Below are 54,251 nucleotides of genomic sequence, written 5' to 3'. Positions count from 1 at the left end.
CAGCGTCCGGTATCCCCGGCCCCGTTCGAGCGCCCCGACGGCCATCAGCAACGGCCGCTCGACGGCGCCGAGTTCGGCACGGGCCTTGCCGTCGTTCTTCACGATCCGAGGGACCAGCGTCGGGTTGACGTTGTTGCGGACGACGTCCGCCGTGATGACGACCCGGGCCACGTCCTTGCGGGACGGGACCTCGTACATCACCGACTGGAGGACCTCCTCCATGATGGCGCGCAGGCCGCGCGCGCCGGTGCCGCGCAGGATCGCCTGGTCGGCGATGGCCTCCAGGGCCGGGCGGTCGAAGTCCAGCTCCACACCGTCGAGTTCGAAGAGGCGCTGGTACTGCTTCACCAGCGCGTTGCGCGGCTCGACCAGGATCTGGAGGAGCGCCTCGCGGTCCAGGTTGTGCACGGAGGTCAGCACGGGGAGACGGCCGATGAACTCCGGGATCATCCCGAACTTCACCAGGTCCTCCGGCATGACCTCCTGGAACTGGTCGCTCGCCTCGATCTCGCGCTTGGAGCGGATGGTCGCCCCGAAGCCGATGCCCTTGGCGCCCGCCCGCGACTCGATGATCTTCTCCAGGCCGGCGAAAGCGCCGCCCACGATGAAGAGCACGTTCGTCGTGTCGATCTGGATGAACTCCTGGTGCGGGTGCTTCCGTCCGCCCTGCGGCGGGACGGAGGCGGTGGTGCCCTCCAGGATCTTCAGCAGGGCCTGCTGCACGCCCTCGCCCGAGACATCGCGCGTGATCGACGGGTTTTCGCTCTTACGGGCGACCTTGTCGATCTCGTCGATGTAGATGATCCCGGTCTCGGCCTTCTTGACGTCGTAGTCGGCGGCCTGGATCAGCTTGAGCAGGATGTTCTCGACGTCCTCGCCGACATAGCCGGCCTCCGTCAGCGCCGTCGCGTCGGCGATGGCGAACGGGACGTTGAGCATGCGGGCCAGGGTCTGCGCGAGCAGCGTCTTCCCGGAGCCCGTGGGGCCGAGCAGCAGAATGTTGGACTTGGCCAGTTCGATGGCGTCGTCCCGGCCCTGCGCGCCGCCGTTCTCGCCGGCCTGAACGCGCTTGTAGTGGTTGTACACCGCGACCGAGAGGGCCTTCTTCGCGGGCTCCTGCCCGACGACGTACCCCTCGAGGAACTCGTAGATCTCGCGGGGCTTGGGGAGTTCCTCCCAGCGCACCTCGCTCGTCTCCGCGAGTTCTTCCTCGATGATCTCGTTGCAGAGGTCGATGCACTCGTCGCAGATGTACACACCGGGTCCCGCGATGAGCTTCTTCACCTGCTTCTGGCTCTTTCCGCAGAACGAGCACTTGAGCAGGTCGCCGCCATCACCGATGCGTGCCACGAGGTGCTTCCCCTTCGCCTGGGAGCGCTTGGTTCAGCGACTCCTGGTCCCTCATATTCGACGGTACCTTGCCGGGCCCCTCGTTCGGGCCCCCCTTGGCACGGTTCACATGGTCGTGATTCGGCCACGCGGGCCGTGCCAGGGGAAGGTCGGGCGTCAGCGCTCGGCGGAGGCCGTGCTCTTACGGGTGGAGACGATCTGGTCGACGAGACCGTACGCGAGGGCGTCCTCGGCCGTCAGGATCTTGTCGCGCTCGATGTCGTCGCGGATCTTCTCGATCGGCGTCGAGGAGTGCTTGGCCAGCATCTCCTCCAGCTGGCTGCGCATCCGCAGGATCTCGCGGGCCGCGATCTCCAGGTCGGAGAGCTGCTCACGGCCGGTGCCGCCCGACGGCTGGTGGATCAGCACGCGGGCGTTCGGCAGGGCCATCCGCTTGCCGGGGGTGCCGGCGGCGAGCAGCACGGCCGCGGCGGAGGCCGCCTGGCCCATGCAGACCGTCTGGATGTCCGGCTTCACGAACTGCATCGTGTCGTAGATCGCCGTCAGCGCGGTGAAGGAGCCACCGGGGCTGTTGATGTAGATCGAGATGTCGCGGTCCGGGTCCATCGACTCCAGGCACAGCAGCTGCGCCATGACGTCGTTGGCGGAGGCGTCGTCGATCTGCACGCCGAGGAAGATCACGCGCTCCTCGAACAGCTTCGCGTACGGGTCGTACTCGCGCACGCCCTGCGAGGTGCGCTCCACGAAGCGCGGCACGACGTAGCGGTTGTCCATCGGCGCGCCGGTGTAGAGGCCGCTCGCGGAGAGGTTGTTCTGCATCTGGGTGTTCACCGTCCTGGTGGCGTTCGGCGGGGGCTGGGGCTCTTCAGCGGCCGGGCTCAGGCGCCCGTGCCGCCGCCGCCGGGAACGCCCGCGGCGTGGGTGATGATGTCGTCGATGAGGCCGTACTCCTTGGCCTCGTCCGCGGTGAACCAGCGGTCACGGTCACCGTCGCGGATGATCGCCTCGACGGTCTGGCCGGAGTGGTGCGCGGTGATCTCGGCCATGCGCCTCTTGGTGCGCAGCAGGTACTCGGCCTGGATCTTGATGTCGGAGGCCGTACCGCCGATGCCGGCGGAGCCCTGGTGCATCAGGATGTCGGTGTTCGGCAGCGCGAAGCGCTTTCCGGGGGTACCGCCGGTGAGCAGGAACTGGCCCATCGAGGCCGCCATGCCCATACCGATGGTGACGACGTCGTTCGGGATGTACTGCATGGTGTCGTAGACGGCCATGCCGGCCGTCACGGAGCCACCGGGGCTGTTGATGTAGAGGAAGATGTCCTTCTCCGGGTCGGCGGCCAGGAGGAGCATCTGAGCGGTGATCTTGTTGGCGATGTCGTCGTCGACCTGCTGGCCGAGGAAGATGATGCGCTCGCCGAGCAGCCGGTTGTAGACATGGTCGCCGAGGCCGCCACCGATGGACGGCTCACCCGCGGCGTAAGGCTTCAGATTCGTCACGTATCCACCTGCTCGTCTCCGACGGCCAGGGCCGTCTCAGCGTCTCGTTCAGAGGGCACTGCCCTCGTATTCATGGACCCTAACGCGCAGGTAGGACAACGCCATCCCGGTTCCCGAACTGTTCGCTGGGAGCGCAAGGTAGTTGGGGCTGTGCAACAGGGTCCGGCTACGTCCACGGGCCCGTACGCACAGGAGTGCGTACGGGCCCGTGGAGCGGGTTCAGCGCGGGGCGCGAGCCTCGCGGTGAGCCTTACTTGTCCTCGGAGACCTCGGCCTCGCCGGTGACGGCCTCGACGGCCTCGGCGGCGGCCTCGACCTCGTCCTCGTCGTCCGAGAGGTCGACGACCTCGCCGTTGGCGTCGACGACCTTGGCGGCCTCGACGACGACCGCGAGGGCCTTGCCGCGGGCGACCTCGCCGACGAGCATCGGCACCTGGCCGCCCTCGGCCACGGCCTGGGCGAACTGGTCCGGGCTCATGCCGGAGGAGGCGGCACGGCGGAACAGGTGCTCGGTGAGCTCCTCGCGGGAGACCTCGAGCTTCTCCTTGTTGACGAGCTCATCGAGGATGAACTGCGTCTTGATGCCCTTCTCGGCCTGCTCCTTGGTCTCGGCCAGGAACTCTTCCTCGGTCTTGCCCTGGATCTCCAGGTACTTCGCGAGGTCGAGGCCCATCTGGCCGAGCTGGTGGTGCTCCAGGTTGTGCTTGCGGGTGTTGATCTCGTCCTCGAGGAGCTTCTCGGGCATCGGGACCTCGACCAGCTTGAGGAGCTCGTCGAGGACGCGCTCCTGGGCCTGGGTGGCCTGGTCGAACTGCTTCATGTTCTCGAGGCGCTTGCGGCTGTCGGCCTTGAGCTCGTCGAGGGTGTCGAACTCCGACGCCATCTGCGCGAACTCGTCGTCCAGCTCGGGGAGCTCACGGGCGGCGACGGTGGTGACCTTGACGGTGACCTCCGCGTCCTTGCCCTCGGCGGAGCCGCCCTTCAGCTGCGAGGTGAAGGTGGCCTCGCCACCGGCCTCCAGGCCCTTGACGGCCTCGTCGATGCCGTCGAGCAGCTCGCCCGAACCGATGGTGTACGAGACACCGTCGGCGACACCGTCCGGGAGGACCTCGCCGTCGACCTTGGCCTGCAGGTCGATGGTGACGACGTCGCCGTCCTGGGCGGCACGCTCGACCGGGGAGGTCGAGGCGAAGCGCTCACGGAGCTGCTCCACGGACTTCTCGACGTCCTCGTCGGTGACCTCGACCGCGTCGACGGTGACCTCGATGCCGGAGTAGTCCGGGATCTCGATCGTCGGGCGGATGTCGACCTCGGCGGTGAAGGCCAGCAGTTCGCCGTCCTTCAGCTCGGTGATGTCGACCTCGGGCTGGCCGAGCGGGTTGACCTCGGCCTCGTTGACGGCCTCGGTGTAGAACTTCGGGAGCGCGTCGTTGACGGCCTCTTCCAGCACGGCGCCGCGGCCGAACCGCTGGTCGATCACGCGAGCCGGGATCTTGCCCTTACGGAAGCCCTTGACCGTGACCTGCTGGTTGATCTTCTTGTACGCCGCGTCGAGGCTGTCCTTGAGCTCCTCGAAGGGCACCTCGACAGTGAGCCGAACCCGAGTCGGGTTCAGGGTCTCCACGGCGCTCTTCACGGTTCGGTCTCCTTGTGGCTGATTCCTGGAAACCGCCGTCGCCGCGTGAAGCGGGTCCGGCGGGCTGGCCCGGTCAGAACGACACACGGGCACGCAGCTTGCATAGTAACCGCAAGCGGGATGACGCCCACAACGTGATCAAGAGTGCGCGAGGTGGGCGTGTGATCGTCATGGTCGGGGTGGCGGGATTTGAACCCACGGCCTTCCGCTCCCAAAGCGGACGCGCTACCAAGCTGCGCCACACCCCGTCGGTGCGACACGTAGGGTACATGGACGGAGACTGTGCGGCGCCCCCACTTTTTACGGGTGTGCGCGAAGGGCCCCCGAACCGCTAACATGCTCCTCGTGCCGCGGTCCTCGTGACCTGCGGCGCGGTGCTGTGCGGGTGTAGCTCAATGGTAGAGCACTAGTCTTCCAAACTAGCTACGCGGGTTCGATTCCCGTCACCCGCTCCAAGAGCCTCGGGGCCGGTCAGGAGAAGTCTTCTCCTGACCGGCCCCGAGGCGTTTCCGGGCCGTGCGAGATGCCGGGTCCGGTGGGCGCGTGCAGACTGGCCTCAGGATCGGAGGCAGCCATGAAGGACCTGAAGTTCGAGCAGAAGCGCTCCCTGTCCCGCGGTGAGGCCGCGGACCGGCTGACGGCACTCGCCGCCGCCCTGAGGAAGGGCGGGGAGGTCGAGCTCGACCTCGGCTCGGGAACGATGAGCCTGTGGATCCCCGACGAACTCCGCTCCGAGGTGGAGTTCGAGGTGGGCGAGGGAGAGGTCGAGGTCGAACTCGAACTCACCTGGCCGACGGGCCGTTCGCGCAAGGACGCAGCGGCCGGGGCGGCGGTGGAGAAGGAGAAGAAGAAAGAGAAGAAGGAGAAGAAGCCCGCCGCGCCCGCCCCGGAGGAGAAGGCGAAGGTGCAGCAGGCCTTTCCTCCGAAGAAGGCGAAGCCGACCGCCCCTTCGAGGAAGAAGAGGCAGCAGAAGCGGAAGAAGAAGGGGAAGAGGAGGTAGCCGTGGCTGCCCGCCCCCGCGTCAGAACTTGATGGACGCCACCGTCTGCGTTATCGAGTCCAGGAAGCGCTGGATGTCGTCGGCCATGCCGGTGGACGCGAGGAAGAAGCCGAAGAGCACGGCGACCACGGCCGGGCCGGCCTTGAGGTTCCCTCCGCGGATCAGCACCACCAGGATGATTGCCAACAGCAACACCACAGACAGTGAAATGGCCACAACTGATCACACCCTCGGTCGGTCCCGCCTTGCCCACCAGGGAGCCCGTGTCCCGGAACACCCCCCGCTGCCTCCATCGTGCCACCAACCCCCCTGCCCCCGCTGCCTGGTGACGAATCGTCGTGGAGACGATCACGTCACACCTGACGCGCCGGTCAGGCCGGGCGGGAGAGCAGAAGCAGCGCGCGGTCGTCGTTGACGTCCTTGGCGACGGCCTCGATCAGATGCCAGGCGACGCCCTCGAAGCCCTCGGCGACGCAGCGGTCCGCCTCGCCGGTGAGCCGGTCGATGCCCTCGGCGATGTCCCGGTCGGCGGCCTCGACCAGGCCGTCGGTGAAGAGCATGAGGACGTCGCCGGTGCGCAGCGTGCCCTTGACGGGGTGGAACTCGGCGAGGTCGTAGACGCCGAGGAGGGGGCCGTCGGCGGCCTTCTCCTCCCAGCGCCCGCTGCCCGCGTGGAGCTGGAGGGCGGGGAGGTGACCGGCCGAGAAGAGTTCGTAGTCGCCGGACTCCAGGTCGAGGACCAGATGGATGGAGGTGGCGAAGCCCTCGTCCCAGTCCTGGCGGAGCAGATAGCCGTTGGCGGCGGGGAGGAAGGCGTGCGGCGGCAGGGAGCCGAGGAGGCCGCCGAAGGCGCCGGAGAGCAGCAGGGAGCGGGAGGCCGCGTCCATGCCCTTGCCGGACACGTCGGTGAGGACGACTTCCAGGGTGCGGCCGCCGTGGGTGCGGGCGGCGACGACGAAGTCGCCGGAGAAGGACTGGCCGCCGGCCGGGCGCAGCGCCATCTCGCGGTGCCAGCCCTTGGGGAGCCTGGGCAGCGCGCTCTGGACGCGGATGCGCTCGCGGAGGTCGAAGAGCATGGTGCCGCCGCGCCGCCAGGGCACGCCGACGCGGGCCCGGAACTGGGCGATGAGCAGTCCGAAGAGGCCGCAGGCGGCGACGACGAGGACGGTGCCCGGGGTGACCCGGGCCGGACCCTGGGTGTACGGGCCGAGGACGACGGACTCGACGATCAGGGCGCCGGCGGCGGCGGCGTACAGACCGAGGAGGCTCGCGGGGCGCAGCAGCAGTCCGCCGGCCACGATGGGCAGGGTCAGGGCGGCGGGTGCGCACCAGATGGGGTCGAGGACGGTGCCGAAGGCGATGGCCGGGATCATCAGGAGGAGTCCGGCGAAGGCGAGCCGGTCGGAGCCGTCGCCGCGGAAGTAGTCGACGCCGGACCTGCGCAGCGCGATGCGGGCCCGGCGGGCGCGTCTGCGCATGCGGGCCGCGTACGTGTTCACTCCTGCGCGGTGTCCCATTGGCCTGGACCCTATCCATCCCGCCGGACATCGTGCAGGGGTACCCCGGTGACAATGTGCGTGAAATCGGGTCGCCCTGGGCGGGCGCCGCTGATATCGATGGCATATGACGACTGAACTGCGGGTTCTCGACCCGAACGACTGGGACCGCTGGTTCGAGGTGCTGGACCTCGCGTTCGGCGGCCTTCACGAGCCTGCGGAGTCGCGCGCGCTGTGGCGGGACCTCACGGAGTACGAGCGGTCGCTCGGCGCCTGGGACGGGGACCTGTGCGTGGGGACGGCGGGTGCGTTCTCGTTCAGGCTGACGGTGCCGGGCGGAGGTCTCGTGCCGGCGGCCGGGGTGACGATGGTGAGCGTGGCCGGTACGCACCGGCGGCGCGGGATCCTCACCTCGATGATGCGTCGGCAGCTGGACGACGTACGGGCGGCGGGTGAGCCGCTGGCGGTGCTCACGGCCTCCGAGCCGGTGATCTACGGGCGGTTCGGCTACGGCGCCGCGTCCTGGGCCGAGCACGCGGCGATCGACACGCACCGGGTGCGGCTCTCGGTGCCGGAGGGCACGGACGGGGTGACGCTACGGCAGGCGGATCTGACGGAGTCCTCGGCGGTCTGCGAGGAGGTGTACGCCAGGCTGGTGCCGCTGCGGCCGGGCATGGTGGCCCGGGGGCCCGGCTGGGAGCGGTTGCCGCTGATCGATCCGGAGTCGGAGCGCGAGGGTTCCTCGCCCCGGCTGTGCGTGCTCGCGGAGCGGGCCGGGGAGGTCGTGGGCTTCGCGCACTACGCGATCAAGCCGAACTGGTCGTACGCGGGGGCGGACGGTTCGGTGGGGGTGCAGCAGCTGCTCGCGCTCGACCCGGCGGCGGAGGCGGCGCTGTGGCGGTTCCTGTGCTCGGTGGACCTGACGTCGACGGTACGGATCCACAGCAGCCCGGTGGACGGTGCGTGGCGGCAGCTGGTGTCGGACGTGCGGCGGTGCCAGCCGACGGCGCGGGAGGTGCTGTTCGTCCGGCTCGTGGAGGTGGGCGCGGCACTGGAGGCGCGGACGTACCAGGCACCGGTGGATGTGGTGTTCGAGGTGGAGGACGCGTTCTGCCCCTGGAACGAGGGGCGTTGGCGGCTGACCGGGGACGCGAAGGGGGCAAGCTGCGTACGGACGGGGGACGTGGCCGATCTCGCGCTGTCCGTAAGGGAGTTGGGTGCGGCCTATCTGGGTGGGACCTCGTTGGTGTCGCTGGCCTCGGCCGGGCGGGTGCGGGAGCTGCGGGAGGGGGCGCTGCTCGAGGCGTCCGTCGCCTTCGGGTCGCCCGTCGCGCCGTGGCTGCCGCACAGCTTCTAGCGGCAGGAGGGCGCGGTCAGCGGGTCTGGCAGTCCGGGCACCAGAAGAGGTTCCGGGCCGCCAGGTCCGCCGTGCGGATGCCGGCGCCGCAGAGGTGGCATGGCTGGTTCGCCCGGCGGTAGACGTAGACCTCGCCGCCGTGGTCGTCGACGCGCGGCGGGCGGCCCATGGCCTCGGGGGTGTGCTCGGGGCGGACCGTGTCGATGCGGTTGAGGCGGACGCCCTCGCGCATGAGCATCGCGAGGTCGGTCCAGATCGCGTCCCACTCCCCCGCCGTGAGGTCCTTGCCCGCTCGGTAGGGGTCGATGCCGTGCCGGAAGAGGACTTCGGCGCGGTAGACGTTGCCGACGCCGGCGATGACCTTCTGGTCCATGAGCAGGGCGGCGACGGTGCTGCGGGACTTCGAGATCCGCTGCCAGGCCCGGTCGGGGTCGTCGCCGGTGCGCAGCGGGTCGGGGCCGAGCCGGTCGTGTATCGCCCGCTTCTCGGCGTCCGTGATGAGCGCGCAGGTCGTCGGGCCGCGCAGGTCGACGTACGACTCCGGGTTCGCGAGGCGCAGCCGGACGGTGTCGGTGGGCGGCGGGGCGGGGACGTCGCCGAAGTTCACCTTGCCGAAGAGGCCGAGGTGGATGTGGATCCATTCCTCGCCGGGGAAGCCGAGGAAGAGGTGCTTGCCGTGGGCCTCGGTGGCCTCCAGGACGGCGCCGTCGAGCAGGGCGGCCGAGTCGGCGAACTTGCCCTGGGGGCTGGAGACGCGCACGGACCGGCCGCCGAACCGTTCCCGGTGGTCGGCGGCCAGTCGGTGGATGGTGTGCCCTTCGGGCATCAGGCGGTGGGCTCCTGCGGGTGGTGGGCCGGGATCGGGGGGAGCTCGCCGGTGTTCTCGTACGCGGTGAGCATGTCGATCCGGCGGGTGTGACGCTCGTCACCGGAGTACGGGGTGTTCAGGAAGATCTCGACGAACTTGGTCGCCTCTTCCCGGGTGTGCATCCGGCCGCCGACGGAGATCACGTTGGCGTTGTTGTGCTCGCGGCCGAGGGCGGCGGTCTGCTCGCTCCAGGCGAGGGCGGCGCGCACCCCCTTCACCTTGTTCGCGGCGATCTGCTCGCCGTTCCCGGAGCCGCCGATGACGATGCCCAGGGCGTCCTGGTCAGCGGCCGTCTTCTCGGCGGCACGCAGGCAGAACGGCGGGTAGTCGTCCAGGGCGTCGTAGATGTGGGGACCGCAGTCGACGGGCTCGTGGCCGTGTGCCGTGAGCCACTCGACGAGGTGGTTCTTTAGTTCAAAGCCGGCGTGGTCGGAACCGATATAGACGCGCATGATGCCGAGTGTGGCACGTCAGGGCCCGGGTAGCAGGCATCGGGGTCGGGACCTTCACCGACCTGGTACGGACCTTCGACTCTCGCGATGTCGCCCGTACAACGATCCGGAATGGGGGCTTCCGATCATCCCCGCCCACGGGGTTCAATGCTCGGGCTCGCGACCCGAGCGCCCCCCACACACGAGGAAGCGTCGATGAACACGCAACCGACCCTGACGAAGGACAGCGACGGCACCGGCACGCCCGACGCCCCGCAGTCCGCCGACGGCCTCAAGGCCGGACTCAAGAACCGCCACCTGTCGATGATCGCGATCGGCGGCGTCATCGGCGCCGGCCTGTTCGTCGGCTCCGGCTCCGGCATCGCCGCGGCCGGCCCCGCGATCCTCCTGTCGTACGCACTCGTCGGCGCCATGGTCGTCTTCGTGATGCGGATGCTGGGCGAGATGGCCGCCGCGCGGCCCTCCTCCGGCTCCTTCTCCGCCTACGCCGACCGCGCGCTCGGCCGCTGGGCCGGCTTCAGCATCGGCTGGCTCTACTGGTTCTTCTGGGTCGTCGTCCTCGCCGTCGAGGCGACCGCCGGCGCCAAGATCCTGGAGAGCTGGGTCCCGGCCGTCCCGCAGTGGGGCTGGGCGCTCATCGTGATGGTGGTGCTCACCGCGACCAACCTCGGCTCGGTCGCCTCGTACGGCGAGTTCGAGTTCTGGTTCGCCGGCATCAAGGTCGTCGCCATCGGCGCCTTCGTCGTCATCGGACTGCTCGCCGTCTTCGGCGTGCTCCCCGGCTCGGACAACCCGGGCGCCGGCTTCGCGCACCTCACCGACAGCGGGGGCTTCTTCCCGATGGGTGCGGGCGCGGTCCTCACCGGTGTGCTGATGGTCGTCTTCTCCTTCATGGGCAGCGAGATCGTCACCCTGGCGGCCGGCGAGTCCGAGAACCCGCAGAAGGCCGTCAGCAAGGCCACCAACAGCGTGATCTGGCGCATCGGCGTCTTCTACCTGGGCTCGATCTTCGTCGTCCTGACGCTGCTGCCGTGGAACGACAAGTCGATCGTCGAGAAGGGCTCGTACGTCGCCGCCCTCGACTCCATCGGCATCGCGCACGCCGGCCAGATCATGAACGTGATCGTCCTGACCGCCGTGCTCTCCTGCCTGAACTCGGGCCTCTACACCGCCTCCCGCATGGCCTTCTCGCTCGGCCGGCGCGGGGACGCGCCGAAGGCCTTCGCCAAGGTCAACAAGCGGGGCGTGCCGACGGCGGCGATCCTCGGCTCGGTCGTCTTCGGCTTCGTCGCGGTCTTCTTCAACTACAAGTGGCCCGACACCGTCTTCGCCTTCCTGCTGAACTCCTCCGGCGCGGTGGCGCTCTTCGTCTGGCTGGTCATCTGTGTGACCCAGCTGAAGATGCGCGGCATCATCCTGCGCGAGACGCCGGAGAAGCTGGTCGTGAAGATGTGGCTCTTCCCGTACCTGACCTGGGCGACCATCGTCATGATCGTCGGCGTCCTCGGCTACATGGTCTACGACGGCGGCAGCAACCGCGACCAGGTGGTCCTGTCCCTGCTCGTCGCCGCGCTCGTCATCGCGATCTCGCTGGTCCGCCAGCGCCTCGGCCGTACCGACCGGCCCGCGGAGGCCGTGGAGGCCGCGGAGGCCGCGGAGGTCTCCGAGCGCCGGTGATCCGGTAGCCCGCACACGAGGAGGGCCCGTCGTTCCCCGGGGAACGACGGGCCCTCCTCGTGTGCGCGGTGGGGCGCTCAGCCCTTGCGGCCGGCGAGCTTCCAGGCGGTGGGGAGGGCGCCCATGGCGAGGGCCGCCTTGAGGGCGTCGCCGATGAGGAAGGGCGTCAGGCCCGCGGCGACGGCCTGGCCGAAGGTCATGCCGGTGGCGAGCGCCAGGTAGGGCACGCCGACGGCGTAGATGATCGCGGAGCCGAGGGCCATGGTGCCGGCGGTGCGCAGGACCGAGCGGTCGGCGCCGCGGCGGGCGAGGGAGCCGACGACGGTCGCGGCGAGGAGCATGCCGAGGACGTAGCCGAAGGACGGCATGCCGTAGCCGGAGGAGGCCTCGGCGAACCACGGCACGCCCGCCATGCCCGCCACCGCGTACAGCGCGAGGGCGAGGAAGCCGCGGCGGGCGCCGAGCGCGGTGCCGACGAGCAGAGCGGCGAAGGTCTGGCCGGAGACCGGGACCGGCGAGCCGGGGACCGGGACGGAGAGCTGCGCGGCGAGGCCGGTGAGGGCGGCGCCGCCGACGACCAGGGCGATGTCCCGGGCGCGGCTCGACGGGATGAGGTCGGCGAGGACGGTGCCCGCACGGAGGGTACGGGCGGGGGCGGCGGCGGTGCTCATCGGTACTCCGCGGGGGTGAGGGTGGGTGGGACAGGTTGACGGTATGCCAGGAGTGAACGCCCGATCACCGTCAGCGGCCCACAAAGCGCGGGGCGAGCGCTTCGTGGAGATCGAACAAAGGCCGTCGAACACACCTCGCGCCACGTGACGCTTGTCACTGGGAACTCCTCCGTGGAGGTCCCTTTTGCGCCAGGGGGCGTTCACTGGAGAGACTGTGGAGTCTCCATAAACCGCCAGAGAGCACGAGCCCCCACATGCACGACCCTCTCACTCCCGAACAGGAGCCCCTCTCCCACGGTCTGAAGCAGCGTCATCTGACGATGCTGGGGCTCGGCGGTGTGATCGGCGCCGGGCTCTTCGTCGGTTCGGGGGTGGGCATCGCGGTCGCCGGACCCGGCATCGTGGTCTCGTATCTGATCGCCGGCGCGCTCGCGATGCTGGTGATGCGGATGCTCGGCGAGATGTCGGCGGCGATGCCGGCCTCGGGGGCGTTCTCGGTGCACGCCGAGCGGGCGCTCGGCCGCTGGGCCGGCTTCTCGGTGGGCTGGCTGTACTGGTTCCTGCTGGTCGTGGTCCTCGCCGTGGAGGCGACGGGTGCGGCGCGGATCGCGCACGGCTGGGCGCCGGGGGTGCCGCAGTGGGGCTGGGTGCTGGTCTTCATGGTGGTGTTCACCCTCGCCAACCTGGCGGCGGTGAAGAACTTCGGCGAGTTCGAGTTCTGGTTCGCCGCGCTCAAGGTCGGCGCGATCGTGCTGTTCCTGATCCTGGGCGTGCTCGCGATCGTGGGCTGGCTGCCCGATACGGACCCGGTGGGGCTCACGAACCTGACCGGGCAGGGCGGGTTCCTGCCGAACGGCTGGTCGGGCGTGGTCTCGGGCGTCCTCGTGGTCGTCTTCGCCTTCGGCGGTCTGGAGGTCGTCACGATCGCGGCGGCCGAGTCCGACGACCCGGCGCGGAACGTGGCGCGGGCGGTGCGCAGCGCGGTCTGGCGAATCCTGCTCTTCTACGTGGGATCGATGCTGGTGATCGTGACGCTGCTGCCGTGGACCTCGATGGAGCCGGGCGAGTCGCCGTACGTGGCGGTCCTGGACGCGATCGGGGTGCCGGCGGCCGGCCAGATCATGAACGTGGTGGTGTTCGTGGCGCTGCTCTCGGCGCTCAACGCCAACCTGTACGGGTCCTCCCGGATGGTGTTCTCGCTCGCGGAGCGCGGGGAGGCGCCGAGGGGGCTGCTCAAGGTGTCGGGCGACCGGGTGGCGGGCGGCGGGGTGCCGCGCCGGGCGGTGCTCGCCTCGGTGGCCTTCGGCTTCGTCTCCGTCCTGCTCAATCTGAAGTGGCCGGATTCCGTCTTCCTCTACATGCTCAACGCGGTCGGCGCGGTGCTGCTGTTCGTCTGGGCGCTGATCGCGGTCTCGCAGCTGCGGCTGCGGCGCCGGATCGAGCGGGAGGCGCCCGAGACGCTGACGCTGAGGATGTGGGGTTTCCCGTGGCTGACCTGGGTGGCGCTGGCCGCGATGGGGGTGGTGCTGGTGCTGATGCTGCTCGACGACACGGCCAGGCCGCAGGTGCTGTGGTCGAGCGCGGCGACCGGGGCGGTGCTGCTGGTGGCGTGGGTGCGGGAACTGCGCACGAACCGGAACTGAATCTTCACCTTGTGTGAGGCCGGTGCCCGTATAGCGGACTCCTGTTCCCTGTGAGCGGTGCGCGCGCTCAGACTGTGGGCTCTCCCCGTCTCAGCTAGTGAACAGGGCTCGCCCATGTCTCGGACCACCGCGCCCGCGCCGGCCGACCGGAAGGACGGCGCGACCGCAGCTGCCCAGGGCCTCACCCACGGCCTCAAGCAGCGCCATCTCTCGATGATCGCCCTCGGCGGCGTCATCGGCGCCGGGCTCTTCGTCGGCTCCGGCGCCGGCATCGCCGCCGCCGGCCCCTCGATCGTGATCGCCTACGCGATCTCGGGCGTACTCGTCATGCTCGTGATGCGCATGCTCGGCGAGATGTCCGCGGCGAACCCGGCCTCCGGCTCCTTCTCCGTCCACGCCGAGCGGGCCCTCGGCCCGTGGGCGGGCTTCACCGCCGGGTGGGCGTTCTGGTTCCTGCTCTGCGTCGCCGTCGGCCTGGAGGGCATCGGCGCGGCGAAGATCATGACCGGCTGGTTCCCGGGCAGCCCCGAGTGGGCCTGGGTCGCGCTCTTCATGCTGGTCTTCTGCGTCACCAACCTGGCGGCGGTGAAGAACTTCGGCGAGTTCGAGTTCTGGTTCGCCGCGCTCAAGGTCGGCGCGATCGTCCTCTTCCTCGGCATCGGCGTGCTCGCGATCGTCGGCGTCCTGCCCGGCACGGACGCCCCCGGCACCGCGAACCTCACCGGCGAGGGCGGGTTCTTCCCGCACGGCTCGGAGGGCCTGATCGTGGGCCTGCTCGCCTCGGTCTTCGCGTACGGCGGCCTGGAGACGGTCACCATCGCGGCGGCCGAGTCGGAGCACCCGGTGCAGGGCGTCGCCAAGGCCGTCCGTACGGCGATGTGGCGGATCGCGCTCTTCTACATCGGCTCGATGGCGGTCATCGTCACCCTGGTCCCGTGGGGCGACGAGGCGGTCGTCGAGAAGGGCCCGTACGTCGCGACCCTCGACCACCTGGGCATCCCGGCGGCCGGCCAGATCATGAACGTGGTCGTGCTGGTCGCCCTGCTCTCCGCGATGAACGCCAACATCTACGGCGCCTCCCGGATGGCCGGTTCGCTGGTCTCGCGCGGCCAGGGCCCCAAGGCGCTCGGACGCACCTACGGCGGGGTCCCCCGCCCCGCGGTGCTGGTCTCCTCCGTCTTCGGCTTCCTGTGCGTGCTGCTGAGCTACTGGCGTCCGGACGACATCTTCGTCTGGCTGCTCAACACGATCGGCGCGATCATCCTGGTCGTCTGGTTCTTCATCGCCGCCTCCCAGCTGGTGCTGCGCCGCCGCACCGAGCGCGAGGAGCCCGAGAAGCTGGTCGTGCGGATGTGGGGCTTCCCGGTGCTGACCTGGGTGGCGCTGGCCGGCATGGCGACGATCTTCTTCCTGATGGCCCGCGAGGAGGGCACCCGGGTGCAGCTGTACTGGACGGGCGGGCTGACGCTGCTGCTCGCGATCGTCGGCTACGCACGCCAGCGGGCGGCGGCCGGCCGGGCCGCCTGAGCCCTCCCCCGTACGAGAGCGCCGTACGAGAGCCCCCGGACCGACACACGGTCCGGGGGCTTCGTCATGCCCCGGGTCTCGCCGCGCCCGGCGCGGGACCCAGGACGAAGGGCTGATCAACTTCTCCGCCACCTGCTGCTAGCCTGCATTTGCATATAGGTTGCAATAAGCAGGAGCAGTCGAAGGGGCCTGGCATGGCGATCTACACACTTCCGGAGCTGCCGTACGACTACGCGGCGCTGGAACCGGTGATCGATCCGCAGATCATCGAGCTGCACCACGACAAGCACCACGCCGCGTACGTCAAGGGCGCGAACGACACCCTGGAGCAGCTGGAGGAGGCCCGCGACAAGGACCAGTGGGGCGCGGTCAACGGCCTGGAGAAGAACCTGGCCTTCCACCTCTCCGGCCACATCCTCCACTCCATCTACTGGAACAACATGGACAGCCCGAAGAACGGCGGGGGCGGCGAGCCGCTGGCCGCCGACGGCGTCGGTGACCTCGCGGACGCGATCACCGAGTCCTTCGGCTCCTTCGCCAAGTTCAGGGCCCAGCTCACCAAGGCCTCCGCGACCACCCAGGGCTCCGGCTGGGGCGTCCTCGCCTACGAGCCGGTCAGCGGCCGGCTCATCGTCGAGCAGGTCTACGACCACCAGGGCAACGTCGGCCAGGGCTCGGTCCCGATCCTGGTCTTCGACGCCTGGGAGCACGCCTTCTACCTGCAGTACAAGAACCAGAAGGCCGACTTCATCGAAGCCATGTGGCAGCTCGTCAACTGGCAGGACGTGAGCCGCCGCTACCAGGCCGCCAAGGCCTCCGTACCGCTGATCTCCTTCTGAACTCCGACTCCTGCTCGTGATCGTCTTCTCACCGTTCACCGGGCAGGCGGATGAAAGGAGAACCCCCGTGAGGACATGACTCACGGGGGTTCTTCCGGCTGCGCGACCGGGACTACTCGAAGCTGGGAGCCGCCGTCCGGGTGCGCTTGATCTCGTAGAAGCCCGGCGTCGACGCCACGAGCAGGGTGCCGTCCCACAGCCGGGCCGCCGCCTCGCCGCGCGGGGTGGGGGTGACCACCGGGCCGAAGAAGGCGACCTCGTCGCCGTCCGGGCCCGGCACCGCGACGACGGGGGTGCCGACGTCCTGGCCGACCTTGTCGATGCCCTCCTTGTGGGAGGCGCGCAGCTCGGCGTCATAGGTGTCCCTGTCGGCGTACTCGACCAGGTCCTCGGGCAGGCCGACATCCTTCAGGGCGCCGGCGATGGCCTCGCGGGTGGGGCCCTCGCCGTTGTTGTGGAAACGGCTGCCGAGCGCCGTGTAGAGCTTGCCGACGACCTCGTCGCCGTGCAGCTGCTGGGCGGCGACGACGACCCGGACGGGGCCCCAGGCCTGGGTCTCCAGCATCTCGCGGTACTCGGGCGGCACCTCGTCGAGGCGGTTCTCGTTGAGCACGGCCAGGCTCATGACCTTCCAGCGCACGTCGATCGGGCGCACCTGCTCCACCTCCAGCATCCAGCGGGAGGTCATCCACGCCCAGGGGCACAGGGGGTCGAAGTAGAAGTCGGCGGTGGTCCTGCTCTCGGACATCTCGCTCCTCGGTAAGGCCGTCGGGAAGGTGGTGCGCCGAAAGGAGGCAACGCCATGGCGGCGCGAAGGCATTCCCCTGTGCCGGGTGTCAGCCGCACATGGGAGGATCGGTGCTGTTTCGAACGTGCCACAAAGGAGTGACCGTGCCCGGTGAGAACCTGTCCCGCGACGAGGCCCACGAGCGGGCGGCGCTGCTGTCCGTCGACGGCTACGAGGTCGTCCTCGACCTCCGGTCGGCGGTCGGCGACTCCGCCGAGGAGGTGCGCACCTTCCGCTCGGAGACGACGATCCGCTTCCGCCGCACCGGCGAGGGCACGAGTACGTTCGTCGACCTGATCGCCCCGTCCGTGACCTCGGTCACCCTGAACGGGCGCGCGCTCGACCCCGCGGTCGTCTTCGACGGCTCGCGGATCGCGCTCGACGGCCTCGCCGACGACAACACGCTCGTGGTGGACGCGCAGTGCGCCTACAGCCGGACCGGCGAGGGCATGCACCGCTTCGTCGACCCGGAGGACGGCGAGGTCTACCTCTACACGCAGTACGAGCCGGCCGACGCCCGCCGGGTGTACGCCGACTTCGAGCAGCCCGACCTCAAGGCCCCGTACCGCTTCTCGGTGACCGCGCCCGAGGGCTGGACGGTCTGGTCGAACGGCGCGGGCGAGCAGGACGCCGAGGGCGTGTGGCGGTTCGCGGAGACGGCGCCGATCTCCACGTACATCACCTGTGTCGTGGCGGGCCCGTACCACTACGTGACGGACTCGTACCGGCGCGGCGACCTGGAGATCCCGCTCGGCGCGATGTGCCGGAAGTCGCTCGCGAAGCACTTCGACGCGGACGACGTCTTCCTGATCACCAAGCAGGGCTTCGACTTCTTCCACGACAACTTCGACTACCCGTACCCCTTCGGGAAGTACGACCAGGCCTTCGTCCCCGAGTACAACCTCGGCGCGATGGAGAACCCGGGCCTGGTGACCTTCCGCGAGGAGTACATCTACCGCGGCAAGGTGACGCAGGCGGCGTACGAGAGCCGGGCCAACGTCATCCTCCACGAGATGGCGCACATGTGGTTCGGCGACCTCGTCACCATGGTGTGGTGGGACGACCTGTGGCTGAAGGAGTCCTTCGCCGACTTCATGGGCTCGTTCGTGAACGCCGAGGCGACCCGTTTCAGCAACAGCTGGGTGACCTTCGCCAACAACCGCAAGTCCTGGGCGTACCGCGCCGACCAGCTGCCGTCCACCCACCCGATCACGGCCGACATCCGTGACCTGGAGGACGCCAAGCTCAACTTCGACGGCATCACGTACGCCAAGGGCGCCTCGGTCCTCAAGCAGCTCGTCGCCTACGCGGGCCGGGACGCGTTCCTGGAGGGCGCCCGCCGCTACTTCAAGCGCCACGCCTACGGGAACACCCGCCTCGCGGACCTCCTCACGATCCTGGAGGAGACCTCCGGCCGTGACATGAAGACCTGGGCGAAGTCCTGGCTGCAGACCTCCGGCGTGAACAGCCTGACCCCGGCCGTCACCTACGACGCGGAGGGCCGGATCACCGAACTCGCCGTCCTCCAGGAGGGCGACGAGCTGCGCCCGCACCGGGCCGCCGTCGGCCTCTACCGGATCTCCGGCGGGGACCTCGTGCGCTACGCGCGGGCCGAGGCCGACCTCACCGGCGCCCGGACCGTCGTCACCGAGCTCGCGGGCGAGGAGCGGCCCGACCTGGTCCTCGTCAACGACGACGACCTCACCTACTGCAAGATCCGCTTCGACGACGGCTCCCTCGCCGCCCTGCGCGAGCACCTCGGCGACATCACCGACCCGCTGGCCCGCGCCCTGTGCTGGTCCGCGCTGTGGAACCTGACCCGTGACGGGCTGATGCCCGCCCGGGACTTCGTCTCCGTCGTGCTCGCCTTCGCGGGCCGCGAGACCGAGATCGGCGTCCTCCAGATGGTGCACGCCTGGACGAAGTCGGCCGTCACCCTCTACGCCGCCCCCGAGTGGCGCGAGGAGGGCGGGCGGCTGCTCGCCGAGGGCGCCCTGCGCGAGCTGCGGCTCGCCGAGGCGGGCAGCGAGCACCAGCTGACCTGGGCGCGTTTCTTCGCGGCCACCGCCGGTGCGGACGCCGACTTCCAGCTCCTGGAGGGGCTGCTCGACGGTACGGCGAAGATCGACGGGCTCGACGTCGACCAGGAGCTGCGCTGGGCGCTGCTCTCCCCGCTGGCCGCGCACGGCCGCGCGGACGAGGTCCGGATCGACGAGGAGCTGGGCCGGGACGACACCGCGACCGGCAAGCGCCACCAGACCCGGCTGCTCGCCTCGCGTCCCTCGGCGGCGGTCAAGGCGCAGGCCTGGGCGCAGGTCGTCGAGTCGGACACCCTGTCGAACGCGCTGGTCGAGGCGACGATCGCGGGCTTCGTCCAGCCCTCGCAGCGCGAGCTGATCGCGCCGTACGCGGAGAAGTACTTCGCGGCGATCGAGCGGCTGTGGGCCGAGCGGTCGATCCAGATCGGCATGGACGTGGTCCGGGGCCTGTTCCCGGGGCTCCAGGACGACGAGGCGACGCTGGCCGCGACGGACGCGTGGCTCTCGGAGCACGAGTCGGCGGCGCCGGCTCTGCGGCGCCTGGTCCTCGAAGCCCGGGACGACCTGGCGCGGGCGCTGCGGGCGCAGGCCTGCGACGGGCGCGCGGCGGAGTAGCCGGCAGGTGAGGGGAGCGGCGCCCCGGAAGGTGCGCCGCTCCCCCATCGACACTCGAACGTGCGTACTTTAGGGCGAGGTTGTCCCCAATTGTCGACGAGCGTGTAACAGGGGTTAGGGGAACCTTCGCAAGCGGAAGACCCCTCGCATGAACCACAACTCCCCCATCACCCCCTGCCCCGTCCCCCTCGCCTGCCGCACCGGCGGCACGCAACGCCTCGCTTCCGCCGACCAGTTGAGGCGCCGGGGCGTCGCGTCCCGCGAGGTCGCCGCGCGCTGCCGGCCCGGCGGCGGCTGGCAGCAGCTGCTGCCCGGTGTCTTCCTGCTCCAGCCGGGCGTACCCACCAGCGAGGACCGGCTCCACGCGGCGCTGCTCTACGCCCGCAGGACCGGGGCCGTACCCCCGCAGGGCCCCGACGCCATGATCACCGGACTCGCCGCGCTGACCCTGCACCGCTTCTCCTCCGCTCCCCCGCTGACCGCCCTCGACCGGATCGACGTCCTGGTGCCGAGGACCCGGCGGCTGCGCTCGACCGGCTGGGTGCGGATCGTGCGCGCCCCCGAGTCCCCGGAGCCGCTGGAGCTCACCGGGGTCCCCGTCGCCCCGGTCGCCCGCGCCGTCGCCGACGCGGTGTCGGGCCTCTCGGACCCGGAGGCCGTACGCCGGCTGCTCACCGAGGCGGTCCGCGGTGGGCACTGCGAACCGGGCTCGGTGGTACGGGAGTTGAGCCGGGCGCGGCTGCTCACCCGGGCGCATGTGGTGGACGCGGTGGACGCGCTGCTCGCCGAGGGCCGCTCGCTGTCCGAGGAGCGGCTGTACGAGATGGTGCGGGAGTTCGCGCTGCCGGACCCGCTGTGGAACGTGGACCTGCGGCTGCCGGGCGGCCCGCACCTGGGCGGGGTGGACGCCTACTGGCCGGACCAGGCGGTCGCCGTCGAGCTGGACACCCGGGCGCCCCGGCGGGACGACGACGCGCTGTGGTCCGAGTACACCCGCAAGCGCGAGCACCTGGAGCGGCTCGGCATCACGGTCGTCCACCTCACCCCGCGCAAGCTGCGCGAGGCGATGGACCAGCAGGCCACCGTGGTGCGTACGGCGCTGATGGCCGCGCCGGAGCGGCAGCCCGCCGCGTACGTCTCCGTCCTGCCGCGGTGACGGCCTACTTCGCGGGGGCGGCGCCGGTGCCGCAGAACTCGGCCTCGACGACCTTCTGGGTGTCGCCCGTCCAGTCGGCGTTGAAGTTGCCGGCGAGGGAGTGCTCGCCGTCGCGGGTCACCTGGGCGAGGGAGGTGGAGCCGTGGATGCCGCCGCCGTGGCCCCAGACCTCCTGCCCGCAGCTCAGCTTCTCCTTCATGAGCCCGAGGCCGTAGCCCACGTTCGGGAACTCGGGGGAGATCCGCACCGTGGTGGTCATCTCCTTCAGACCGTCCTTGGTGAGGAGCCGGCCCTTGAGCAGGGCGCGGTAGAAGGTCTGCAGATCGCGGGAGTCGGAGATGATCTCGCCCGCCGCGCCCGCGATGCTCGGGTTGAGCGCGGAGACGTCGTGGACGGGGGCGTTCACGTCCCGGGAGAGCTTGGAGTACGCCGGGCTGCTGGGCTGCGGCATGGCCGAGCGGGTCCCGGGGACGGTGGTGGCGCGGAGCTTGAGCGGCTTGATGATCCGGTTCTCGACGGCCTTGCCGTAGGGGCGGCCGGTGACCTTCTCGATCACCATGCCGGCCAGCACGAAGTTGGTGTTGGAGTAGTTCCAGGAGGTGCCGGGGGCGAAGTCCGGCTTGTGGCTCATGGCGACGGCGACCAGCTGCTTCGGGGTCCAGGTGTCGTAGCGGTGCTCCAGGAAGCCGGGGCCGAAGACCTTCTCCTGGAAGGCGGGGTCCTCGGTGTAGCTGTAGATGCCGCTGGTGTGGTTGAGCAGCTGGCGGACGGTGATCCTCCCGCCGTCGTGGCCGTTGCCGCTGACGACGCCGGGCAGCCACTTCCCGACCGGGTCGTCGAGGTCGATGCGGCCCTCCGCCTGGAGCTGGAGGAGGACGGTGGCGGTGAAGGTCTTGGTGATGGAGCCGACGCGGTAGCGGTCGTTCCCCTTGCGGTCGCCGGCGGTTCCGGTCCAGGTGCCGTGACCGTCGCGGGCCTGGGCGACGGCGCCGGGCACCCCGGCGTCGACGGCGTCCCTGAGCGCCTGCTGCGTGGCCGCGTGGTCCTGCTTCGCCGGTGCGGGCGCCGGTGCCGCCGCCAGCGCGGGGGCGGCGAGCGCGGTGGCGGTGATCCCCGCGACCAGGACGGCGGCCAGGACGGTGCGGGTGGTGCGTACGGCTGACATGCGGGCTCCCCTGTGACTCTGCTGTGCGTGTGCTGCGGTCGGCGGGGAGGACCGAGGGACCGCGGGGATGGTTGAGCGAGTGTGGGGCGGTTGAGCCCTTTTCAGCCGTTTGACGGATCGGTGAGGCGGGAGCGGCCTACCGGGGGCCGCTCGCGCCACAGGTCGAGGCCGATGTCGACGAGTTCGACCCGGGGCAGGGCGGCGACGGTGTCGAGCGGGTGCCAGGCGGCGAGGTCCGTGGATCCGCCGGTCTCGTTGCGCAGGGCGCCCCCGGCGACCTGGGCCTCGTAGATGATCCGCAGGCCCTGGAAGTCGCCCGGCCCCCCGAACCGGCGGAGCCAACTGCGGCGGATGGAGTCGACGCCGAGGAGGGCGGTGGGCTCGACGAGATAGCCGGTCTCCTCCTCGACCTCCCGGGCCATCGTCCGTACGGGCTCCTCGCCGTGGTCCATGCCACCGCCGGGCAGGGTCCACCGCCTGGTCCCGTCGTCCGCGACCCAGCGGGCGAGGAGCAGCTCGCCGTCCCGGACGCACACGGCATAGGCCGCCACCCTCAACTCCTGCTTCATGCAACGAGGTTAGAACCAGTACGCGGGATACTCCCGGCCCGTGACGCGGGCGGCTCCGAGGCCGACGGCGACCAGCAGGACGGAGGCGAGGGCGAGAAGGCCGATAAACGACCCGAAGGGCGGCGACTGGAGGGCGACGATCACGGCGGTGGCCGCGGCGGGCGAGTGCGGGGTGCGGGCCGCCATCATCACGCCGAGCGCGAGGCCGCCCGCGACGGCGGCGGACCAGAGGCCCGGCCCCGCGAGGGCCAGCACGGCGAAGCCGGTGAGCGCGGAGAGCAGCTGGCCGCCGACGACCGAGCGCGGCTGGGACAGCGGGAGGTCGGGGGCGCCCGCCACCAGGGCCATGCTCGCCGCCAGCGGCGGGATCAGCAGGGGCAGGTGGAGCACGGTCCCGACGGCCACCAGGATCAGGAGGGCGGCGACGCTGCCGACGGTGGAACCGAGCAGCACCCGGAGCCGGGGGCGCGGGGGCGGACCGGGGCGGGCGGCGGCTCGGGGCGGAGTGGCGGCCGTGGCCGCGGCCGGCAGGGTGGCTTCGGGGGCCGGGGTGGTGGTCACGTGCGGTCCTCGGGGTGTCGGCGGAGGCGGCTTCGGAGGGATCGGCGGTTCAGGCGGAGGGGGTGATCGGCGGTTCACGCGGCCGGGTCGATCGGCGGTTCACGCGGCCGGGTCGATCGGCGGTTCAGGCGGCCGGGTCGATCGGTGAGCGGTCCACGGCCGACCAGCGCAGGGGGCTGCCCGCCGGGGTCTCGACCGTGCGCTCGACCCGGAAGCGGGTGACCCGCCCCTCGGGGCCGTACTCGGTGTGGGCGAGGCCGCTGAGCTGGAGGGTCGTCCCGGTCTCCCAGTCCAGGAAGAGCAGCCCGGCGCGCCCGTCCGACTCCAGGTTGCCCAGGGTCAGGAACATCGCGTTGCCCGGGTAGTCGCGCCAGGTGAGCTCGCGGGGCGCTTCGACCCGGACGAAGCCGGGGTTGCCACCCCGGTGGCTGGTCTCGACGCCGTGGGGGCCGACGGTGGCGACGAAGAAGGTGTCGGCGGCACGGACGCGGCGCACCTGGTCGGGGGTGAGCACCTCGCCGTGCCGCACGGCACCGGTTCCGGGGCCGGCCGGGTCGGAGCCGTACCACTCCCGTCGGTGGAGGTACTTCGGGCAGTTGGAGAAGACCCGCTCGGCCTCGATCACCATCCCGCGCGCGCTGGGCCTGGCGGTGCCGTTGAGGCGCATCCGGCGGCGGGTGCGGGGGTCGAGGGCGAGGGTGCCGACGGCGGTGCCTTCGACGGTGACGGCCCCGGCCAGCGGGTCGTGGGCGGGAAGGCCACCCGCGACGGAGAGGGTGTGCGGGCCGGTGGCGCGGACGAAGCCGGGGGCCCCGGCGAGGAGGCTCGACCAGACGCGGCCGGAGCGGTCGGCGGCGCCGAGCAGCAGCATGGGCTGGGCCGCCAGGAAGGCGGCGGCGACGGGCCGGATGCCGGGGGCGATGGAGCGGCCGACGTGGGCGGCGAGGTCGCGGACGCCGAAGCGGTCCTGGAGGGCGAGGGAGCCGGGGTGGTACGCGGGTCCGGGCTGCGTGTCGTGGGAGCCCACGGGGTCCTCCAGAGGGTGCGGATGCCGGGGCTTCTCCGAGCTAACCCCTTAATTCGACTTTAATGGTTAGTCGGGAGGAGCGTCAACCGCTCACGTATTCTTGAGGGGTTAGTTCGCCGAGAAGGGTGCCGCCATGACCGCCGCCACGACCCCCGTCGACCCGCGACCGCTCACCGGCGAGCCCGTCTCCCTGGACCTCCTCAACACCCGCTGGAACGAGGACGGCGTCCGGCAGGACCTGCTCACCGGGGTCGAGGGCCTCGCCGTCTGGCTCACCGCCAACGGCCTGGCCGAGCGGTTCACCGCCGACGCTGCCACCCTCCGCCACACCCTCACCGCCCGGGACGCGCTCGCCGCGCTCGTCGACCGCCCCGGCGACCCCGACGCCACCGCCCGCGTCGACGCCGTCCTCGGCCACGGCCGCATCCGGGCCACCCTCACCACCGAAGGCCCCGGCGAGCGCGCCGAGTTCACCGACCCCGCCCGGGGCCCCGGCTGGACCGCCGCCCGCGACTACCTCGACCTGCTCCGCACCGCGCCCGACCGGATCCGGGCCTGCGCCCACGAGGCGTGCATCCTGCACTTCTTCGACACCTCGCGGAACGGCACCCGCCGCTGGTGCTCGATGGCGGTCTGCGGCAACCGGGCCAAGGCCTCCCGCCACTACGCCCGTACGAAGGAGAGCTGAGGCGGACACCCGGCCGGCCGTCCCGGCCCTTGGACAATGGATTGGACAAGGCGGCACGGGACATACGCATCATGGACCGGCAGCACCCTGCACATACGTACGGAGGAGTCCCCGTGAAGGTCGGAATCGTCGGAGCCACCGGTCAGGTCGGCACAGTCATGCGCAGCATCCTGGCCGAGCGCGAGTTCCCGCTCGACGAGCTGCGGCTCTTCGCGTCCGCCCGCTCCGCCGGCACCGTCGTCGACGGCGTCACGGTCGAGGACGCCTCCACCGCCGACTACACCGGCCTGGACATCGTCCTGTTCTCCGCCGGTGGTGCCACCTCCAAGGCCCTCGCCGAGAAGGTCGCCTCCCAGGGCGCCGTCGTGATCGACAACTCCTCCGCCTGGCGCCGCGACCCCGAGGTCCCGCTGGTCGTCTCCGAGGTCAACCCGCACGCGGTCAAGGACCGCCCCAAGGGCATCATCGCCAACCCGAACTGCACCACCATGGCCGCCATGCCGGTCCTCAAGCCGCTCCACCAGGAGGCCGGCCTGACCGCACTGGTCGCCACCACCTACCAGGCCGTCTCCGGCTCGGGCGTGGCCGGTGTCGCCGAGCTGCGCACCCAGGCCCGCGCCGTAGCCGAGACCGCCGACCGGCTGGCCTTCGACGGCGGGGCCGTCGAGTTCCCCGAGCCCACCGTCTACCAGCGCCCCATCGCGTTCAACGTGGTCCCGCTGGCCGGCTCGATCGTCGACGACGGCTCCTTCGAGACCGACGAGGAGCAGAAGCTCCGCAACGAGTCCCGCAAGATCCTGGAGATCCCGGAGCTCAAGGTCTCCGGCACCTGCGTCCGGGTCCCCGTCTTCTCGGGCCACTCGCTCCAGGTCAACGTCCGCTTCGAGCGTCCGATCAGCGTCGAGCGCGCCTACGAGCTGCTCAAGGACGCCGAGGGCGTCGAGCTCTCCGAGATCCCGACCCCGCTCCAGGCGGCCGGCAAGGACGCCTCGTACGTCGGCCGCATCCGGGTGGACGAGACCGTCGACAACGGTCTGGCGCTCTTCGTCTCCAACGACAACCTGCGCAAGGGCGCGGCGCTGAACGCCGTGCAGATCGCGGAACTGGTCGCGGCGGAGCTCAAGGGCTGAACCGTACGGCCCCCGGAGGGGCGGTGACCCGTAGCGGGTCGCCGCCCCTCCGGCGTGCCCGGGCCCGGATCGCGCCGTGGAAATGTTCGGTGCGCCGCCGAGCCGCCCCGTGGAAGGATGGCCCAAACGTCACGAAACCGAGGAGTTGACCGGGTGCCTGGCACGAACCTGACCCGTGAAGAGGCTCAGCAGCGGGCGGCGCTGCTGACCGTGGACGCGTACGAGGTCGAACTCGACCTCACCGGTGCGCAGGAGGGCGGCACCTACCGGTCCGTCACCACCGTCCGCTTCGATTCCGCCGAGGCCGGTGCCTCGACCTTCATCGACCTCGTCGCGCCCGCCGTCCACGAGGTCGTCCTCAACGGCCACGCGCTCGACGTCGCCGCCGTCTTCCGCGACTCGCGGATCGCCCTGGACCGCCTCGCCGCGGGCCGCAACGAGCTCAAGGTGGTCGCGGACTGCGCGTACACCAACACCGGCGAGGGCCTGCACCGCTTCGTCGACCCGGTCGACGACCAGGCCTATCTGTACACCCAGTTCGAGGTGCCGGACGCGCGTCGCGTCTTCGCCTCGTTCGAGCAGCCCGACCTCAAGGCGACCTTCCAGTTCACCGTGAAGGCCCCGAGCGGCTGGTCGGTCATCTCGAACTCGCCGACCCCGAAGCCCGAGAACGACGTGTGGGTCTTCGAGCCGACCCCCCGCATCTCGACCTACATCACGGCCCTGATCGTCGGCCCGTACCACTCGGTGCACTCGACGTACGAGAAGGACGGCCAGACCGTCCCGCTCGGCATCTACTGCCGTCCCTCGCTCGCCGAGTTCCTCGACGCGGACCACATCTTCGACGTGACCCGCCAGGGCTTCGACTGGTTCCAGGAGAAGTTCGCGTACGACTACCCGTTCGCGAAGTACGACCAGCTCTTCGTGCCCGAGTTCAACGCGGGCGCGATGGAGAACGCGGGCGCGGTCACCATCCGCGACCAGTACGTCTTCCGCTCGAAGGTGACGGACGCGGCGTACGAGCGGCGCGCCGAGACCATCCTGCACGAGCTGGCCCACATGTGGTTCGGCGACCTCGTGACCATGGAGTGGTGGAACGACCTCTGGCTGAACGAGTCGTTCGCCACCTTCACCTCGGTCGCCTGCCAGGCCTCGGTGCCCGGCACCCGCTGGCCGAACGCCTGGACCACCTTCGCCAACGCGGAGAAGACCTGGGCCTACCGCCAGGACCAGCTGCCGTCGACGCACCCGATCATGGCGGAGATCAACGACCTGGAGGACGTGCTCGTCAACTTCGACGGGATCACGTACGCCAAGGGCGCGAGCGTGCTCAAGCAGCTCGTCGCCTACGTCGGCGAGGACGAGTTCTTCAAGGGCGTCCAGGCCTACTTCCAGGCGCACGCCTTCGGCAACACCCGCCTCTCCGACCTCCTCGGCGCCCTTGAGGAGACCTCGGGCCGCGACCTCAAGACCTGGTCGAAGGCATGGCTGGAGACCGCCGGCATCAACATCCTCCGCCCGGAGATCGAGACCGACGAGAACGGCTCCATCACCGCCTTCGCCGTCAGGCAGGAGGCCCCGGCGCTGCCCGCCGGCGCCAAGGGCGAGGCCGTGCTGCGCCCGCACCGGATCGCGATCGGCTTCTACGACCTCGACGCGGCCGGCAAGCTGGTCCGCACCGAGCGCCTCGAACTCGACATCGAGGCCGCCGAGCTGACCGCCGTACCGCAGCTCCTCGGCACGTCCCGCCCGGCGGTCGTCCTCCTCAACGACGACGACCTGTCGTACGCCAAGGTCCGCCTCGACGAGGTGTCCCTCAAGAACGTCACCGCGCACCTCGGCGACTTCGCCGAGTCCCTGCCGCGCGCCCTCTGCTGGGCCTCGGCCTGGGACATGACCCGCGACGGCGAGCTGGCCACCCGCGACTACCTGGACCTGGTGCTCTCGGGCATCGCCAAGGAGTCCGACATCGGTGTGGTCCAGTCGCTCCAGGGCCAGGTCAAGGCGGCCCTCGACCTGTACGCGGCGCCGGAGTTCCGGGCCACCGGCCTGGCCCGCTGGGGCGCCTTCGCCCAGGAGCAGCTGCGCGCCGCCGCGGGCGGCAGCGACCACCAGCTGGCGTGGGCGCGGGCCTTCGCGGCGACCTCCCGTACGGACGCGGAGCTCGACGTGCTCGCCGGGCTGCTCGACGGCTCCGTGGTGATCGAGGGCCTGGCCGTCGACACCGAGCTGCGCTGGGCGTTCGTGCAGCGGCTCGCGGCCACCGGCCGCTTCGACGAGGCGGAGATCGCCGCCGAGCTGGAGCGCGACCGTACGGCGGCGGGCGAGCGGCACGCGGCGACCGCGCGTGCGGCCCGTCCGGCGGAGGCGGCGAAGGCGGAGGCCTGGGCCTCGGTCGTCGAGGACGACAAGCTGGCCAACGCCGTGCAGGAGGCCGTCATCGGCGGCTTCGTCCAGTCCGACCAGCGCGAGCTGCTCGCCCCGTACACGGCGAAGTACTTCGCGTCGATCAAGGGCGTCGCGGAGACCCGCAGCCACGAGATGATCCAGCAGATCGTGGTCGGCCTCTACCCGGCGCTCCAGGTCTCGCAGGAGACCCTGGACGCCACGGACGCGTGGATCGCGGAGAACGACCCGGTCCCGGCGCTGCGTCGCATGGTGACGGAGTGCCGCGCGGGCGTCGAGCGCGCCCTGAAGGCGCAGGCGGCGGACGCGGCCGCGAAGTAGGCCGGCAGGCCGTACGAAAGAAGGGGCGCCCTCCCCCGTGGGGGCGCCCCTTCCTCGTCCGTGGAGTCCGCCCTGCGGGCGGGCGTCGGCGCGCGGCCGCTCCGCCGGGCGGAAGGGTGCGGGTCCTTCGCTCAGCCGCCCAGACGGGCGAACCGGGCCCGGAGGTCGGCCGCGCCCTGCTCCGTAAGCGCCCCGTACAGCCGCATCCGGGCCACGCCGCCGTCGGGGAAGGCGTCGAGGCGGACGTGGGTGACCACGGCCTGCGCGGGCAGCTTGAAGCGGTGCAGGGTGTCGGGCTGGAGCCGGGTCCGGGGGATGATCTCGAACCACTCGCCCGTCTCGCCGTTACGGCCCTGGAGGGCGATCCAGCCGGCCGAGTTGCCCTTGAGGTAGGCGGTGTCGATCTCGACGGCGCGGACTGCGCCCTGCGCGGCGAGCCGGAAGCGCACCCAGTCGTTGGTGTCGCGCACCCGGCGGCGGCGGTTCTCCCAGCCGTCGTCCATCTTGCGAGAGGTGCCGGGCAGGATGATCTGGGTCGGCGAGGAGTAGAACTTGTCCGAGGCGTCCTCGTACGAACCGCCGTTGAGCACGGAGATCAGGTCGAGGGTGCCGAGCAGCTCCAGCCACTCGGGGTCGGGCACGACCTCGCCGTGGACGCGGAGGCGGGCGATCCCGCCGTCGGGGTGCTGGCAGACGCGGAGGTGGGTCCAGCGGCGCTCGGCACCGATGGTGAAGCCGTTGGCGGCGTGGCCGCGCACGGGGGTCGGCGGGACCAGCTCCTCCCACTTCGCGTCGAGCAGTTCCCCGGGGCTGGGCGAACCCTCCACGGCGGTGGCCTGGATGCTGACCCGCTGCGGGTAGTTGCCGCGGAAGTGGGCGGTGTCGACGACGATCCCGCGGATGACGCCGGGGGCGCCGAGCCGGACGATCGCCCAGTCGTGGTCCTCGGGGGCCGGGAAGACGTTCTCGGCGTCCGCGCCGCGGCGGCGGCGGGTCTCCCAGCCGTCCATGATCTTGCCCTTGTGGCCGAAGTGCTCCGGGTCGAAGACGGCGCGCTCGCGGACGAGGAGGTTCTCGCGCTCGGCGAAGAACTCGTCGTTCGCGGCGACGACTCCGGCGCCGAGGCGGCGGTCGGCGAGGTCGACCAGCTCGGTGAAGGGGAAGTCACCGGTGCGGTAGTCGGCGTACGGGTCGCCTCCGGAGTAGGGGGCGGCGTCGTTGGCGTGCGGGTCCTGGTTCACGTCGAGGCTGCTCATGGGACGAGCTTCCTCCGGCCGGGACACCCCGGTCCATCGAATGTTTTCGACGATACTGTTCAGCTCTGCTGAACGGTCTCCCGGGCCGCCGCCGCCTGCCGGAGCGCCGCGAGCACCCGCGCCACCGCCGGACCCTCCGCCGCCCCGCGCCGCACCGCGGCCACCACATGGCGGCGCGGCTGGTCGGCGGAGAGGACCCGCATCACGACGCCGGTGCCGCCGGGGCGCTCCGCCGAGGCCATCCGGGGCACCAGGGCGATGCCCATCCCGGCCTCGACCATGGCGAGGATCGCGGTCCAGCCGGAGGCGCTGTGGGCCTGCTCGGGGACGAATCCGGCGGCCTCGCAGGCGGCCGTGGTGATCTCCGACCAGGGCCCGGAGCCGCCGAAGATCCAGGGTTCGGCGGCGAGGTCGGCGAGCCGGAGTCCCGGCGCGCCGACGTGCGGATGCCCGGCGGGCAGGGCCACGTCGAGGGGGTCGGCGAGCAGCGGCACCCGGCTGAACTTGGGGTCGCGGGCGGAGGGGGCGTGCGCGGCGAGCGAGAGCGCCAGATCGGCCTCGCCGGCCGAGAGCAGCTCGTACGCCTCCGCCGCCTCGGCCTCCGTGATCCGGACGTCGAGCCCGGGGTGCGCGGTGCGGAGCTGCCGTACGGCGGGTACGACGAGCGCGGTGACGGAGGTCGAGAAGGCCGCGACCCGCACCTGGCCGGCCTCGCCCCGCAGATATCCGTCGAGTTCGGCGTCTGCGCGCTCCAGCTGGGCGAACACCACCTCGGCGTGCCGCAGCACCAGATGGGCGGCGTCGGTGAGCCGGACGCGCCGGCCCTGGGCCTCCAGGAGCCGCACCCCGAGCTGTTTGGCGAGGTTGGTGAGCTGCTGCGACACGGCCGAGGGGGTCATGAGCAGGGCCTCCGCGGTCGCGGTGACGGTGCCGCGGTCACGGAGGGTGCGGAGGATCTGGAGCTTCTTGATGTCCCACTCGGTCATGGGGCGCAACATATCCGGCCCAGGAAGCGGAGGTGGCGGCGGATCGGGTGGCGCTGCCGCCAGGTCTCGCGGGCGGCGAGCGGGGCGACGGCGACGAGGGCGACGAGGGCGACGATCCAGCGCCAGAAGGCGGCCTGCACCGGGGGACGGTGTCGTGGAGGGCGCGGGCGACGACGAAGCTGCCGGACCGGACGACGGTGGCGAGCAGGGCGAGGAGCACGCCGAGGCCGGCGCCCTTGACGGGTGCCGGCCTCTCGGGGGCTGCGGTGGTGGTGTCGCTCGTATCGGTGTCGGTGTCGGCGATGTCCGGGGCCGCGGTCGGGTGGCGGACGGCGGTCGGCTTCATGCCGCCTACCGTCGCACCGCCGAAACTTCCAGGTCCATCGAAACTTCCTGACCATTCTTTTCAGTCGAACTGAACGATTCGACTGGTGCGGCCGGAGTCTTGGGGGTATGGGGGCTCAGCTGGCCCGCCAGCGTGGCGCCGAAGGCGATCGTCATGCCGAGCACCTGCACCGGGCCGAGGGACTGACCGAGCGCCACCCAGCCGATGACGGCCGCGGTGATCGGGGAGAGCGGGCCGAGGAGGGTGGCCGAGGAGGCGCTCAGCCGCTCGATGCCGCGGAACCAGAGGAAGTACGAGATGGCGGTGTTGCCGAAGGCGAGGTAGGCGTAGCCGGCCAGGTTGGTGCCGGTCAGGGCCGGCGGGGCGCCCTCGACGAGGAAGGCGATGGGCAGGATGACCAGGCCGCCCGCGGTGAGCTGCCAGCCGGTGAGCGCGAGGGCTCCGACGCCCTCGGGGCGGCCCCAGCGCTTGGTGAAGACGATGCCGGCGGACATCGAGAGCGAGGAGAGCAGTCCGGCGAACACACCGACCAGGTCGAAACCGGCCCCGGCCTTGAGGACGACGAGGCTGACACCGAAGGCGGCGGCGACGGCGGTGAGCAGGGTCTTCACCGTGGGCTTCTCGCCGAGGAGGAGGGCGGCGAGGCCGACGACGAAGAGCGGGCCGACGGAGCCGACGACGGCGGCGATACCGCCGGGGAGCCGGTAGGCGGCGAGGAAGAGCAGCGGGAAGAAGGCGCCGATGTTGAGGGCGCCGAGGACGGCCGCCTTTCCCCACCAAGCGCCCTGCGGGAGCTTGCGGGTGAGGGCGAGGAGCAGGAGTCCGGCGGGCAGGGCGCGCATCAGACCGGTGAAGAGCGGCCTGTCGGGCGGCAGGAACTCCGTGGTGACGAAGTAGGTGGAGCCCCAGGAGATCGGGGCGAGGGCGGTCAGTGCGACGACGGCTGCCTTGCGGGACATGACGGGTTCCCCCTGTTGCGATGCGGCGGCGCCGGCTCCCTGGCGGGCGCCGGACTGGCTTGGCAGTAATTAACTTAGCACTAAGCTACTTACTTGCAAGTGACTTTCTTGCCATCGAGTCACGCGGAAGAGGAGACTGCTCGCATGGAGACGAAGAACCCCGGACCCGCGCATGACGCCGTCGACGCCATCGCCGACCAGTGGGGGGCCGTGCGCCCCGACCTGGACACCGTGCCGATGGCCGTGTTCGGGCGGATCTACCGCCTGTCCAACGCCATGCGCGGCAGGGTCGACAAGGCGTACGCGCCCTACGGCATGGCCCTCGGGGAGTTCGACGTGCTCGCGACCCTGCGCAGGTCCGGCGCGCCGTACACGCTCTCACCGCGCGAGCTGACCGCCACGCTGATGATCACGACCGGCGGGATGACCGGCCGGCTGGACAAGCTGGAGAAGGCCGGGCTGCTCACCCGCAGCCCCGACCCGAACGACCGGCGGGGCCTGCGGGTCACGCTCAGCGAGCGCGGCCGGGAACTGGTGGACCGGGCCGTCGAGGCCGGTCTCGGGGAGCAGCGCGCCGCCCTGGAGGCCGCGCTCACCGAGGAGGAGGCGGACCAGCTGACCGGGCTGCTGCGGAAACTGCTCGCCACGACGGTGTGAGGGGCCGGGCCCCCGCGAAGGCCCGCATCCGCCGGGCCCGGGCCCGTGAAGGGCCTCGACGCACGCGAGGGCGCCGCGCGGTACCTCGTACCGTGCGGCGCCCTCGGCGGAGAGAAGGAAGCGGCCGTCAGGCCTTCTTGGACTTGTCGAGCACCATCACCAGGCCGGCGATCACCAGGAACAGCACCAGCGGTGCCGCCACGAACAGACCGAGGGTCTCGATGACCTCCAGCTTGGGAGCCGGGTCGTCGCCGTCGTCGCGGGTGAGAGCGAGCGCGGGGGACGACATGAGCAGCATCATCAGCGTCGTACCGGCCGCGATCGAGCCGGCGCGCAGTGCGTTCTTCTTGTCCACGGTGCAAACGTAGCGAACACCTAAACGGGCCGCGCGCCCGGGGGTGCCGTACGGGCGTCCGGGGCCTCCGTCCCGGCCCTGAGTTCACGCAGCAGCGCGTGCGCGCGGGGCGAGGCGGCGAGCCCTTCCAGGGTGAGCGGCTGCCCGTCCGGGCCCGCCAGCGGCAGCCGCCAGTTGGGGTACTCGTCCCAGGTTCCCGGCAGGTTCTGCGGTCTGCGGTCCCCCACCGTGTCCGGCAGCCACACCCCCACCATCCGGGCCGGGGTGCCGAGCAGGAACCGGTGGACGGCCCTGATCTCCGCCTCGTCGTCCCCGGGTCCCCCGGGCCCCTCGGGAAACAGCCCGAGCCGCTCGAACAGGCCGAGCCACTCGGCGGTCCCGGCCGCGTCCGCCGCCCGCTCCCGCCCCAGGTCGCCGGAGAGCAGCCCGAGCCGGTGCCGCAGGGTGACGTGGTCGCCGGAGAGCCGGGCGGCCGTCGGGGGCAGGTCGTGGGTGGTGGCGGTGGCCACGCACGCGGCCCGCCAGGCGTCCTGCGGCAGCGGCCGGCCGCTGCCCTCCCAGTCCCGCTCGAACCAGAGCACGGAGGTGCCGAACACCCCGCGCCCGGCCAGCGCCTCGCGCACCCCCGGCTCGACCGTGCCGAGGTCCTCGCCGATGACCAGGGCCCCGGCGCGGTGCGCCTCCAGGACGAGGACCGCGAGCATCGCCTCGGCGTCGTACCGGACGTAGGTGCCCTCGGTGGGCTCGCGGCCCTCCGGCACCCACCAGAGCCGGAACAGGCCCATCACATGGTCGATGCGCAGCGCGCCCGCGTGCCGCAGGAGTTCGCGCAGGAGACCGCGGTACGGGGCGTAGCCGGCGGCGGCGAGGGCGTCGGGGCGCCAGGGCGGCAGCCCCCAGTCCTGGCCCCGGGCGTTGAACGCGTCGGGCGGGGCACCGACCGACATGCCGGCCGCGAAGGCGTCCTGCCGGGCCCAGACGTCGGAGCCCTCCGGGTGGACGCCGACGGCCAGGTCGTGGACGATCCCGACGGCCATCCCGGCCTCGCGGGCCGCCGAGGCGGCGTCGGCGAGCTGCCGGTCCGTCAGCCAGGCGAGCCGGCAGTGGAAGTCGACCCGGGCGGCCAGGGCGGGGTCGTCGCGGACCGCGGCCTCCGCCGTGCGCGGGTCGCGCAGCGGCTCGGGCCAGCCGCGCCAGTGGTGGCCGTGCCGCTCGGCGAGGGCCTGGTAGGTGGCGTGGTCCTCCAGGGCGCGGCCCCGCGCGGCCAGGAAGTCATGGAAGTCGGCGCGCCGCCCCGGACCGGGCTCCACGCTCCCCAGGACGAGTTCCAGGGCGCGCAGCTTGACCTCCCACACGGCGTCCCGGTCGATGGACGCACCCTTGCCGAGGACCCGTTCGCGCAGTTCGGCGGCCTCCGCGAGGATGCCGTCGAGCTCCTCGCGGCGCTCGGGGCCGAGCAGGGCGTACTCGGGGATCTCCTCGATCCGCAGGTGCACGGGGTCGGGGAAGCGGCGGGAGGAGGGGCGGTACGGGGAGGGGTCGCTCGGAGCCCCGGGCACGCCCGCGTGGAGCGGGTTGACCTGGACGAAACCGGCCCCGTGGGTGCGGCCCGCCCAGCTGACCAGCTCCCGCAGGTCGCCGAGGTCGCCCATGCCCCAGGAGCGCGTGGAGAGCAGCGAGTAGAGCTGGACGAGGAGTCCGTAGGAGCGCCGCTCGGGGGCGGGTACGCGCGCGGGGCTCACGATCAGGGTGGCGGTGGCCGTGCGTCCGTCGGGGGCCTGCGCGTCGACCGCGTGGACGCCGAGGGGCAGCCGCTCCCAGTCCTCGCCGGTGAGGACGGCGCCGTCCTCGGTGGTGACGCGGAGCCGGGTGCCGGGCGGCAGGCCGTCGGGCAGGCGGACGGGCTCCTCGCCGTGCCGCCTGACCAGGGTCGGGGGCAACAGCCGCTCCCGGTCGGCCCGTTCCGCCGCTTCGAGGGCCGCGGCGACGGCCTCGGGGGTGGCCGCGTCCACACCGAGGGCGCCGAGGACGGCGACCACGGTCGTGTCCGGTACGGGCACGGTGACCCCTTCGGAGGGGCTGTACGCGGTGGCGACGCCGTGACGGGCGGCGAGACGGGCCAGGGTCACTTCACACTCCGGGGGACTCCGTGCCGACCGCGCTGCCGGGGGCGGTGGCTTCGCTGGTGAGGGGGGCCGCCACGGTGAGCGGCGGTTCGCTGGTCAGGGGCGCGGCGTCGGGGAGCGGCGGTTCGCTGGTCAGCGGTTCGCCGCCGGGCGCCGGCTGCTGCGGAATCCGTATCCGTCCGAGGTGCTGGGCGGTCGTGGTCACGGGGGTCTCCCGATTCGTCTCGACAGGTGGGACCTGGGTCACGAAGGAGGCCTACCCACCGCACCTCGTTTTACCGGCGGAAAGCGGCGAAGTGACGTCACCTCGCCGACGGCTCGCCGGGCAAAGCCGACACATCGGCCACTCTCATTGACACCCCAGTACGACGGGTGGTGGGCTCGTGACCTACTCGTGACCATCCGGCGGAGCGGCCGGGACCCGGCCGAAGGGAGACCCCGTGCACCTCGGGCGCAGGAAGCGCACCGCGACGGCCGTGGCCGCCGCCGTCATCGGCGGCCTCCTCGGCGGCGTGGTGCCGGGCTCGGCGCTGGCGTTCCCGGCGGCCCCTGCCTCTCCGGCGGCGCTCGGGGCCCCGCGCGCGCCGCTCGCGCCGCTCGCCCCGGTGACGCCTTCCGACCCGAAGGCCCCGACGGCCCCCACCGCCGCCGCGCGGACCGCCACCGCCGGTGCTCCCGCCGTCTGGCCCCGCCCGCAGTCGCTGACCGCCGCCGGGCCCTCCGTACGTCTCGGGGGCGAGGTGACGCTGCTCGCGGACGAGGACGCCGATCCGTACGCCCTCACGGCCCTGCGCGCGCTGCTGAGGGCGGCCGGGGTGCGGACGATCCACGAAGGTCTCCCGGGCCGGGGGCCGGTCCTGCGGATCGCGGGGCGCGACGGCTCGGCCGCGGAGGAGGCGCTGAGCGCCCTGCGGGTGCCCGACCGGATCGATCTGCCGCGCGGCGGCTACCGGCTCGCCACGGGCCGCTTCCAGGGCCGGGACACGGTCGTCCTGGACGGGGTGGGCGGGGACGGGCTGTTCCACGCCGTGCAGACGCTGCGTCAGCTCGTCGGCGAGGGCCGGGAGGTCCCCGGGGTCGTGGTCCGCGACTGGCCGGGCACGGCCGAGCGGGGGATCACGGAGGGCTTCTACGGCAGCCCCTGGACGGCGCGGCAGCGGCTCGCGCAGATCGACTTCCTGGGCAGGACCAAGCAGAACCGCTATCTGTACGCGCCCGGGGACGACCCGTACCGGGGGGCGCAGTGGCGCGAGCCCTACCCGGCCGCCCAGCAGGCCGAGTTCCGGGCGCTCGCGGAGCGGGCCCGCGCGAACCACGTGACGCTCGGCTGGGCCGTGTCGCCCGCCCAGTCGATGTGCCTGTCCTCGGGCTCCGACGTGACGGCGCTGACCCGGAAGCTCGACGCGATGTGGGCGCTGGGCGTGCGCTCCTTCCAGCTCCAGTTCCAGGACGCCTCCTACGACGAGTGGCACTGCGACCGGGACGCCGACGCGTTCGGGCGCGGCCCGGAGGCGGCGGCGTCCGCGCACGCGCGCGTGGCGAACACCGTGGCCCGCCGGTTCGCCGAACGGCACCCGGACGCCGAGCCGCTGACGGTGATGCCGACGGAGTACTACCAGGACGGCGCGACCGCGTACCGCACGAAGCTCGCCGAGGCGCTCGACGCGGACGTGCGGGTGGCGTGGACCGGTGTCGGGGTCGTCCCGCGCACGATCACCGGGGGCGAGCTGGCGGGGGCGCGCGGCGCCCTGCGCCACCCGCTGGTCACCATGGACAACTACCCGGTCAACGACTACGCCCAGGACCGGCTGTTCCTCGGCCCCGCCACCGGCCGGGACCCGGCGGTGGCCGCCGGTTCCGCCGCCTACCTGGCCCACGCGATGGAGCAGCCCGCTGCGTCCCGGGTGCCGCTGTTCACGGCCGCCGACTACGCCTGGAACCCGCGCGGCTACCGGCCGCGGGAGTCCTGGCGGGCGGCCGTCGACGACCTCGCGGGCCCCGAACCGGCGGCCCGCGAGGCGCTGCGGGCGCTCGCCGGGAACGGCGCCTCCTCGGTTCTCGACCCGGCGGGCGAATCGGCGTACCTGAAGCCGCTCCTGGACGCCTTCTGGGCCTCCCGCGCGACCAGCGGCGCCGGGGCGGACGCGCGGCGGGAGAAGGCGGCGCGGGAGCTGCGGGACGCCTTCACCGTGATGCGCCGGGCCCCCGAGCGGCTCGCGGCCACCGCCGGCGGCGCCCTCGGCGACGAGACCGGCCCCTGGCTCGACCAGCTCTCCCGGTACGGCCTCGCGGGCGAGACGGCGGTCGACATGCTGCTCGCCCAGGCGCGCGGCGACGGCGTGGCGGCCTGGGAGGCGCAGCTGCGCCTCGAACCGCTCCGGAAGGAACTCGCCGCGAGCCGGGTGACGGTCGGCGCGGGGGTGCTGGACCCGTTCCTCACGCGCGCGGTGGACCGGGCCGCGGCCTGGACCGGCGCCGACCGCACCCCGGCGGCCCGTGCCGACCGCGCGAGCGGCTCGTACACGGTGCGGCTCGACCGGGCGCGGTCCGTGGAGGCGCTGACGGTGATGGCCGAGCCGGGCGGGAGCGGCCACGCGCGCGTGGAGGCGTTCGTGCCGGGTGAGGGCTGGCGGTCGCTGGGCCCGCTGTCGGCGTCCGGGTGGACCCAGACCGAGCCGAAGGGGCTGCGGGCGGACGCGCTGCGGGTGGTGTGGGACGCCGAGGAGCCCGCGCCCGAGGTGCGGGCGCTGGTGCCCTGGTTCGCGGACGGGCCGCGCGCGGGGCTCGACCTGGCGCGGGCGGAGACGGACGCGGAGATCGGCGGCCCGGCGCTGAAGGTGGACGTGGAGCTGTCGGGGCGGCGCGCGGGCGAAGTGCGCGGGCCGCTGACGGCGAGGGCCCCGAAGGGGGTCACCGTACGGCTGCCGGAGGAGGCCGTGGTGGAGCGGGGCGCGCGGACGACCGTCCCGCTGGAGGTGTCGGTGGCGCCGGGCGTGCCGGTGGGCGCGTACCGGGTGCCGGTGTCCTTCGCGGGCGAGGAGCGGGTGCTGACCGTGCGGGCCTTCCCCCGTACGGCCGGTCCCGATCTGGCGCGGGCGGCGACGGCCTCCTCCTCGGGCGACGAGACGGCGGACTTCCCGGCCGCCTCGGCGGTGGACGGCGATCCGGCCACCCGCTGGTCCTCCCCGGCGGAGGACGGCGCCTGGTGGCAGCTGGAGCTGCCGGAGCCGGCCCGGATAGGGCGGGTGGTGCTGCACTGGCAGGACGCGTACGCCTCCCGCTACCGGGTCCAGGTCTCGGCCGACGGGCGGGTGTGGCGCACGGCGGCGGCGGTGGCGGACGGCAGGGGCGGACGGGAGTCGGTCCGGATGGACGCGGCGGACACCCGTTTCCTGCGGGTGCAGGGGGAATCGCGGGCGACCCGGTTCGGTTACTCGCTCTGGTCGGTGGAGACGTACGCGGTGGCGGCGCCGAAGCCGCCGGCGGGCGCGGGACCGGCCCGGTCCGCCCGGGAGGGGCCCGCGAAGCCGCCGGAGAGGACTCCGGACAGCGCGCCCGGCACCACGCCCGACGCCGCGCCTGAGACGACGCCGGACGCCGCGTCGGCGGGCACGCCGGAAGAGCGGCCCACCCCCTGAGGGGTGCGCCGCCCGGTTCCGTACCGCCGCGTACGCGAAGCCGTACCGCCCGCGCAGGCGGTGCCGTACCGCCCCCGCGTACGCGAAAGGCCCGGCTCAACCCGTCGTCAGCGCCCTCACGGGGGCGTCTGCGACGGAGTCGATCCGGGCCATCACGTCCTCGGCTCCGTACGGCTGGAGGTACGGCAGCCAGCGGGGGTCCCGGTGTCCGGTCCCGATGATCCGCCAGGCCAGGCCGGTGGGCGGGGCCGGTTGGTGGCGCAGCCGCCAGCCGATCTCGCGCAGGTGCCGGTCGGCCTTGACGTGGTTGCAGCGGCGGCAGGCCGCCACCACGTTCTCCCAGGCGTGGGTGCCCCCACGGCTGCGCGGGATGACGTGGTCGACGCTGGTCGCGACCGCCCCGCAGTACGCGCAGCGCCCGCCGTCACGGGCGAAGAGCGCCCTGCGGGTCAAGGGAACGGGCCCCCGGTAGGGGACCCGCACGAAGCGCTTCAGTCGCACCACGCTGGGCGCGGGGACGACTTGGGTCTCGCTGTGCAGGAAGGCGCCGGATTCCTCGAGGCAGAGAGCCTTGTTCTCCAGGACGAGGACGAGTGCGCGGCGGAGCGGTACGACGCCGAGCGGCTCGTACGACGCGTTGAGGACCAGGACATGCGGCACGGATGCCTCCTATGACGCCGGCGGCGCGTGGCTCGCGCCGGGACGAACTGCTCTCAGTCTCCCCTCATGCCTGGTCGGAACGCCACCACGTACCGGGATCGGGGTGACCGGCCCGGCGTGTTCTCGACCACATCGGCATGTCTCCCTTGTGTCTGCCCGGGTGAGGTCGGTCTCTCCCTCGAACACGGCTACGGGACCATGTCCGACGCCCCGTTACTGTGGATGGCCTGCGTACGCGATGCCTGGAGGTCTTCCCGTGTCCTGGTCCGCCCTTGCGGCTGCCACCGAACCCGAGCCGATTCCGGTGACCCTGGACGAGGCGGCGGAGAAGGCCACGAACGCCGCCAGCTGGGTGGAGGAGAACTGGTCCACCTGGCTGAACACAGGGCTGCGCATCCTGCTGATCCTGGTCGTCGCGCTGCTGCTGCGGATGGCCGTCCGCCGTGCCCTGACGAAGCTGATCGAGCGGATGAACCGTTCGGCGCAGGCGGTGGAGGGGACGGCCCTGGGCGGTCTGCTGGTCAACACCGAGCGGCGGCGGCAGCGCTCGGAGGCGATCGGCTCGGTGCTGCGTTCGGTGGCGTCGTTCCTGATCCTGGGCACGGCGGGGCTGATGATCCTGGGTGCCTTCAAGATCGATCTGGCGCCGCTGCTCGCCTCGGCCGGTGTGGCCGGTGTGGCGATCGGTTTCGGCGCGCGCAACCTGGTGACGGACTTCCTGTCGGGCGTCTTCATGATCCTGGAGGACCAGTACGGCGTCGGTGACTCGGTCGACGCGGGCGTGGCGTCCGGCGAGGTCGTGGAGGTGGGCCTGCGGGTGACGAAGCTGCGGGGCGTGGACGGCGAGATCTGGTACGTGCGCAACGGCGAGATCAAGCGGATCGGGAACCTCAGCCAGGGCTGGGCGACGGCGGGCGTCGACGTGACGGTCCGGCCGACGGAGAACCTGGACACGGTGCGGGCCGTGATCACCGAGGCGGCGGAGTCCATGGCGAAGGAGGAGCCGTGGAACGAGCGCCTCTGGGGTCCGGTGGAGGTGCTGGGCCTGAACGAGGTGCTGCTCGACTCGATGACGGTCCGGGTCTCGGCGAAGACGATGCCGGGGAAGGCGCTCGGCGTGGAGCGCGAGCTGCGCTGGCGCATCAAGCGGGGCCTGGACGAGGCCGGCATCCGGATCGTGGGCGGGGTTCCCGCGCAGGCGGAGGAGGCGGCGGCGGACCCGACGGCGGGCATGGCGGCCCCGTCGGCCTTCGCGTCGGCGACCTCGCCCCAGTCGACGGCGGCGACCCCGCTGCCGAGGCCGGACCTCTCCAAGTAGCGGCACTTCACAGCAATTCACGGCGGATCGCGCGAGAACGCGCGGGAACGACGCCCTCGTGGGTAACACTTCGGTTGCCTTCGGGGGCGTTTGTCGTACCCGGGTATTGACGACCCGGTGACGCCCGCCTTACCTTCCTCCCAACCCAATAGGAAACTTTCCTAACAGTACGAAGGCAGGTGCGACCCCATGGCCGGTACGGCCCCCGGAACCCCCGGCACGCCGCGCGTGCTGCGCGCCATGAACGACCGCGCCGCCCTGGACCTCCTCCTGGAGCACGGCCCGCTCTCGCGGACCCGGATCGGCAAGCTCACCGGCCTGTCCAAGCCGACCGCCTCCCAGCTGCTCGCCCGCCTCGAAGCGGCCGGACTCGTCGTCGCCACCGGCACCACCGAAGGCCGACCGGGACCGAACGCCCAGCTCTACGCGGTCAACGCGCGAGCCGCGTACGCCGCCGGACTCGACGTCAACCAGTCCCGCATCCACGCCGCCGTCGCCGACATCACCGGCGGGATCGTCGGCGAGTTCGAGCTGCGGACCCCCGGCCGCGCCGCCTCCGGCGTCGTCCGCCAGGTGACCGACGCCCTGGACGGGGCCGTCAAGGCGGCCGGGATCACCCGCGAGGACGTCCGGCGCCTGGTCATCGGCACCCCCGGCGCCTTCGACCCGGCCACCGGACGCCTGCGGTACGCCGCCCACCTGCCCGGCTGGCACTCCCCCACCCTCCTGGAGGAGCTGGCCGCCGTCCTGCCCATGCCGTTCGAGTACGAGAACGACGTCAACCTCGTCGCCGTCGCCGAACAGCGCCTGGGCGCCGCCCGGGGCCACTCCGACTTCGCCCTGCTCTGGAACGAGGAGGGCATGGGCGCCGCCCTCGTCCTCGGCGGGCGGCTGCACCGCGGCTTCACCGGCGGCGCCGGCGAGGTCGGCTTCCTGCCGGTGCCCGGCACCCCGCTCGTCCGGCAGGTCACCAAGGCCAACTCCGGCGGCTACCAGGAGCTCGCGGGGGTCCAGGCGGTCCCCCGGATCGCCCGCGCCCTCGGCATCGACACCCCCGAGCAGCCCTATGTGCCGGTCGCCTGCGGACTGCTCGCGCACGCGGCGGAGGCGCACGGCGAGGACCCTCGCTACGCGGAACTGCTCGACCGGTACGCCGAGCGCGTCGCGACCGGACTGGCCTCCCTCGTCGCGGTCCTCGACCCCGAACTCATCGTGCTCTCCGGTGACGTGCTCGTCGCCGGCGGCGAAGCCCTGCGCGTCCGTGTGCAGTCCGAACTGGCCGACCTCGCCGCCTCCCGGCCCCGGCTCGTCCTCACCTCCGTACCCGTGCGTCCCGTCCTGCGCGGCGCCCTCGAAAGCGCCCTCGTCACCACGCGCGACGAGGTCTTCGACACCTCGCGCTGACCCACCGCCCGTCCCGCTGCCCCCCGCCCCGTAACCCCTCCGCCACAGGGAGACACCGTCATGCCCGTACATCCGCGCAAGGCAGCCGCAGCGCTCGCCGCCACCGCTTCGATAGCCCTCTTCGCCTCCGCCTGTACGGGCTCCGCGAGCAACGCGACCCCCGACGACCCCAGTGCCCGGACCAGCATCACCTTCTGGCACGGCTGGTCGACGCCCAGCGAGGTCAAGGCGATCCAGAACAACGTGGACCGCTTCATGAAGGCCCACCCGAACATCAAGGTGAAGGTCGTCGGCGACATCAACGACGACAAGCTCGGCCAGGCGCTGCGCGCGGGCGGCTCCAACGGACCGGACGTCGTCTCCTCCTTCACGACCTCCAACGTCGGCAAGTTCTGCGCCTCGGGCGCCCTCACGGACCTCAAGCCCTTCATCGAGAAGGACAAGCTGGACCTGGACAAGATCTTCCCGAAGGTCCTCCAGTCGTACACGCAGTTCGAGGGCAAGCGCTGCTCCCTGCCGCTGCTCTCCGACGCGTACGGGCTCTACTACAACAAGGACGCGTTCAAGGCGGCCGGGCTCGACCCCGAGGCCCCGCCGAAGACCTGGTCCCAGTTCGCCCAGGTCGCCAAGGCGCTCACCAAGCCCAAGGGCGACTCCTACGAGCAGCTCGGCTTCATGCCGACCTACCTCGGCTACGAGACCGTCGTCGAGCACTACATGTCCCAGTGGGACCACAAGTACTTCGACGCGGACGGCAAGTCGAACGTCGCCAAGGACCCGGCGTTCGCCGAGATGATGACGTACCAGAAGTCCCTGGTCGACGGCCTCGGCGGCTTCGCGAAGCTCGACAAGTACCGCACCACCTTCGGTGACGAGTGGGGCGTCAAGCACCCCTTCCAGACCGGCCAGGTCGCCATGCAGCTCGACGGCGAGTGGCGGCTGAACTTCATCAAGGAGGCCAAGGTCCCCTTCGAGGTCGGCGTCGCGCCGCTCCCGGTCGCCGACGACGAGGTGGCCGAGTACGGCAAGGGCTACCTCTCCGGCACGATCATGGGCATCGCCCCGCAGAGCAAGAAGCAGAACGCCGCCTGGGAGCTGGTCAAGTACATGACCACGAACACCGACGCCGTGGTGGGCTTCGCCAACGACATCGGCAACGTCCCCTCCACCCTGGACGCGCTGAAGTCCCCGGACCTGAAGTTCGACAAGCGCTTCAAGACCTTCCTGGACATCGCCCGGCACCCCGAGTCCACCACCCCGGACGGCGCCGTGAACGGCCCCTCCTACCAGGAGACCCTCTCCCGGCTCGCCCAGCAGTACGAGAAGGGGCAGGTCACCGACCTGAAGAAGGGGCTCGCGGACGCCGCGGCCCAGATCGACCGCGACATCGCCGCGGCGAAGTGACGGCCGGCACCCGCCCATGAGCACGGACACCCTGTCCCCGAAGGAGGCGACCGCCGCCCCGGCCGCCGCCTCCCGGCGGGGGACGAACACGCTGCGGGCGAAGCGCCGCCGCGGCGCGCTCGTCGCCCTGGCCTTCATGTCGCCCTGGCTGATCGGCTTCGGCGTCTTCTTCGCCTACCCCCTGATCTCCACCCTGTACTTCTCGTTCATGCGGTACGACGGCCTCAACCCGCCGACCTGGCGGGGCCTGGAGAACTGGACGTACGTCCTCACGGAGTTCCCGAAGTTCTGGCCGGCCCTGCAGAACACCCTCTGGCTCGGCGTCGTCATGGTCACCTGCCGAGTGGTCTTCGGCCTCGGCATCGGCATGCTGATCACCAAGATCAAGACCGGCGCCGGCGTCTTCCGCACCCTCTTCTACCTGCCGTACCTGGCCCCGCCGGTGGCCGCCACGCTGGCCTTCGTCTTCCTGCTCAACCCCGGCACCGGACCGGTCAACTCGCTCCTGGAGGCGGTCGGCATCCCCGCCCCCTCCTGGTTCAACGACGCGGACTGGGCCAAGCCCGCCCTCACGGTCCTCGCCGTCTGGGGCGTCGGCGACCTCATGGTCATCTTCATGGCCGCGCTCCTCGACGTACCGAAGGAGCAGTACGAGGCCGCCGAACTCGACGGCGCGTCCCCGTGGCAGCGGTTCCGCTACGTCACCCTGCCGAACATCTCGCCGATCGTGCTCTTCGCGGTCGTCACCGGGATCATCGGCGCGATGCAGTACTACACGCAGCCGATCGTGGCCGCCAAGGTCGCCTCGGGCGTGATCGGCGGCTCCGGCGTCACCTTCTCGCCCGGCTATCCGGACGACTCCACGCTGACCCTGCCGCAGCTGGTCTACAGCCTCGGATTCAGCCAGTTCAACTACGGCGCCGCCTGCGTCGTGGCCCTGGTGCTCTTCGCCTTCTCCATGGCCTTCACCGCGCTGCTCATGCGCCGGCGCGGCGGCCTGATCGGCTCGGGTGACTGACTCATGACGACCGCAACCGCCCCCGCCGCCCGCCCCGCCACGAACGGCCCGGTGAGCCCCGCCGAGAAGCGGGCCCGCCGCAGGTCGCTGCTGCACTGGATCGCCGTGCACTCGCTCGGCATCGCCGCGGCGCTGTTCTTCGTGCTCCCCTTCGTCTTCGTCCTCCTCACCTCCCTGATGAGCGACCAGCAGGCGCTCACCCGGGACCTGACGCCGAACTCCTGGCACTGGGAGAACTACGTCAAGGTTTTCCGGACGGAGGGCTTCCTCGTCTGGTGGAGGAACTCGCTGCTCTACGCGGGAGTCGGCACCGTCCTCGTGGTGGTGTCCTCGGTCCCCGTGGCGTACGCCCTCGCCAAGCTCCGCTTCCGCGGCCGGCACCTGTCCATGCTGCTGGTCATCTCGATGATGATGCTGCCGCCGCAGGTCGTCATCATCCCGATGTACCTGTTCTGGGCCAAGCAGATGGACCTCTCCGGCACGCTCTGGCCGCTGATCATCCCGATGGCCTTCGGCGACGCCTTCGCCATCTTCCTGCTGCGCCAGTTCCTGCTGACCATCCCCAACGAGTACATCGAGGCGGCGAAGATCGACGGCTGCGGAGAGTTCCGCACCCTGATCAGGATCGTGCTCCCGATGGCGAAGCCCGGCATCGCCGCCGTCGCCCTCTTCCAGTTCTTCTACTGCTGGAACGACTACTTCGGGCCGCAGATCTACGCCTCCGAGAACCCCGGCGCCTGGACCCTGAGCTACGGCCTGGAGTCCTTCAAGGGCGCGCACCACACCGACTGGAATCTGACCATGGCCGCGACCGTCCTGGTCATGGCCCCTGTGATCCTCGTCTTCTTCTTCGCCCAGAAGGCGTTCGTCGAGGGAGTCACACTGACCGGAGTGAAGGGCTGAATCACACCATGAAGCTCACTGTCGTGGGGGGCGGTTCCACCTACACCCCCGAACTCATCGACGGATTCGCGCGCCTGCGCGACACCCTGCCCATCACCGAACTCGTCCTCGTCGACCCGGCCGCCGACCGGCTCGACCTCGTCGGCGGGCTCGCCCGGCGCATCTTCGCCAAGCAGGAGCACGCGGGCCGGATCACCACCACCTCCGACCTCGACGCCGGGGTGGAGGGCGCCGACGCCGTCCTGCTCCAGCTGCGGGTCGGCGGACAGGCCGCCCGTCAGCAGGACGAGTCCTGGCCGCTGGAGTGCGGCTGCGTCGGCCAGGAGACCACCGGAGCCGGCGGCCTCGCCAAGGCGCTGCGCACCGTCCCGGTCGTCCTGGACATCGCCGAGCGGGTCCGGCGCGCCAACCCCGATGCCTGGATCATCGACTTCACCAACCCGGTGGGCATCGTCACCCGCGCGCTGCTCCAGGCCGGGCACAAGGCCATCGGCCTGTGCAACGTCGCCATCGGCTTCCAGCGGAAGTTCGCCGGACTCCTCGGCGTGGCCCCCTCCGAGGTCCACCTGGAGCACATCGGGCTCAACCACCTGACCTGGGAGCGCGCGGTGCGCCTCGGCGGCCCCGAGGGCGAGAACGTACTGCCGCGGCTGCTCGCCGAGCACGGCGACGCGGTCGCCGACGACCTGCGCCTTCCGCGCCCGGTCCTGGACCGGCTCGGCGTCGTCCCCTCGTACTACCTGCGGTACTTCTACGCGCACGACGAGGTCGTACGGGAACTCGGCACCAAGCCCTCGCGGGCCGCCGAGGTCGCCGCGATGGAGAAGGAACTCCTCGACATGTACGGGGACCCGGCGCTCGACGAGAAGCCGGCCCTGCTCGCCAAGCGCGGCGGCGCCTTCTACTCGGAGGCGGCCGTGGACCTGGCGGCCTCCCTGCTGGGAAACAGCGGCGGGCCCGAAGGGCCATCCGTTGAGGGTGGTGGTGGGCGACGGGCGGGCGGAGGTTCGCCGTACCAGGTGGTCAACACGTACAACAACGGCACACTGCCGTTCCTGCCGGACGACGCGGTCATCGAGACGCAGGCGGCGGTCGGCGCCCACGGGGCCGTCCCGCTGCCGGTCGCCCCGGTGGACCCCCTCTACGCCGGGCTGATCGCGAACGTCACCGCCTACGAGGACCTGGCCCTGGAGGCGGCGCTGCGCGGCGGCCGTGACCGGGTGTTCAAGGCGCTGCTCGCCCACCCGCTGGTGGGCCAGTACGCGTACGCCGACGGGCTCACCGACCGGCTGATCGCGCACAACCGGGAGCACCTCGCGTGGGCGTGAACCCGGACGGCGTCCTCCTCGCGATCGACGCGGGGAACAGCAAGACCGACGTCGCGGTCGTCGGCCGGGACGGCACCGTCCTGGGCGCGGCACGCGGCGGCGGGTTCCAGCCGCCGGTGGTGGGGGTGGGGACGGCCGTCGACTCGCTGGCGGAGATCGTCGGCCGGGCGTGCGAAGCGGCCGGTGTCCCGGCCCGGTTCGCCCACGTCACGGCCTGTCTCGCCAACGCGGACCTGCCCGTCGAGGAGACCGCGCTCCAGGCCGAGGTCCTCGGCCGGGGGTGGAGCGGGTCGGTGCGGGTGCACAACGACACCTTCGCCATACTGCGCGCCGGGATCGACGAGCCGCGCGGTGTCGCGGTGGTGTGCGGGGCGGGGATCAACTGCGTCGGGATGACCCCGGACGGGCGGACCGCGCGCTTCCCGGCGATCGGGAAGATCTCCGGTGACTGGGGCGGAGGCAGCGGCATGGCCGAGGAGGCGCTCTGGTTCGCGGCGCGCGCCGAGGACGGGCGCGGTGAGCCGTCCGAGCTGGCGCGCGCGCTGCCCGCGCACTTCGGTCTGGAGTCGATGTACGCGCTGATCGAGGCGCTGCACCTGGGTCTGGTGCCGTTCGGGCGGCGGCACGAGCTGACGCCCGTGCTGTTCCGGGTGAGCGCGGCGGGCGACCCGGTGGCGCTCTCCCTGGTGCACCGGCTGGCGGAGGAGGTCGTCGCCCTGTCGTCGGTCGCGCTCGGGCGGCTGGGTCTCCTCGACGAGGAGGCTCCGGTGATGCTGGGCGGCAGTGTGCTGGCCGCGCGCCACCCGCAGTTGGAGGAGCGGATCCGCGAACTCCTCGCCGAGCGGGCGCCGAAGGCCGTCATCGGCTTCGTGACGGCGCCGCCGGTCCTCGGGGCGGGGCTGCTCGCCCTGGACGAGGTGGCGGCGGGCCCGGAGGCGGCGGCCCGGCTGCGGGAGCACTACGGAGCCTGAGCCGGCGGAGTGTGGGGCGCCCCTTCCTTGGGAAGGGGCGCCCCACCGGCATGTTCACCTGTTCGAGCGACGCCCGGAACGGAACCGATCACGGCGTGGGGACGTATTCAATGTGAGGGGGAATGCCCACGGACGTGCCGGGGGCATACGGCACGATAGGAACAAGATCGAGTCAATCCCGGTGTGCGGAGGGCCCCCTGCGGCCATACTGCTCGCCGGACCGGCCGACGTCAGCGACCCAGGGGGAGGTCAAGTGACACACCCGCCGAACGCACCCGCCGCTCCCGCGGCGCGGAGCACGGCGCCCGCGCCCGTAAGCCCGACCGGCGTACCCGCGCAGCCGTCGCCCGCGCCCGGCGCCGTACCGCCCCAGGGGCGAGGTGCCTGGGCCGTGGGCCGGGAGCGGCTGCGGGTCGCCGCGACGACCGAGCCGGGCCGGCTCCAGATCCTCGGGGCCGTACTCGCGGCGCTGCTCGTCGCGTTCGGGGTGGTCACCGCCTTCCAGGTCGACGACCGGGCCGCCGCCGCCGACGACGTCGTCCACCGCAGCCAGCCGCTGTCCGGCGACGCCGCCGCGATCTACCGCTACCTCGCCGACGCGGACACCACCGCCGCCAGCGGCTTCCTCGCGGGCACGCTCGAACCGGAGGAGTCCCGCAAGCGGTACGACCGGGACATCGCCGCCGCCGCCCGCCTCCTCGTCGAGGCCGCCGCGGGCACCGACGGTTCGGGCCGGTCGGCCGCCGAGATCGCCACCCTCAACGAACAGCTCCCCCGCTACACGGGACTGGTCGAGCGCGCACGGGCCGCCAACCGGCAGGGCCTGCCGCTGGGCGGCGCCTATCTGCGGTACGCCAACCAGCAGATGACCAGCACCCTGCTGCCCGCCGCCGAGCGGCTGTACACGGCCGAGACCGAACGGCTCAGGAAGGACGACGTCTCGGCCCGCACCTGGCCGTACCTGTCGGTCGCCGTGGGCCTGATCGTCCTCGCCGCCCTCGGCTGGGCCCAGCGCCGCAACTACGTCCGCACCCATCGGGTGTTCAACCACGGGCTGCTCGCCGCCACCGCCGCCACCGTCGTCGCCCTGCTCTGGCTCGCCACCGCGCACACCCTCGCGCGCGCCGGGCTGAACGACGCCCAGGCGCACGGGCAGGAGTCGCTCCAGGTCCTCAACACGGCCCGGATCAGCTCGCTCACCGCCCGCGCCAACGAGAACCTGACCCTGGTCGCCCGGGGCGCGGTGCTCACCGAGGACCGCACCAAGGACAAGTACGAGGCGGACTACGCGGCGAGCATGGAGGCCCTGACGGGCGCCCTCGCCGCCGCCGACGCGCTGGCCGACGACGCCGACGGCCGCACTCCGGTCGACGAGGCCGTGCACCGCGTCCGCACCTGGCAGACGCTCCACAAGGAAGCCCGCGCGAAGGACGAGGCCGGAGACTACGAGGGCGCCCTCGTCCGGATCGTCGGTCCGAAGGACTCGACGGGCCAGGCCTTCGACCAGGTCGACGCGGCCCTTGAGCGGGCCCTCGCCCACGAGAAGGCCGAGTTCACCCGCTCCGCCGAGGACGCCGGGGCCGCGCTGACGGCCCTGCCGCTGGGCGCCGCCGCCCTCGGGATACTGGGCGCGGCGGGCGCCGTGCTCGGCATCAACCGCAGACTGTCGGAGTACCGGTGAGAGGGGGCGGGATGCCGAACGGCGCGTACCCGCTGGTGCGGCGGACGGCGAAGCGGCTCCGGGGCTGGGGCGGGGTGGCCGCCATGGCCCTGGCGTGCGGGCTCACCGCGTCGCTGACCCTGCTGCCGCTGGCACAGGACGGCGGCGACTCGGCGGCCCCCGGGACGTACGCTCCCGGCCCCGGTTTCGGGACGGCCGTCCAGGTCAAGGCGGACACCTGCCGGAACCCGGAGGCCTCGCTGACCCCCTCGTCGGCGGACGGCCCCTCGATCGACGCGATCAAGCAGCGCGGCAAGCTGGTCGTCGGCGTCGACCAGTCCAGCTACCGCTGGGGCTACCGGGACCCGGAGAAGGGCACCCTGGAGGGCTTCGACATCGAGCTGGCCCGCGCCATCGCCGCGGACATCCTGGGCGACCGGAACGCCGTGATCCTGCGGGCGATCCCCACCAACCAGCGGACCGCCCTCCTGAACAGCGGCAAGATCGACCTCGTCGTGCGCACGATGACGATCAACTGCAAGCGGATCGGCGAGGTCGCCTTCTCCACCGCCTACTTCCAGGCCGGACAGCAGGTCCTCGCGGCCAAGGACGACAAGACCATCACGGGCTACGACTCCTCGCTGCGCGGGAAGCGGATCTGCACCGCCGAGGGGTCCACGGCCTACGACGCGCTGGCGGAGAACTCCTTCGGAGCGGTCTTCAAGGACGAGGGCGACGGCACCAAGGGCGACAAGGACCTGCTGACCGTCCCCAACCAGCTGGACTGCCTGGTCAGGCTCCAGCTGGGCGAGGTCGACGCGATCGTCACCGACAACGCCCTGGCGGCGGGCCAGGCCGCGCAGGACCCGGCGGTCGAGCTCAAGGGCCGGCCGTTCACCGAGGAGTACTACGGGGTGGCGGCCAAGCTGGGCAACGACGACCTGGTGCGCCGGGTCAACCAGGTGCTCGTGGGGTACCGGCAGGGCCCCTGGCAGGCGGCGTACAAGGAGTGGCTGGAGAAGGACCTGCCCGGGATAACCGGGCCGCCGCAGCCCCGGTACAAGTAGCGCCGTACCCCCGCAGCCCCTACGAGCAGCCCCGTACCGGTAGCCCCGTACACGGAGAGGAAGAGGTGACCGATGGGCGTCACGGGACCCCCCGGTCCGGTGATGGACCGGGACGAGGCGGACCGTGCACTGGCGCGGCTCGGCGCCGAGCACAAGGCGGTCGAGGACTCGCTCTTCGCGCTCCAGGACCACGCGGGCCGCAGACTGCTCGAAGGGGCCGCCCTCACCGGCACGACCCGGGACCGCTGGGCGGCGACCGAGCGGACCATCACCCTGCTCTGGACCTGTTTCGACGTGTACACCGGCGCCCTGCGGGACGCCCGTGAGCTGCGCGCCCGGCGCCGCTGGCCCGGCCGGGACGAGCTCGTGGAGCTGACCGAGCGGCTGCGCGGCGAGAGCGTGCTCGTCGCCGGCGGCGCGGGCGAACAGGGTTTGCTCGCCGAGCGGTTCACGCTGGAGGGCCTGGTCCGGCGGATGAACGAGCTGTACGCGTCCTCGCTGGACGTGGTGGTGACCGCCGACGCGGTCTGGTCGGCGCTGCCCGCCCGGATAGACCTGCTCGCCGCGGAGCTCGGCCGGACGCGTTCGCTCGCGCACTCGGTGCGCGTGCGGCCCGGGGAGCACCCGGCCGGGGACGAGCTGGAGGCGATCACCGCCGAGCTGACCGCGCTGCGCTCCCAGGTCGTGACCGATCCGCTGGCCTTCTGGCGGCCGGCGGCGGGGAGTTCGGCGCCCGGCGGCGGCAGGCCCGACACCGCGCGGTACGACCGGGCGGCGCTGGCGCTGGAGGACGTCCGGCGGGAGATCGAGGCGGTGCTCGCGGTCCGGCAGGACTCCGAGGACCGGCTGCTCCGGCTGCGGGACGTGCTCTCGCGGGCGGACCGTACGCTCGCCGAGGCGCGGTCGGCGCGCGGCGAGGTCCTGGCGAAGATCGCCGCCTCCGAGGTGCCGGCCGTCAGCGGGCCGCCGATCGTGCTCCAGGAACGGCTGGCCGCCGCCGCCGAGTACCGCAGACACGCCCGGTGGCACCGGCTGTCACCGCTCCTGGACTCCCTGGAGCGGGAGGCGGAGGACGAACTGCTGCGGGCGCGGGAGTCGTTGACCGCGGTGACGGCGCCGCTCGCGGTGCGGGCGGAGCTGCGCGGCCGGCTGGACGCGTACCGGGCGAAGGTGGCGCGGCTGGGCGCGGCGGAGGACCCGGTGCTGGTGGAGCGGTACGACGCGGCGCGCAGGATGCTGTGGAGCGCGCCCTGCGATCTGCGGGTCGCGGAACAGGCCGTGCTGCGGTACCAGCAGGCGGTGGCGGACGTGCTGTCCGGCCCGAGAGACGCGGGAGGACGACAGTGGTGAGCGGGGAGACGGGCGTGGGGAGCTGTCAGCGTCCTTCGTGCGAGGGATCGTACGAGGACATGGGAGGCGGCGAGCTGTACTGCGACACCTGCGGGCTCGCCCCGGTGGTGGCGCCCGGGGGGCTGATCGGCTCGACGCCGACGGGGATGGCCGTGCCGGGCAGGAACACGGGCACGGGCTCCGTCGCCGGTTCCGGCGTCGGGGGTGCGGACTCCGGCTCCTCCCGGAGCGGTTCGGGGGCGTCGTCGCGGGCCTCGTCGCGTTCGTCGACGTCCCGGCGTTCGGTCTCGGGGCGGCTCTCGCGTGCGCTCTCCGGGGCGTCCGCGTCACGTTCGGTGTCGGTGCGCTCCTCGGGCACCTCGACCGGGCAGTCCGCCCGCAACCGGCTGGGCGCGGGTCTGGTGTCGATCCCCGAGGTGCCGCGTCCGGACCCGCGGGCCGCGGTGATGGAGAACGCCGAGGTCCCCGAGCGGAAGCGTTTCTGCTCGCGTTCCGACTGCGGTGCGCCGGTGGGCCGTTCGCGGGGTGACCGGGAGGGCCGTACCGAGGGCTTCTGCACCAAGTGCGGGCACCCGTACTCCTTCGTGCCGAAGCTGCGCGGCGGGGACATCGTCCACGGCCAGTACGAGGTCGCGGGCTGTCTCGCGCACGGTGGCCTCGGCTGGATCTACCTGGCCGTCGACCGGGCCGTCTCCGACCGCTGGGTCGTCCTCAAGGGCCTGCTCGACACCGGCGACCAGGACGCGATGGAGGCGGCGATCTCCGAGCGCCGCTTCCTCGCCGAGATCGAGCACTCCAACATCGTCCGCATCTACAACTTCGTCGAGCACCTCGACCAGCGCACCGGCTCCATGGACGGCTACATCGTCATGGAGTACGTCGGCGGCAAGTCGCTCAAGGAGATCGCCAACGACCGCCGCACCCCGGACGGCCGGCGCGATCCGCTGCCGGTCGAGCAGGCCTGCGCGTACGGGATCGAGGCCCTGGAGGCGCTCGGGCACCTGCACAGCAGGAACCTGCTGTACTGCGACTTCAAGGTCGACAACGCCATCCAGTCCGAGGACCAGCTCAAGCTGATCGACATGGGCGCGGTCCGGCGGATGGACGACGACGAGTCCGCGATCTACGGCACGGTCGGCTACCAGGCGCCGGAGGTGGCCGAGGTCGGCCCCTCGGTGGCGAGCGACCTCTACACGGTGGCGCGCACGCTCGCCGTGATGACCTTCGACTTCCAGGGCTACACGAACGTCTTCGCGGACTCGCTGCCGGACCCGGAGCACATCGAGGTCTTCCGGACGTACGAGTCCTTCTACCGCTTCCTGGTCCGCGCCACCGACCCGGACCCGGCGCGCCGGTTCGCCTCCGCGCAGGAGATGGCCGAGCAGCTGACCGGGGTGCTGCGCGAGGTCGTGGCGCTCCAGTCGGGACGGCCGCGCCCGGCGCTCTCCACGCTGTTCGGCACGGAGGTGCGGGTCACGGACACCGCCCTGTTCGCGGAGCTGACGGAGGACGTGTCGCTGCTGGGGGCACGCGCCGGGCGCAGGCGGGCGGCGCAGGCCGCCGCCGTGTCGGGGGCGCTTCCTCCGGCGGGTGCCGCCGTGCCCGGACAGGGGCTCGGGGCCCTGCTCGCGCCGCTCGACACGCCCGCCACCGCGCTCGCGCTGCCCGTGCCGCGCGTCGACATCGGCGACCCCAACGCCGGGCTGCTCGCCGGACTCGCGGTCGCCGCCCCCGGCGAACTGCTCGCCGCCCTGCACGCCGCGCCCGCGCCCTCCGCGGAGCTGCGGCTGCGCACCCTGCGGGCCCAGCTGGAACTGGGTGACGCGACCTCCGCCGTGCGGACCCTGGCGGGTCTGGAGGAGCGGGACCCGGACGACTGGCGGATCGTCTGGTACCGGGGCGTCACCTCCCTGGTGACCGGGGACCACGAGCACGCGGCGCTCGCCTTCGACGCGGTGTACGACGCCTTCCCCGGCGAGCCGGCGCCGAAGCTGGCGCTCGGGATCTGCGCCGAGGTGCTCGGCCAGCTGGACAACGCCGCCGAGTACTACCGCCTGGTGTGGGCCACCGACCCGAGCTTCGTGAGCGCCGCCTTCGGGCTCGCCCGGGTGCGGCTCGCGGCGGGCGACCGGGCCGGGGCCGTACGGACCCTGGAGTCCGTGCCGGAGGCCTCGATCCACTACACGGCGGCCCGGGTGGCGACCGTGCGGGCGCGGCTGCGGCGGCGCCCGGCGGCGGACCCGCTCGGGCCCGATCTGACAGCGGCGGCGGCGCAGGTCTCCGCGCTCCAGGGCTTCGGTCTGGACGCGGTGCGCCGGGAGCAGTTGTCGACGGAGGTCCTCGGGACGGCCCTCGACTGGGTACTCTCC

The 54,251-nt window shown here is 72.0% G+C and carries 46 protein-coding genes, 2 tRNA genes and 1 pseudogene (1 of these 49 only partly in view); 25 read left to right on the top strand and 24 right to left on the bottom strand.

The annotated features are described in order from the left end of the window. The 5 genes from clpX to ABT154_RS30135 all read right to left on the bottom strand — a co-directional run. A partial coding sequence (gene clpX / locus ABT154_RS30155; protein ID WP_351860989.1) for an ATP-dependent Clp protease ATP-binding subunit ClpX occupies positions 1 to 1,350 on the bottom strand: 1,350 nt, incomplete at its 3' end. Positions 1,351 to 1,506: 156 nt separating this feature from the next. Continuing rightward, positions 1,507 to 2,169, bottom strand: a complete 663-nt coding sequence (locus ABT154_RS30150; RefSeq protein WP_056561395.1) for an ATP-dependent Clp protease proteolytic subunit — start codon at positions 2,167 to 2,169, stop codon at positions 1,507 to 1,509. 59 nt (positions 2,170 to 2,228) lie between these two features. Further along, positions 2,229 to 2,846 carry an ATP-dependent Clp protease proteolytic subunit gene (locus ABT154_RS30145; RefSeq protein ID WP_351860987.1) on the bottom strand — a complete coding sequence of 206 codons (618 nt, stop codon included), beginning with the start codon at positions 2,844 to 2,846 and terminating at the stop codon, positions 2,229 to 2,231. Between the two features lie 250 nt (positions 2,847 to 3,096). After that, positions 3,097 to 4,482 (bottom strand): trigger factor, encoded by a 1,386-nt coding sequence (tig, locus tag ABT154_RS30140; protein WP_317873383.1) that lies wholly within the window; start codon positions 4,480 to 4,482, stop codon positions 3,097 to 3,099. Between the two features lie 171 nt (positions 4,483 to 4,653). After that, positions 4,654 to 4,730 (bottom strand) — tRNA-Pro (locus ABT154_RS30135). Between the two features lie 133 nt (positions 4,731 to 4,863). Between ABT154_RS30135 and ABT154_RS30130 the strand changes: the two genes are divergently transcribed. After that, positions 4,864 to 4,937, top strand: a tRNA-Gly gene (locus ABT154_RS30130). Positions 4,938 to 5,056: 119 nt separating this feature from the next. Next, entirely contained in the window at positions 5,057 to 5,482 is a 426-nt protein-coding gene (locus ABT154_RS30125) for an amphi-Trp domain-containing protein (protein WP_351860985.1), read from the top strand. A gap of 21 nt (positions 5,483 to 5,503) precedes the next feature. Here the strand turns inward: ABT154_RS30125 and ABT154_RS30120 are convergent, their stop codons facing one another. Both ABT154_RS30120 and ABT154_RS30115 read right to left on the bottom strand, forming a co-directional pair. Further along, positions 5,504 to 5,698, bottom strand: a complete 195-nt coding sequence (locus ABT154_RS30120; RefSeq protein WP_056558898.1) for a hypothetical protein — start codon at positions 5,696 to 5,698, stop codon at positions 5,504 to 5,506. A 155-nt stretch (positions 5,699 to 5,853) separates the two neighbouring features. Beyond that, a complete protein-coding gene (locus ABT154_RS30115; RefSeq protein ID WP_351860983.1) occupies positions 5,854 to 6,999 on the bottom strand; it encodes a PP2C family protein-serine/threonine phosphatase in 1,146 nt (381 codons plus the stop codon). Between the two features lie 106 nt (positions 7,000 to 7,105). Here ABT154_RS30115 and ABT154_RS30110 point away from each other — a divergent pair, with 106 nt between their 5' ends. Next, the gene (locus ABT154_RS30110; protein ID WP_351860981.1) at positions 7,106 to 8,335 is read left to right on the top strand and encodes a GNAT family N-acetyltransferase; all 1,230 of its coding nucleotides are present in this window, start codon (positions 7,106 to 7,108) and stop codon (positions 8,333 to 8,335) included. A gap of 16 nt (positions 8,336 to 8,351) precedes the next feature. On the opposite strand, the gene ABT154_RS30105 is transcribed toward ABT154_RS30110, so the two are convergent. Beyond that, positions 8,352 to 9,161 carry an Fpg/Nei family DNA glycosylase gene (locus ABT154_RS30105; RefSeq protein WP_351860979.1) on the bottom strand — a complete coding sequence of 270 codons (810 nt, stop codon included), beginning with the start codon at positions 9,159 to 9,161 and terminating at the stop codon, positions 8,352 to 8,354. Continuing rightward, positions 9,161 to 9,655 (bottom strand): ribose-5-phosphate isomerase, encoded by a 495-nt coding sequence (locus ABT154_RS30100; RefSeq protein ID WP_351860977.1) that lies wholly within the window; start codon positions 9,653 to 9,655, stop codon positions 9,161 to 9,163. Before ABT154_RS30100 ends, ABT154_RS30105 begins: the two co-directional genes overlap by 1 nt. Positions 9,656 to 9,850: 195 nt before the next feature. Between ABT154_RS30100 and ABT154_RS30095 the strand changes: the two genes are divergently transcribed. Next, positions 9,851 to 11,332 (top strand): amino acid permease, encoded by a 1,482-nt coding sequence (locus tag ABT154_RS30095; RefSeq protein ID WP_351860975.1) that lies wholly within the window; start codon positions 9,851 to 9,853, stop codon positions 11,330 to 11,332. A 77-nt stretch (positions 11,333 to 11,409) separates the two neighbouring features. On the opposite strand, the gene ABT154_RS30090 is transcribed toward ABT154_RS30095, so the two are convergent. Then, positions 11,410 to 12,003 (bottom strand): biotin transporter BioY, encoded by a 594-nt coding sequence (locus ABT154_RS30090; RefSeq protein WP_351860973.1) that lies wholly within the window; start codon positions 12,001 to 12,003, stop codon positions 11,410 to 11,412. Between the two features lie 254 nt (positions 12,004 to 12,257). Here ABT154_RS30090 and ABT154_RS30085 point away from each other — a divergent pair, with 254 nt between their 5' ends. The 3 genes from ABT154_RS30085 (at position 12,258) to ABT154_RS30075 (ending at position 16,012) form a co-directional block, all read left to right on the top strand. Next, positions 12,258 to 13,646, top strand: a complete 1,389-nt coding sequence (locus ABT154_RS30085) for an amino acid permease (protein WP_351860971.1) — start codon at positions 12,258 to 12,260, stop codon at positions 13,644 to 13,646. A gap of 114 nt (positions 13,647 to 13,760) precedes the next feature. Beyond that, entirely contained in the window at positions 13,761 to 15,173 is a 1,413-nt protein-coding gene (locus tag ABT154_RS30080) for an amino acid permease (protein WP_351860969.1), read from the top strand. 194 nt (positions 15,174 to 15,367) lie between these two features. Beyond that, a complete protein-coding gene (locus ABT154_RS30075) occupies positions 15,368 to 16,012 on the top strand; it encodes a superoxide dismutase (protein WP_351860968.1) in 645 nt (214 codons plus the stop codon). Positions 16,013 to 16,124: 112 nt separating this feature from the next. On the opposite strand, the gene ABT154_RS30070 is transcribed toward ABT154_RS30075, so the two are convergent. After that, on the bottom strand, positions 16,125 to 16,760 hold the full coding sequence (locus ABT154_RS30070) for a mycothiol-dependent nitroreductase Rv2466c family protein (RefSeq protein WP_351860966.1): 636 nt from the start codon (positions 16,758 to 16,760) through the stop codon (positions 16,125 to 16,127). Between the two features lie 143 nt (positions 16,761 to 16,903). Here ABT154_RS30070 and pepN (ABT154_RS30065) point away from each other — a divergent pair, with 143 nt between their 5' ends. Beyond that, a complete protein-coding gene (gene pepN / locus ABT154_RS30065) occupies positions 16,904 to 19,453 on the top strand; it encodes an aminopeptidase N (RefSeq protein ID WP_351860964.1) in 2,550 nt (849 codons plus the stop codon). A gap of 148 nt (positions 19,454 to 19,601) precedes the next feature. Next, on the top strand, positions 19,602 to 20,609 hold the full coding sequence (locus ABT154_RS30060) for a hypothetical protein (protein WP_351860962.1): 1,008 nt from the start codon (positions 19,602 to 19,604) through the stop codon (positions 20,607 to 20,609). 4 nt (positions 20,610 to 20,613) lie between these two features. On the opposite strand, the gene ABT154_RS30055 is transcribed toward ABT154_RS30060, so the two are convergent. The 4 genes from ABT154_RS30055 to ABT154_RS30040 form a co-directional block, all read right to left on the bottom strand. Then, entirely contained in the window at positions 20,614 to 21,774 is a 1,161-nt protein-coding gene (locus ABT154_RS30055; protein ID WP_351860960.1) for a serine hydrolase domain-containing protein, read from the bottom strand. Between the two features lie 101 nt (positions 21,775 to 21,875). Continuing rightward, positions 21,876 to 22,343 carry an NUDIX hydrolase gene (locus ABT154_RS30050; protein WP_351860958.1) on the bottom strand — a complete coding sequence of 156 codons (468 nt, stop codon included), beginning with the start codon at positions 22,341 to 22,343 and terminating at the stop codon, positions 21,876 to 21,878. Positions 22,344 to 22,352: 9 nt separating this feature from the next. Continuing rightward, complete coding sequence (locus ABT154_RS30045; RefSeq protein ID WP_351860956.1) at positions 22,353 to 22,904, bottom strand: HPP family protein; 552 nt, start codon at positions 22,902 to 22,904, stop codon at positions 22,353 to 22,355. A 124-nt stretch (positions 22,905 to 23,028) separates the two neighbouring features. Continuing rightward, entirely contained in the window at positions 23,029 to 23,931 is a 903-nt protein-coding gene (locus ABT154_RS30040) for a pyridoxamine 5'-phosphate oxidase family protein (protein WP_351860954.1), read from the bottom strand. A 133-nt stretch (positions 23,932 to 24,064) separates the two neighbouring features. Here ABT154_RS30040 and ABT154_RS30035 point away from each other — a divergent pair, with 133 nt between their 5' ends. The 3 genes from ABT154_RS30035 to pepN (ABT154_RS30025) all read left to right on the top strand — a co-directional run bounded on the left by ABT154_RS30035 (position 24,065) and on the right by pepN (ABT154_RS30025) (position 28,476). Next, complete coding sequence (locus tag ABT154_RS30035) at positions 24,065 to 24,619, top strand: CGNR zinc finger domain-containing protein (protein WP_351860952.1); 555 nt, start codon at positions 24,065 to 24,067, stop codon at positions 24,617 to 24,619. Positions 24,620 to 24,732: 113 nt separating this feature from the next. Continuing rightward, the gene (locus tag ABT154_RS30030; RefSeq protein WP_351860950.1) at positions 24,733 to 25,749 is read left to right on the top strand and encodes an aspartate-semialdehyde dehydrogenase; all 1,017 of its coding nucleotides are present in this window, start codon (positions 24,733 to 24,735) and stop codon (positions 25,747 to 25,749) included. A gap of 153 nt (positions 25,750 to 25,902) precedes the next feature. Continuing rightward, complete coding sequence (gene pepN, locus ABT154_RS30025) at positions 25,903 to 28,476, top strand: aminopeptidase N (RefSeq protein ID WP_351860948.1); 2,574 nt, start codon at positions 25,903 to 25,905, stop codon at positions 28,474 to 28,476. Between the two features lie 131 nt (positions 28,477 to 28,607). On the opposite strand, the gene alc is transcribed toward pepN (ABT154_RS30025), so the two are convergent. From alc to ABT154_RS30005, 4 genes and pseudogenes are all read right to left on the bottom strand, one after another. Further along, positions 28,608 to 29,732: an allantoicase gene (alc, locus tag ABT154_RS30020; protein WP_351860946.1), complete on the bottom strand. Its 1,125-nt coding sequence runs from the start codon at positions 29,730 to 29,732 to the stop codon at positions 28,608 to 28,610. A 59-nt stretch (positions 29,733 to 29,791) separates the two neighbouring features. Then, on the bottom strand, positions 29,792 to 30,718 hold the full coding sequence (locus ABT154_RS30015; protein ID WP_351860944.1) for a LysR family transcriptional regulator: 927 nt from the start codon (positions 30,716 to 30,718) through the stop codon (positions 29,792 to 29,794). Between the two features lie 20 nt (positions 30,719 to 30,738). Continuing rightward, positions 30,739 to 31,064, bottom strand: a pseudogene (locus tag ABT154_RS34015) (EamA family transporter); the annotation flags it as partial. A 5-nt stretch (positions 31,065 to 31,069) separates the two neighbouring features. Next, positions 31,070 to 32,023: an EamA family transporter gene (locus ABT154_RS30005; protein WP_351860943.1), complete on the bottom strand. Its 954-nt coding sequence runs from the start codon at positions 32,021 to 32,023 to the stop codon at positions 31,070 to 31,072. A 144-nt stretch (positions 32,024 to 32,167) separates the two neighbouring features. Here ABT154_RS30005 and ABT154_RS30000 point away from each other — a divergent pair, with 144 nt between their 5' ends. Then, entirely contained in the window at positions 32,168 to 32,680 is a 513-nt protein-coding gene (locus ABT154_RS30000) for a MarR family winged helix-turn-helix transcriptional regulator (protein WP_351860941.1), read from the top strand. A 127-nt stretch (positions 32,681 to 32,807) separates the two neighbouring features. Here the strand turns inward: ABT154_RS30000 and ABT154_RS29995 are convergent, their stop codons facing one another. From ABT154_RS29995 to ABT154_RS29985, 3 genes are read right to left on the bottom strand one after another with little or no spacing between them, the layout of a single operon-like run. Continuing rightward, on the bottom strand, positions 32,808 to 33,035 hold the full coding sequence (locus ABT154_RS29995) for a hypothetical protein (RefSeq protein ID WP_317877930.1): 228 nt from the start codon (positions 33,033 to 33,035) through the stop codon (positions 32,808 to 32,810). 20 nt (positions 33,036 to 33,055) lie between these two features. Further along, positions 33,056 to 35,164 carry a 4-alpha-glucanotransferase gene (gene malQ, locus ABT154_RS29990; protein WP_351860939.1) on the bottom strand — a complete coding sequence of 703 codons (2,109 nt, stop codon included), beginning with the start codon at positions 35,162 to 35,164 and terminating at the stop codon, positions 33,056 to 33,058. A 1-nt stretch (position 35,165) separates the two neighbouring features. Continuing rightward, positions 35,166 to 35,366, bottom strand: coding sequence for a hypothetical protein (locus ABT154_RS29985; protein WP_317879082.1), 201 nt, complete (start codon positions 35,364 to 35,366; stop codon positions 35,166 to 35,168). 235 nt (positions 35,367 to 35,601) lie between these two features. Here ABT154_RS29985 and ABT154_RS29980 point away from each other — a divergent pair, with 235 nt between their 5' ends. Further along, the gene (locus ABT154_RS29980) at positions 35,602 to 38,799 is read left to right on the top strand and encodes a beta-N-acetylglucosaminidase domain-containing protein (RefSeq protein WP_351860937.1); all 3,198 of its coding nucleotides are present in this window, start codon (positions 35,602 to 35,604) and stop codon (positions 38,797 to 38,799) included. A 96-nt stretch (positions 38,800 to 38,895) separates the two neighbouring features. On the opposite strand, the gene ABT154_RS29975 is transcribed toward ABT154_RS29980, so the two are convergent. Beyond that, positions 38,896 to 39,459 (bottom strand): HNH endonuclease, encoded by a 564-nt coding sequence (locus ABT154_RS29975; protein ID WP_056558814.1) that lies wholly within the window; start codon positions 39,457 to 39,459, stop codon positions 38,896 to 38,898. 256 nt (positions 39,460 to 39,715) lie between these two features. Between ABT154_RS29975 and ABT154_RS29970 the strand changes: the two genes are divergently transcribed. From ABT154_RS29970 to ABT154_RS29925, 10 genes are all read left to right on the top strand, one after another. After that, entirely contained in the window at positions 39,716 to 40,777 is a 1,062-nt protein-coding gene (locus tag ABT154_RS29970) for a mechanosensitive ion channel family protein (protein WP_351860935.1), read from the top strand. A gap of 189 nt (positions 40,778 to 40,966) precedes the next feature. Then, the gene (locus ABT154_RS29965; RefSeq protein WP_351860933.1) at positions 40,967 to 42,181 is read left to right on the top strand and encodes an ROK family transcriptional regulator; all 1,215 of its coding nucleotides are present in this window, start codon (positions 40,967 to 40,969) and stop codon (positions 42,179 to 42,181) included. Between the two features lie 60 nt (positions 42,182 to 42,241). Then, positions 42,242 to 43,585: an ABC transporter substrate-binding protein gene (locus ABT154_RS29960; protein ID WP_351860931.1), complete on the top strand. Its 1,344-nt coding sequence runs from the start codon at positions 42,242 to 42,244 to the stop codon at positions 43,583 to 43,585. Between the two features lie 16 nt (positions 43,586 to 43,601). Continuing rightward, on the top strand, positions 43,602 to 44,603 hold the full coding sequence (locus ABT154_RS29955) for a carbohydrate ABC transporter permease (RefSeq protein ID WP_502969617.1): 1,002 nt from the start codon (positions 43,602 to 43,604) through the stop codon (positions 44,601 to 44,603). A gap of 3 nt (positions 44,604 to 44,606) precedes the next feature. After that, a complete protein-coding gene (locus ABT154_RS29950) occupies positions 44,607 to 45,506 on the top strand; it encodes a carbohydrate ABC transporter permease (protein ID WP_351860929.1) in 900 nt (299 codons plus the stop codon). A gap of 8 nt (positions 45,507 to 45,514) precedes the next feature. Next, complete coding sequence (locus tag ABT154_RS29945; protein ID WP_351860927.1) at positions 45,515 to 46,834, top strand: 6-phospho-beta-glucosidase; 1,320 nt, start codon at positions 45,515 to 45,517, stop codon at positions 46,832 to 46,834. Further along, entirely contained in the window at positions 46,825 to 47,805 is a 981-nt protein-coding gene (locus ABT154_RS29940) for an N-acetylglucosamine kinase (RefSeq protein WP_351860925.1), read from the top strand. The genes ABT154_RS29945 and ABT154_RS29940 overlap by 10 nt, the downstream gene beginning before the upstream one ends. Before the next feature lie 253 nt (positions 47,806 to 48,058). Further along, positions 48,059 to 49,486: a GlnX family signal transduction membrane protein gene (locus tag ABT154_RS29935; protein WP_351860923.1), complete on the top strand. Its 1,428-nt coding sequence runs from the start codon at positions 48,059 to 48,061 to the stop codon at positions 49,484 to 49,486. A gap of 11 nt (positions 49,487 to 49,497) precedes the next feature. Next, positions 49,498 to 50,532, top strand: a complete 1,035-nt coding sequence (locus tag ABT154_RS29930) for a glutamate ABC transporter substrate-binding protein (RefSeq protein ID WP_351860921.1) — start codon at positions 49,498 to 49,500, stop codon at positions 50,530 to 50,532. Positions 50,533 to 50,604: 72 nt separating this feature from the next. Next, positions 50,605 to 51,882 (top strand): coiled-coil domain-containing protein, encoded by a 1,278-nt coding sequence (locus tag ABT154_RS29925; protein WP_351860919.1) that lies wholly within the window; start codon positions 50,605 to 50,607, stop codon positions 51,880 to 51,882. 25 nt (positions 51,883 to 51,907) lie between these two features. On the opposite strand, the gene ABT154_RS34010 is transcribed toward ABT154_RS29925, so the two are convergent. Continuing rightward, on the bottom strand, positions 51,908 to 52,240 hold the full coding sequence (locus tag ABT154_RS34010; RefSeq protein ID WP_502969616.1) for a hypothetical protein: 333 nt from the start codon (positions 52,238 to 52,240) through the stop codon (positions 51,908 to 51,910). Here ABT154_RS34010 and ABT154_RS29920 point away from each other — a divergent pair. Then, a protein-coding gene (locus ABT154_RS29920) for a serine/threonine-protein kinase (protein WP_502969615.1) crosses the window boundary here: on the top strand, positions 52,224 to 54,251 show its 5' portion. It continues 183 nt past the right edge of the window; the window shows 2,028 of its 2,211 coding nt (coding positions 1–2,028); the start codon lies at positions 52,224 to 52,226; the stop codon falls past the right edge of the window. The genes ABT154_RS34010 and ABT154_RS29920 overlap by 17 nt on opposite strands.

The organism is Streptomyces sp. NPDC001728 (assembly GCF_040297565.1).
Classification (GTDB): Bacteria; Actinomycetota; Actinomycetes; order Streptomycetales; family Streptomycetaceae; genus Streptomyces.
This window is presented reverse-complemented; position numbering and strand designations above follow the sequence as displayed.

Bases quoted from the DNA above. Each gene is read 5' to 3' on its own strand.
- ABT154_RS30110 (WP_351860981.1), top strand. From the start codon at position 7,106: ATGACGACTGAACTGCGGGTTCTCGACCCGAACGACTGGGACCGCTGG.
- ABT154_RS30015 (WP_351860944.1), bottom strand. From the start codon at position 30,718: ATGACCGAGTGGGACATCAAGAAGCTCCAGATCCTCCGCACCCTCCGT.
- ABT154_RS30005 (WP_351860943.1), bottom strand. From the start codon at position 32,023: ATGTCCCGCAAGGCAGCCGTCGTCGCACTGACCGCCCTCGCCCCGATC.
- ABT154_RS30105 (WP_351860979.1), bottom strand. From the start codon at position 9,161: ATGCCCGAAGGGCACACCATCCACCGACTGGCCGCCGACCACCGGGAA.
- ABT154_RS30115 (WP_351860983.1), bottom strand. From the start codon at position 6,999: ATGGGACACCGCGCAGGAGTGAACACGTACGCGGCCCGCATGCGCAGA.
- ABT154_RS30075 (WP_351860968.1), top strand. From the start codon at position 15,368: ATGGCGATCTACACACTTCCGGAGCTGCCGTACGACTACGCGGCGCTG.
- ABT154_RS30125 (WP_351860985.1), top strand. From the start codon at position 5,057: ATGAAGGACCTGAAGTTCGAGCAGAAGCGCTCCCTGTCCCGCGGTGAG.
- ABT154_RS29945 (WP_351860927.1), top strand. From the start codon at position 45,515: ATGAAGCTCACTGTCGTGGGGGGCGGTTCCACCTACACCCCCGAACTC.
- ABT154_RS29960 (WP_351860931.1), top strand. From the start codon at position 42,242: ATGCCCGTACATCCGCGCAAGGCAGCCGCAGCGCTCGCCGCCACCGCT.
- ABT154_RS30035 (WP_351860952.1), top strand. From the start codon at position 24,065: ATGACCGCCGCCACGACCCCCGTCGACCCGCGACCGCTCACCGGCGAG.
- ABT154_RS29965 (WP_351860933.1), top strand. From the start codon at position 40,967: ATGGCCGGTACGGCCCCCGGAACCCCCGGCACGCCGCGCGTGCTGCGC.
- ABT154_RS30095 (WP_351860975.1), top strand. From the start codon at position 9,851: ATGAACACGCAACCGACCCTGACGAAGGACAGCGACGGCACCGGCACG.
- ABT154_RS30060 (WP_351860962.1), top strand. From the start codon at position 19,602: ATGAACCACAACTCCCCCATCACCCCCTGCCCCGTCCCCCTCGCCTGC.
- ABT154_RS30055 (WP_351860960.1), bottom strand. From the start codon at position 21,774: ATGTCAGCCGTACGCACCACCCGCACCGTCCTGGCCGCCGTCCTGGTC.
- alc (WP_351860946.1), bottom strand. From the start codon at position 29,732: ATGAGCAGCCTCGACGTGAACCAGGACCCGCACGCCAACGACGCCGCC.
- ABT154_RS29950 (WP_351860929.1), top strand. From the start codon at position 44,607: ATGACGACCGCAACCGCCCCCGCCGCCCGCCCCGCCACGAACGGCCCG.
- ABT154_RS29930 (WP_351860921.1), top strand. From the start codon at position 49,498: ATGCCGAACGGCGCGTACCCGCTGGTGCGGCGGACGGCGAAGCGGCTC.
- ABT154_RS30150 (WP_056561395.1), bottom strand. From the start codon at position 2,169: ATGCAGAACAACCTCTCCGCGAGCGGCCTCTACACCGGCGCGCCGATG.
- ABT154_RS30070 (WP_351860966.1), bottom strand. From the start codon at position 16,760: ATGTCCGAGAGCAGGACCACCGCCGACTTCTACTTCGACCCCCTGTGC.
- ABT154_RS30050 (WP_351860958.1), bottom strand. From the start codon at position 22,343: ATGAAGCAGGAGTTGAGGGTGGCGGCCTATGCCGTGTGCGTCCGGGAC.
- ABT154_RS30080 (WP_351860969.1), top strand. From the start codon at position 13,761: ATGTCTCGGACCACCGCGCCCGCGCCGGCCGACCGGAAGGACGGCGCG.
- ABT154_RS30090 (WP_351860973.1), bottom strand. From the start codon at position 12,003: ATGAGCACCGCCGCCGCCCCCGCCCGTACCCTCCGTGCGGGCACCGTC.
- ABT154_RS30100 (WP_351860977.1), bottom strand. From the start codon at position 9,655: ATGCGCGTCTATATCGGTTCCGACCACGCCGGCTTTGAACTAAAGAAC.
- ABT154_RS29955 (WP_502969617.1), top strand. From the start codon at position 43,602: ATGAGCACGGACACCCTGTCCCCGAAGGAGGCGACCGCCGCCCCGGCC.
- ABT154_RS30085 (WP_351860971.1), top strand. From the start codon at position 12,258: ATGCACGACCCTCTCACTCCCGAACAGGAGCCCCTCTCCCACGGTCTG.
- ABT154_RS30000 (WP_351860941.1), top strand. From the start codon at position 32,168: ATGGAGACGAAGAACCCCGGACCCGCGCATGACGCCGTCGACGCCATC.
- ABT154_RS29925 (WP_351860919.1), top strand. From the start codon at position 50,605: ATGGGCGTCACGGGACCCCCCGGTCCGGTGATGGACCGGGACGAGGCG.